67 protein-coding genes and 5 tRNA genes (1 of these 72 only partly in view) are annotated in these 54,690 nt (G+C 61.8%); 20 read left to right on the top strand and 52 right to left on the bottom strand.

All coding sequences use genetic code 11. From position 1 onward, the window contains the following. From VGI36_21930 to VGI36_21695, 48 genes are all read right to left on the bottom strand, one after another. Positions 1-934, bottom strand: the 5' portion of a protein-coding gene (locus tag VGI36_21930) for a DNA-directed RNA polymerase subunit alpha (GenBank protein ID HEY2487807.1). It extends 95 nt beyond the left edge of the window; 934 of the gene's 1,029 nt are visible here — the first part of the coding sequence; the start codon lies at positions 932-934; its stop codon lies beyond the left edge, outside the window. A gap of 78 nt (positions 935-1,012) precedes the next feature. Continuing rightward, positions 1,013-1,639 (bottom strand): 30S ribosomal protein S4, encoded by a 627-nt coding sequence (gene rpsD, locus VGI36_21925; GenBank protein HEY2487806.1) that lies wholly within the window; start codon positions 1,637-1,639, stop codon positions 1,013-1,015. A gap of 20 nt (positions 1,640-1,659) precedes the next feature. Next, positions 1,660-2,121 carry a 30S ribosomal protein S11 gene (rpsK, locus tag VGI36_21920; GenBank protein HEY2487805.1) on the bottom strand — a complete coding sequence of 154 codons (462 nt, stop codon included), beginning with the start codon at positions 2,119-2,121 and terminating at the stop codon, positions 1,660-1,662. Positions 2,122-2,148: 27 nt separating this feature from the next. Continuing rightward, positions 2,149-2,532, bottom strand: coding sequence for a 30S ribosomal protein S13 (gene rpsM / locus VGI36_21915; GenBank protein HEY2487804.1), 384 nt, complete (start codon positions 2,530-2,532; stop codon positions 2,149-2,151). A gap of 13 nt (positions 2,533-2,545) precedes the next feature. After that, positions 2,546-2,659 (bottom strand): 50S ribosomal protein L36, encoded by a 114-nt coding sequence (rpmJ, locus tag VGI36_21910; protein ID HEY2487803.1) that lies wholly within the window; start codon positions 2,657-2,659, stop codon positions 2,546-2,548. A 20-nt stretch (positions 2,660-2,679) separates the two neighbouring features. Beyond that, entirely contained in the window at positions 2,680-2,898 is a 219-nt protein-coding gene (gene infA, locus VGI36_21905; protein ID HEY2487802.1) for a translation initiation factor IF-1, read from the bottom strand. Continuing rightward, on the bottom strand, positions 2,891-3,661 hold the full coding sequence (gene map, locus VGI36_21900) for a type I methionyl aminopeptidase (GenBank protein HEY2487801.1): 771 nt from the start codon (positions 3,659-3,661) through the stop codon (positions 2,891-2,893). The genes infA and map overlap by 8 nt, the downstream gene beginning before the upstream one ends. Before the next feature lie 4 nt (positions 3,662-3,665). Beyond that, on the bottom strand, positions 3,666-4,328 hold the full coding sequence (locus tag VGI36_21895; protein HEY2487800.1) for an adenylate kinase: 663 nt from the start codon (positions 4,326-4,328) through the stop codon (positions 3,666-3,668). Positions 4,329-4,330: 2 nt separating this feature from the next. After that, positions 4,331-5,638 carry a preprotein translocase subunit SecY gene (gene secY, locus VGI36_21890; GenBank protein ID HEY2487799.1) on the bottom strand — a complete coding sequence of 436 codons (1,308 nt, stop codon included), beginning with the start codon at positions 5,636-5,638 and terminating at the stop codon, positions 4,331-4,333. Continuing rightward, complete coding sequence (rplO, locus tag VGI36_21885) at positions 5,638-6,105, bottom strand: 50S ribosomal protein L15 (GenBank protein ID HEY2487798.1); 468 nt, start codon at positions 6,103-6,105, stop codon at positions 5,638-5,640. Before rplO ends, secY begins: the two co-directional genes overlap by 1 nt. A gap of 7 nt (positions 6,106-6,112) precedes the next feature. After that, the gene (rpmD, locus tag VGI36_21880) at positions 6,113-6,289 is read right to left on the bottom strand and encodes a 50S ribosomal protein L30 (GenBank protein HEY2487797.1); all 177 of its coding nucleotides are present in this window, start codon (positions 6,287-6,289) and stop codon (positions 6,113-6,115) included. Positions 6,290-6,308: 19 nt separating this feature from the next. After that, positions 6,309-6,818 carry a 30S ribosomal protein S5 gene (gene rpsE, locus VGI36_21875; protein HEY2487796.1) on the bottom strand — a complete coding sequence of 170 codons (510 nt, stop codon included), beginning with the start codon at positions 6,816-6,818 and terminating at the stop codon, positions 6,309-6,311. Between the two features lie 16 nt (positions 6,819-6,834). Beyond that, positions 6,835-7,197, bottom strand: coding sequence for a 50S ribosomal protein L18 (gene rplR / locus VGI36_21870; GenBank protein HEY2487795.1), 363 nt, complete (start codon positions 7,195-7,197; stop codon positions 6,835-6,837). A gap of 10 nt (positions 7,198-7,207) precedes the next feature. Next, complete coding sequence (gene rplF, locus VGI36_21865; GenBank protein ID HEY2487794.1) at positions 7,208-7,759, bottom strand: 50S ribosomal protein L6; 552 nt, start codon at positions 7,757-7,759, stop codon at positions 7,208-7,210. Positions 7,760-7,772: 13 nt separating this feature from the next. Continuing rightward, a complete protein-coding gene (gene rpsH / locus VGI36_21860; protein HEY2487793.1) occupies positions 7,773-8,171 on the bottom strand; it encodes a 30S ribosomal protein S8 in 399 nt (132 codons plus the stop codon). Positions 8,172-8,184: 13 nt separating this feature from the next. Next, positions 8,185-8,370 carry a type Z 30S ribosomal protein S14 gene (locus VGI36_21855; GenBank protein HEY2487792.1) on the bottom strand — a complete coding sequence of 62 codons (186 nt, stop codon included), beginning with the start codon at positions 8,368-8,370 and terminating at the stop codon, positions 8,185-8,187. Between the two features lie 3 nt (positions 8,371-8,373). Then, a complete protein-coding gene (rplE, locus tag VGI36_21850; GenBank protein HEY2487791.1) occupies positions 8,374-8,958 on the bottom strand; it encodes a 50S ribosomal protein L5 in 585 nt (194 codons plus the stop codon). Between the two features lie 125 nt (positions 8,959-9,083). After that, on the bottom strand, positions 9,084-9,431 hold the full coding sequence (gene rplX / locus VGI36_21845) for a 50S ribosomal protein L24 (protein ID HEY2487790.1): 348 nt from the start codon (positions 9,429-9,431) through the stop codon (positions 9,084-9,086). Continuing rightward, positions 9,431-9,799, bottom strand: coding sequence for a 50S ribosomal protein L14 (gene rplN / locus VGI36_21840; GenBank protein HEY2487789.1), 369 nt, complete (start codon positions 9,797-9,799; stop codon positions 9,431-9,433). The genes rplX and rplN overlap by 1 nt, the downstream gene beginning before the upstream one ends. 13 nt (positions 9,800-9,812) lie before the next feature. After that, positions 9,813-10,067 carry a 30S ribosomal protein S17 gene (gene rpsQ, locus VGI36_21835; protein ID HEY2487788.1) on the bottom strand — a complete coding sequence of 85 codons (255 nt, stop codon included), beginning with the start codon at positions 10,065-10,067 and terminating at the stop codon, positions 9,813-9,815. Further along, positions 10,051-10,272: a 50S ribosomal protein L29 gene (gene rpmC / locus VGI36_21830; GenBank protein ID HEY2487787.1), complete on the bottom strand. Its 222-nt coding sequence runs from the start codon at positions 10,270-10,272 to the stop codon at positions 10,051-10,053. Before rpmC ends, rpsQ begins: the two co-directional genes overlap by 17 nt. Beyond that, complete coding sequence (gene rplP, locus VGI36_21825) at positions 10,262-10,687, bottom strand: 50S ribosomal protein L16 (protein HEY2487786.1); 426 nt, start codon at positions 10,685-10,687, stop codon at positions 10,262-10,264. Before rplP ends, rpmC begins: the two co-directional genes overlap by 11 nt. A 3-nt stretch (positions 10,688-10,690) precedes the next feature. Beyond that, the gene (gene rpsC, locus VGI36_21820) at positions 10,691-11,368 is read right to left on the bottom strand and encodes a 30S ribosomal protein S3 (GenBank protein HEY2487785.1); all 678 of its coding nucleotides are present in this window, start codon (positions 11,366-11,368) and stop codon (positions 10,691-10,693) included. An 8-nt stretch (positions 11,369-11,376) separates the two neighbouring features. Next, positions 11,377-11,715: a 50S ribosomal protein L22 gene (gene rplV, locus VGI36_21815; protein HEY2487784.1), complete on the bottom strand. Its 339-nt coding sequence runs from the start codon at positions 11,713-11,715 to the stop codon at positions 11,377-11,379. Between the two features lie 9 nt (positions 11,716-11,724). Next, positions 11,725-12,063: a 30S ribosomal protein S19 gene (gene rpsS, locus VGI36_21810; GenBank protein ID HEY2487783.1), complete on the bottom strand. Its 339-nt coding sequence runs from the start codon at positions 12,061-12,063 to the stop codon at positions 11,725-11,727. A 2-nt stretch (positions 12,064-12,065) separates the two neighbouring features. Continuing rightward, positions 12,066-12,896, bottom strand: coding sequence for a 50S ribosomal protein L2 (rplB, locus tag VGI36_21805; GenBank protein ID HEY2487782.1), 831 nt, complete (start codon positions 12,894-12,896; stop codon positions 12,066-12,068). Positions 12,897-12,911: 15 nt separating this feature from the next. Further along, complete coding sequence (rplW, locus tag VGI36_21800) at positions 12,912-13,199, bottom strand: 50S ribosomal protein L23 (GenBank protein HEY2487781.1); 288 nt, start codon at positions 13,197-13,199, stop codon at positions 12,912-12,914. Next, a complete protein-coding gene (gene rplD / locus VGI36_21795; GenBank protein HEY2487780.1) occupies positions 13,196-13,855 on the bottom strand; it encodes a 50S ribosomal protein L4 in 660 nt (219 codons plus the stop codon). The genes rplW and rplD overlap by 4 nt, the downstream gene beginning before the upstream one ends. Beyond that, complete coding sequence (gene rplC / locus VGI36_21790) at positions 13,848-14,516, bottom strand: 50S ribosomal protein L3 (GenBank protein HEY2487779.1); 669 nt, start codon at positions 14,514-14,516, stop codon at positions 13,848-13,850. Before rplC ends, rplD begins: the two co-directional genes overlap by 8 nt. 5 nt (positions 14,517-14,521) lie before the next feature. Continuing rightward, positions 14,522-14,830: a 30S ribosomal protein S10 gene (gene rpsJ / locus VGI36_21785; GenBank protein HEY2487778.1), complete on the bottom strand. Its 309-nt coding sequence runs from the start codon at positions 14,828-14,830 to the stop codon at positions 14,522-14,524. 45 nt (positions 14,831-14,875) lie between these two features. Beyond that, on the bottom strand, positions 14,876-16,075 hold the full coding sequence (gene tuf / locus VGI36_21780; GenBank protein HEY2487777.1) for an elongation factor Tu: 1,200 nt from the start codon (positions 16,073-16,075) through the stop codon (positions 14,876-14,878). Positions 16,076-16,118: 43 nt separating this feature from the next. Then, the gene (fusA, locus tag VGI36_21775; GenBank protein HEY2487776.1) at positions 16,119-18,206 is read right to left on the bottom strand and encodes an elongation factor G; all 2,088 of its coding nucleotides are present in this window, start codon (positions 18,204-18,206) and stop codon (positions 16,119-16,121) included. 18 nt (positions 18,207-18,224) lie between these two features. Further along, on the bottom strand, positions 18,225-18,695 hold the full coding sequence (gene rpsG / locus VGI36_21770) for a 30S ribosomal protein S7 (GenBank protein ID HEY2487775.1): 471 nt from the start codon (positions 18,693-18,695) through the stop codon (positions 18,225-18,227). A gap of 5 nt (positions 18,696-18,700) precedes the next feature. After that, entirely contained in the window at positions 18,701-19,072 is a 372-nt protein-coding gene (gene rpsL / locus VGI36_21765) for a 30S ribosomal protein S12 (GenBank protein ID HEY2487774.1), read from the bottom strand. A 207-nt stretch (positions 19,073-19,279) separates the two neighbouring features. After that, positions 19,280-23,524 carry a DNA-directed RNA polymerase subunit beta' gene (rpoC, locus tag VGI36_21760; protein ID HEY2487773.1) on the bottom strand — a complete coding sequence of 1,415 codons (4,245 nt, stop codon included), beginning with the start codon at positions 23,522-23,524 and terminating at the stop codon, positions 19,280-19,282. A 26-nt stretch (positions 23,525-23,550) separates the two neighbouring features. Continuing rightward, on the bottom strand, positions 23,551-27,669 hold the full coding sequence (gene rpoB / locus VGI36_21755) for a DNA-directed RNA polymerase subunit beta (protein HEY2487772.1): 4,119 nt from the start codon (positions 27,667-27,669) through the stop codon (positions 23,551-23,553). A gap of 195 nt (positions 27,670-27,864) precedes the next feature. After that, positions 27,865-28,266 carry a 50S ribosomal protein L7/L12 gene (rplL, locus tag VGI36_21750; GenBank protein HEY2487771.1) on the bottom strand — a complete coding sequence of 134 codons (402 nt, stop codon included), beginning with the start codon at positions 28,264-28,266 and terminating at the stop codon, positions 27,865-27,867. Positions 28,267-28,342: 76 nt separating this feature from the next. Continuing rightward, positions 28,343-28,912, bottom strand: coding sequence for a 50S ribosomal protein L10 (rplJ, locus tag VGI36_21745; protein ID HEY2487770.1), 570 nt, complete (start codon positions 28,910-28,912; stop codon positions 28,343-28,345). Positions 28,913-28,932: 20 nt separating this feature from the next. Then, a complete protein-coding gene (rplA, locus tag VGI36_21740; GenBank protein HEY2487769.1) occupies positions 28,933-29,643 on the bottom strand; it encodes a 50S ribosomal protein L1 in 711 nt (236 codons plus the stop codon). A 13-nt stretch (positions 29,644-29,656) separates the two neighbouring features. Continuing rightward, positions 29,657-30,082, bottom strand: a complete 426-nt coding sequence (gene rplK / locus VGI36_21735; protein ID HEY2487768.1) for a 50S ribosomal protein L11 — start codon at positions 30,080-30,082, stop codon at positions 29,657-29,659. Between the two features lie 54 nt (positions 30,083-30,136). Next, positions 30,137-30,664, bottom strand: coding sequence for a transcription termination/antitermination protein NusG (gene nusG, locus VGI36_21730; protein HEY2487767.1), 528 nt, complete (start codon positions 30,662-30,664; stop codon positions 30,137-30,139). 130 nt (positions 30,665-30,794) lie between these two features. After that, positions 30,795-30,998 (bottom strand): preprotein translocase subunit SecE, encoded by a 204-nt coding sequence (gene secE, locus VGI36_21725; protein ID HEY2487766.1) that lies wholly within the window; start codon positions 30,996-30,998, stop codon positions 30,795-30,797. A 29-nt stretch (positions 30,999-31,027) separates the two neighbouring features. Next, a tRNA-Trp gene (locus VGI36_21720) sits at positions 31,028-31,104 on the bottom strand. A gap of 30 nt (positions 31,105-31,134) precedes the next feature. Beyond that, positions 31,135-31,299, bottom strand: coding sequence for a 50S ribosomal protein L33 (rpmG, locus tag VGI36_21715; GenBank protein ID HEY2487765.1), 165 nt, complete (start codon positions 31,297-31,299; stop codon positions 31,135-31,137). A 57-nt stretch (positions 31,300-31,356) separates the two neighbouring features. After that, positions 31,357-31,429: transfer RNA gene (locus VGI36_21710), tRNA-Thr, on the bottom strand. 41 nt (positions 31,430-31,470) lie between these two features. Continuing rightward, positions 31,471-31,546, bottom strand: a tRNA-Gly gene (locus VGI36_21705). A 19-nt stretch (positions 31,547-31,565) separates the two neighbouring features. Next, positions 31,566-31,651 (bottom strand) — tRNA-Tyr (locus VGI36_21700). Positions 31,652-31,676: 25 nt separating this feature from the next. Then, a tRNA-Thr gene (locus VGI36_21695) sits at positions 31,677-31,748 on the bottom strand. A 197-nt stretch (positions 31,749-31,945) separates the two neighbouring features. On the opposite strand from VGI36_21695, the gene VGI36_21690 reads away from it, so the two are divergent. Next, entirely contained in the window at positions 31,946-32,629 is a 684-nt protein-coding gene (locus VGI36_21690) for a YafY family protein (protein HEY2487764.1), read from the top strand. Positions 32,630-32,790: 161 nt separating this feature from the next. Beyond that, a complete protein-coding gene (locus VGI36_21685) occupies positions 32,791-33,201 on the top strand; it encodes a cupin domain-containing protein (GenBank protein ID HEY2487763.1) in 411 nt (136 codons plus the stop codon). A gap of 70 nt (positions 33,202-33,271) precedes the next feature. Here the strand turns inward: VGI36_21685 and rlmB are convergent, their stop codons facing one another. After that, positions 33,272-34,069, bottom strand: coding sequence for a 23S rRNA (guanosine(2251)-2'-O)-methyltransferase RlmB (gene rlmB / locus VGI36_21680; protein ID HEY2487762.1), 798 nt, complete (start codon positions 34,067-34,069; stop codon positions 33,272-33,274). An 85-nt stretch (positions 34,070-34,154) separates the two neighbouring features. On the opposite strand from rlmB, the gene lptF reads away from it, so the two are divergent. The 9 genes from lptF to VGI36_21635 all read left to right on the top strand — a co-directional run bounded on the left by lptF (position 34,155) and on the right by VGI36_21635 (position 42,269). Beyond that, positions 34,155-35,342 carry an LPS export ABC transporter permease LptF gene (gene lptF / locus VGI36_21675; protein ID HEY2487761.1) on the top strand — a complete coding sequence of 396 codons (1,188 nt, stop codon included), beginning with the start codon at positions 34,155-34,157 and terminating at the stop codon, positions 35,340-35,342. Then, entirely contained in the window at positions 35,339-36,439 is a 1,101-nt protein-coding gene (gene lptG / locus VGI36_21670) for an LPS export ABC transporter permease LptG (GenBank protein HEY2487760.1), read from the top strand. Before lptF ends, lptG begins: the two co-directional genes overlap by 4 nt. 46 nt (positions 36,440-36,485) lie before the next feature. Then, positions 36,486-37,535, top strand: a complete 1,050-nt coding sequence (locus VGI36_21665; GenBank protein ID HEY2487759.1) for a hypothetical protein — start codon at positions 36,486-36,488, stop codon at positions 37,533-37,535. Next, on the top strand, positions 37,532-38,353 hold the full coding sequence (locus VGI36_21660; GenBank protein HEY2487758.1) for a HEAT repeat domain-containing protein: 822 nt from the start codon (positions 37,532-37,534) through the stop codon (positions 38,351-38,353). Before VGI36_21665 ends, VGI36_21660 begins: the two co-directional genes overlap by 4 nt. 4 nt (positions 38,354-38,357) lie before the next feature. Then, positions 38,358-38,840, top strand: coding sequence for a TIGR03668 family PPOX class F420-dependent oxidoreductase (locus VGI36_21655; protein ID HEY2487757.1), 483 nt, complete (start codon positions 38,358-38,360; stop codon positions 38,838-38,840). Continuing rightward, complete coding sequence (locus VGI36_21650) at positions 38,792-40,036, top strand: Xaa-Pro peptidase family protein (protein HEY2487756.1); 1,245 nt, start codon at positions 38,792-38,794, stop codon at positions 40,034-40,036. The genes VGI36_21655 and VGI36_21650 overlap by 49 nt, the downstream gene beginning before the upstream one ends. Positions 40,037-40,216: 180 nt before the next feature. Further along, complete coding sequence (locus VGI36_21645) at positions 40,217-40,687, top strand: HAD family phosphatase (GenBank protein HEY2487755.1); 471 nt, start codon at positions 40,217-40,219, stop codon at positions 40,685-40,687. Further along, entirely contained in the window at positions 40,687-41,604 is a 918-nt protein-coding gene (locus VGI36_21640; GenBank protein ID HEY2487754.1) for a DUF72 domain-containing protein, read from the top strand. The genes VGI36_21645 and VGI36_21640 overlap by 1 nt, the downstream gene beginning before the upstream one ends. Beyond that, on the top strand, positions 41,604-42,269 hold the full coding sequence (locus VGI36_21635; protein ID HEY2487753.1) for a glutathione S-transferase family protein: 666 nt from the start codon (positions 41,604-41,606) through the stop codon (positions 42,267-42,269). Before VGI36_21640 ends, VGI36_21635 begins: the two co-directional genes overlap by 1 nt. Before the next feature lie 23 nt (positions 42,270-42,292). Here VGI36_21635 and VGI36_21630 read toward each other — a convergent pair whose 3' ends face one another. Beyond that, positions 42,293-42,733 carry a VanZ family protein gene (locus VGI36_21630; protein HEY2487752.1) on the bottom strand — a complete coding sequence of 147 codons (441 nt, stop codon included), beginning with the start codon at positions 42,731-42,733 and terminating at the stop codon, positions 42,293-42,295. Between the two features lie 146 nt (positions 42,734-42,879). Here VGI36_21630 and zwf point away from each other — a divergent pair, with 146 nt between their 5' ends. The 4 genes from zwf to VGI36_21610 all read left to right on the top strand — a co-directional run bounded on the left by zwf (position 42,880) and on the right by VGI36_21610 (position 47,693). Further along, positions 42,880-44,400, top strand: coding sequence for a glucose-6-phosphate dehydrogenase (gene zwf, locus VGI36_21625; GenBank protein ID HEY2487751.1), 1,521 nt, complete (start codon positions 42,880-42,882; stop codon positions 44,398-44,400). A 3-nt stretch (positions 44,401-44,403) separates the two neighbouring features. After that, entirely contained in the window at positions 44,404-44,727 is a 324-nt protein-coding gene (locus VGI36_21620) for a hypothetical protein (GenBank protein HEY2487750.1), read from the top strand. A 416-nt stretch (positions 44,728-45,143) separates the two neighbouring features. After that, on the top strand, positions 45,144-46,433 hold the full coding sequence (locus VGI36_21615) for a 3-hydroxyacyl-CoA dehydrogenase family protein (GenBank protein ID HEY2487749.1): 1,290 nt from the start codon (positions 45,144-45,146) through the stop codon (positions 46,431-46,433). Positions 46,434-46,457: 24 nt separating this feature from the next. Further along, the gene (locus VGI36_21610) at positions 46,458-47,693 is read left to right on the top strand and encodes an acetyl-CoA acetyltransferase (protein HEY2487748.1); all 1,236 of its coding nucleotides are present in this window, start codon (positions 46,458-46,460) and stop codon (positions 47,691-47,693) included. A gap of 237 nt (positions 47,694-47,930) precedes the next feature. Here VGI36_21610 and VGI36_21605 read toward each other — a convergent pair whose 3' ends face one another. After that, complete coding sequence (locus tag VGI36_21605; protein ID HEY2487747.1) at positions 47,931-48,623, bottom strand: class I SAM-dependent methyltransferase; 693 nt, start codon at positions 48,621-48,623, stop codon at positions 47,931-47,933. 83 nt (positions 48,624-48,706) lie between these two features. Between VGI36_21605 and VGI36_21600 the strand changes: the two genes are divergently transcribed. Next, entirely contained in the window at positions 48,707-49,609 is a 903-nt protein-coding gene (locus tag VGI36_21600; GenBank protein HEY2487746.1) for a PhzF family phenazine biosynthesis protein, read from the top strand. Between the two features lie 59 nt (positions 49,610-49,668). Here the strand turns inward: VGI36_21600 and VGI36_21595 are convergent, their stop codons facing one another. After that, positions 49,669-50,094 carry an SRPBCC domain-containing protein gene (locus tag VGI36_21595; GenBank protein ID HEY2487745.1) on the bottom strand — a complete coding sequence of 142 codons (426 nt, stop codon included), beginning with the start codon at positions 50,092-50,094 and terminating at the stop codon, positions 49,669-49,671. 402 nt (positions 50,095-50,496) lie between these two features. Here VGI36_21595 and VGI36_21590 point away from each other — a divergent pair, with 402 nt between their 5' ends. Genes VGI36_21590 through VGI36_21575 form a run of 4 tightly spaced genes read left to right on the top strand, consistent with a single transcriptional unit; the run spans position 50,497 to position 54,644 of the window. Further along, on the top strand, positions 50,497-51,783 hold the full coding sequence (locus VGI36_21590; GenBank protein HEY2487744.1) for a kelch repeat-containing protein: 1,287 nt from the start codon (positions 50,497-50,499) through the stop codon (positions 51,781-51,783). A 10-nt stretch (positions 51,784-51,793) separates the two neighbouring features. After that, entirely contained in the window at positions 51,794-53,395 is a 1,602-nt protein-coding gene (locus tag VGI36_21585) for a redoxin domain-containing protein (GenBank protein ID HEY2487743.1), read from the top strand. Continuing rightward, positions 53,392-53,913, top strand: a complete 522-nt coding sequence (locus VGI36_21580; GenBank protein ID HEY2487742.1) for a UGSC family (seleno)protein — start codon at positions 53,392-53,394, stop codon at positions 53,911-53,913. The genes VGI36_21585 and VGI36_21580 overlap by 4 nt, the downstream gene beginning before the upstream one ends. After that, positions 53,910-54,644, top strand: coding sequence for a helix-turn-helix domain-containing protein (locus tag VGI36_21575; protein HEY2487741.1), 735 nt, complete (start codon positions 53,910-53,912; stop codon positions 54,642-54,644). Before VGI36_21580 ends, VGI36_21575 begins: the two co-directional genes overlap by 4 nt. Positions 54,645-54,690: the final 46 nt, after the last annotated feature.

Here is a 54,690-nt window from a genome sequence, read left to right as displayed (position 1 = left end):
TGTCGCCTAGTACTTCCTTGATCTCGTTCAGCGACTTGCGGCCGAAGTTCTTAATCTTGAGCATGTCCTGCTCGGTGCGCTGAACCAGTTCACCGAGATACTTGATATCGGCATTCTGAAGTCCGTTGAACGCCCGCACCGAGATGGGCAGTCCCTCCACCGGGCGGTACAGCAGCTCGTTGAGGGTCGGCCGCACCTCGGTGCCCTCGACAGCCTGCGGAGCTTCGACTTCCTCCTCCACCCCGGCGAAGATCGACATCTGATCGCGGATCACGCGCGAGGCGTAGGTGAGCCCGTCGCGCGGTCCGATCGAGCCGTCGGTCCAGACCTCCAGCGCCAACCGATCGTAGTCGGTCCGCTGGCCAACCCGCGCATTGGTGACGGTGAAATTTACTTTCTTGATTGGCGAATAGATGGCGTCGATGCGGACCGTGCCGATCGGCTCTTCTTCTTCTTCACCGCGCTCGGCCGGAACGTAGCCGCGCCCACGCTTGATGATGAGTTCCATGTCGAGCTCGGCGCCCTTATCGAGGGTGGCGATATGCTGATCCGGGGTGAGGATTTCCAGGCTCGGGCCGCCCGTGATGTCGCGCGCGGCTACGACCGCCTCGCCCTTGACCTTCAGGGAAGCGGTGATCTGCTCTCCTTCATGGAGACGCACGCGCACCTCTTTCAAGTTGAGGATGATATCGGTGACGTCTTCCTTGATTCCCGGCAGGGTTGAAAATTCGTGCAGCACCCCTTTGATGCGCACCGCCGTGATCGCATACCCCGGCAGCGAGGAGAGCAGCACGCGGCGCAGCGCGTTGCCGACCGTAATGCCATAACCGCGCTCGAGGGGTTCGGCGTAGAACTTCCCGTACAGCGGGGTCAGTTCCTTTTCTTCGAACTCAACCGTTTTGGGTTTGATCAGATCTCGCCAATCGTTCTGCATAGTCACCTGTTTTAGAGCTCGTAAACTTTGCCGCAGACGGGTCCACCGCGGACCCCGCAGGCTGCTCATGCCTCCGGTTTATCGCGAGTAGTGCTCGACGATTAATTTTTCGTTTATCGGCATCGTGAGGTCGGCGCGCGCGGGCAGTGCCTTGAAGGTCCCGCGAAACTGCTCACGCTCCAGCGCGAGCCACGGCGGCACTCCACGACGCTGCGCCATCTCGATAGCCTCGACAATCACTTTCTTCGGCCGGCTTTTCTCGCTGATGCTGATCACGTCGCCGGCTTCGAGCAGATAGGACGGAACCGTAACCACCTTGCCATTCACCTGAAAGAAGCCGTGGCGCGCAAGCTGGCGGCCCTGCGCCAGGGAGCTCGCGAACCCGAGCTTGTACACGACGTTGTCAAGCCGTCGCTCAAGCAGCGCGAGCAGATTTTCGCCGGTAATGCCCGGCATCCGCTCGGCCAGCTCAAAATAGTGCGAGAACTGCTTTTCCAGCAGTCCGTAGATCCGCTTGACCTTCTGCTTTTCGCGCAACCGGATCGCAAATTCCGAAAATCGCGTGCGCGATTGGCCGTGTGCACCAGGCGGATAGTTGCGCCGCTCGATCGCGCACTTGTCGCTGAAACAACGCTCGCCCTTTAAAAACAGCTTCAGCCCTTCACGCCGACAGAGCCGGCATACCGGTCCGAGGTTTCTTGCCACTGAATATTCCTTCCTGCTCGTCAGACCCGGCGCCGCTTCGGCGGACGGCATCCGTTGTGGGGAATCGGGGTCACGTCCTTGATAGAAATCACCCCGAGTCCTGCGGCCTGCAGAGCGCGGACCGCGGATTCGCGCCCGCCTCCAGGGCCCTTCACATGCACGATGACGCTGCGCATGCCGACCTCAGATGCCTTCCGAGCGCACGCCTCCGCGGCCATCTGCGCCGCGAACGGGGTTCCCTTGCGCGACCCTTTGAAACCGACCGAGCCCGCGCTCGACCAGGCCACCACCAGACCCTGCGGATCGGTAATGGTGACAATGGTGTTGTTGAAGGTCGCGTGAATGTGCGCAACCCCCTCCGGCACCGAGCGCCGCGTGCGCCGACGCCGGGGAGCTGCCGGCGCCGTTCCAGCGGCGGCCGCCCCGCCAGCAGGAGCCTGGGCCGGTTGCTGACTTTTGGTCTCTTTAGTTTCGTCTGCCATCCGTATTCCGTTCTCAGATATCGTGGTTTAACCCCTGGGCGGTGCCTGCTTCTTGCCGGCGACAACCTTGCGCGGACCCTTGCGGGTGCGCGCGTTGGTATGAGTGCGCTGCCCGCGAACCGGCAATCCTCTGCGGTGACGGATGCCGCGATAGCAGCCGAGGTCCATCAAACGCTTGATGTTTTGCTGAACGTCGCGACGCAGATCGCCCTCGACCTCGTAGTCGGAATCGATCACCTGCCGGATGCGCACCTGCTCCTCGGCGGTCAGATCATCACTCTTACGAGCCGGATCGACATTGGCCTTCGTCAGGATCTTGGTCGCCGAGGTACGGCCGATGCCGTAGATATAGGTCATCGCAATTTCCATCCGCTTGTTCTTGGGCAATTCGACTCCTGCTACGCGTGCCATCGGAACTCTCCTCCTAGCCCTGCCGCTGCTTGTGGCGCGGATTGGAGCACAGGACGCGCACCACGCCTTCGCGGCGCACCACCTTGCAGTTTTTGCAAATCCTCTTGACGGAAGCTCGAACCTTCATGGTTACCTTGTTCTGCAAACCTAACGTTGCCGGTAGGTGATCCTTCCTCTGGTCAAGTCGTACGGGGATAGTTCCACCGTCACTTTGTCGCCGGGAAGAATCTTGATGTAGTGCATCCGCATCTTGCCCGAGATATGCGCCAACACCTTGTGCCCGTTGTCGAGCGTCACTCGGAACACCGCGTTCGGCAGCGCTTCCTTCACCGTGCCCATCACTTCAATTGCGTCGCCCTTAGACATTTGCGAGCTCGCTTAGGATTACGGGTCCGTTTGTGGTGATTGCGATGGAATGCTCGAAATGGGCGGATAGTTTACCGTCCGCCGTAACCGCAGTCCACCCGTCCGAAAGAATCTCCAAATCGGGCGTTCCTTCGTTGACCATGGGCTCGATCGCGAGCGCCATGCCCTCCTGGAGCCGCGGATTCGGCATCCCCCGCCGGAAATAGTTGGGTACCTGAGGGTCCTCGTGCAGCCGCCGCCCTATCCCATGCCCGGCAAACTCGGTCACCACCGAATAACCCGCGGTTTCGGCTACTTCCTGGACCGCACGCGAGATATCGGAAATACGGTTGCCGACTTTGGCTTGTGCGATTCCGGCGTACAACGCCTCGCGGGTGACCCGCAGCAGGCGCATGGTGGTTTCGGGCACTTCGCCGACCGGCACCGTTCGGGCGGCATCACCAAAGAAGCCCTGGTAGACCACGCCGTAGTCGAGGCCGACTATGTCGCCCGACTTGAGCCTGCGGCCCGACGGAATTCCGTGCACGATCTCCTCGTTGATCGCAACACACAACGACTTCGGATACACCACCGCGCCGGGCTTGTAGCCTTTGAAGGCCGGGCGCGCGCCCTTTTTAAGGGTCACACGCTCCGCGATCCGGTCCAGCTCATCGGTGCTGATGCCCGGACGCACCTCGGCCACCAGCTCGTCGAGGACCTCGGCGACGATCTGACTGGCGCGACGCATGATCGCGAGTTCTTCCGATGTCTTAATCGTGATCATTCGACTATCCGCTCTTGGGAACCAATCCATCGAGCGCAGCGACCATGCGCTTTTCGACCTCCGCGGGCGTGCCCATGCCGTCAATCTGGGAAAGAATCCCGGCTCGCGAATAGTATTCGAGCAGCGGTTTGGTGTTCGCATTGTAAACATCGAGACGATGCTGGACGGTCTGCTCGGAATCGTCCTCCCGCTGATACAGCTCGCCTCCGCATTTCTCGCACACGCCCGACTGGCGGGGCGGGTCCAACGCGACATTGTACATGGTTTGACAATTACGGCAGGTACGACGCCCGGAAATGCGCTTCACAATCTCCGCATCTGGAACCATCATCGCGAGCGCGCGATCGATTCGTCTCCCGCGGCGCGTAAGCATCGCGTCGAGCAACTCAGCCTGGGGGAGCGAACGCGGGAATCCATCGAGAATAAACCCGCTGGCGGCGTCGGGCTCATTGAGTCGGTCCTCGATAAGCTTGACCACCGTCTCATCGCCCACCAGGTCGCCGCGCGCGAGGATGTCCTCGACCTCGCGCCCCAGCGCGGTTTGTTCGCGCACCGCGGCGCGCAGCAAATCGCCGCTCGCGACCTGGGGAACGCGTGCCAACGAACTAAGCATACGCGCCTGTGTGCCTTTTCCTGCGCCTGGAGGGCCTACGAGTATCAGCCGCAAAGCTACGCACCTCGTCGAGACTTTACTCGCCCGCGCCGCATAAAACCTTCGTAGTTGCGGGTTAGCAAATGGGTTTCAATCTGTCCGATGGTGTCGATCGCGACGCCAACGACGATCAACAAGGCGGTGCCGCCGAAGTAGAACGGCACGTTGAAGCGCGCGATGAGAATCGTGGGCAGTACGCAGACCGCACTGACGTAGATGGCGCCGCCCAGCGTGATGCGGGAGAGAACGCGGTCGATGTATTCCGCCGTGAAGCGCCCCGGGCGAATTCCGGGGATGAATCCGCCATGCTTCTTCAGGTTGTCCGCCACATCGACCGGATTGAACGTGACCGCCGTATAGAAATAGCAGAAGAAGACGATCAGGACGACGTAAAGAATGTCGTATACTAGTCCGCCCGGCGCGAGAAACTGCACGTAGTCCTTGAACTGGGGCATGAAGGTGCCGATGGTGGCCGGGAACACCAGGATCGATGACGCAAAAATCGGCGGAATAACCCCCGAAGTGTTGATCTTGAGTGGCAAATGAGAAGACTGCCCGCCATAGACCCGTCGGCCGCGAGTGATCCTTGCGTACTGGATTGGAATGCGGCGTTGGGCGGTCTCCACGTACACGATGCCGCCCGTAACCGCTGCGGCCACCAGCAGGATGAACAGCAGCACGAAGATGCTCATCTCGCCTTCGCGAACGAATTGGGCAGTGGTGCTGAGGGCGCTGGGCAGACGCGCCACGATTCCTGCCATGATTACCAGTGAGATGCCGTTGCCGATGCCGCGCTCGGTGATCTGCTCGCCGATCCACATGACGAACACGGCGCCTGCGGTGAGCGTGATCACCGTGGTGATGCGGAAGTACCAGCCGGGCTCCAAAACGATCGGCGCGCCACCGGGTGCCATCATCTTTTCGAAGCCGGTCGCAAGCATGAATCCCTGGATGATCGACAGTCCCACCGTGCCGTAGCGGGTGTAGTTGGTTATCTTGCGGCGCCCCGCTTCACCCTCTTTGTACAGCTCGTCGAGGTACGGCGAGGCAACCTTGAGCAGGTCAAGGATGATGGCAACCGAGATATACGGCATGATGCCGAGGGCGAAAACCGACAAACGCTCGAACGCGCCGCCGGAAAACAGGTTGAATTGCCCGAAGAGGGTGCCGGAGGCGGCATCAAAGAACGACGCCAGCGCCTGTCCGTCAATTCCGGGGGTAGGCACCGCCACGCCGATGCGGTACACGGCCAGCGCCAGGGCTGTGAACATCAGCCGGCGGCGCAGTTCCGGGATGCGCGAGGCGCCTGAGAACCCCTCCAGCATCAGGATTTCGTCGGGGCGATAAGCTCCGCAGTGCCGCCCGCGGCGGCAATTTTTTCGCGAGCGGCCACCGAAAATGCATCCGCCCGCACGACCAGTTTAACCTTCAGATCGCCAGTTCCCAAAATCTTTATCTTGCGTCCCGCCGACACGATTCCCCTTTCAGCGAGCAACGCCGGATCGACGCTGGTTCCCTCGGAGAATCCGGCGAGCCTCTCCAGGTTGACCGGCGCGAATTCTTCGCGCCTGTCTTCATTCTTCTGCAGGCGGCGAAAGCCGCGTTTCGGCAGGCGGCGCTGCAAGGGCATCTGTCCGCCTTCGTAGCCGGGTGGTGTGTTGCCACCCGAGCGCGAGCCCTTGCCCTTGTGTCCGCGGCCCGCGGTTTTGCCGCTACCGGAACCGATTCCCCGTCCGATCCGCTTGCGGCGGCGCAGCGCGCGCGCAGCTGGTTTGATGTCCGAAAGGTTCATCAGAGCCTCAATGAACTTCCACGAGATGTTTGATCCGCCGGATCATCCCATCGACCTCGGGCGTACGCTTAAGCTCGCGCTCGCTCCCGACCTTGCCAAGGCCCAGACCTTTTACGGTCTGGCGCACACGGGTGGTGGTGCTGATCGGACTCCTTACAAGTTTAACGCGAATGGTGTCGCTCATGGCTGCGTTCCCGGATAAGTCAGGCGGCCGCGGTGCCGTCGGTCGCCGAACGCGCCCGCAGCTTCGCGATGTCGGCGGGGCTGCGGAGTTCCGTCAGCGCTTCCAGGGTTGCTTTTACCAGATTATGCGGATTCGAGGAGCCAAGCCGCTTGGTGAGGACATTGCGGATACCGGCCAGTTCGACGACCGCGCGTACCCCACCCGCCGCGATAACTCCGGTTCCTTCCGCCGCCGGCCGCAAGACGACCCTGCCTGCACCGAAACGCCCGACCACCTCGTGTGGGATGGTTCCCTCGCGCAGCGGCACCCGAATCAGGCTCTTTTTCGCGCGCTCCACGCCCTTGCGGATCGCTTCGGGAACCTCGTTGGCCTTGCCGAGGCCGAACCCGACCAGGCCGTTTTGGTCGCCCGCGACCACCAGCGCGCTGAAGCTGAAGCGGCGTCCACCCTTCACGACCTTGGCGACGCGATTGATGTGGACGACCTTTTCCTTAATTTCGAGACCCTGCGGATCAATTCTATAAGCCACGTCGCTCCCTCGATTTTCAGAATTTCAGGCCAGCTTCCCGCGCCGCGTCCGCCAGCGCCTTGACCCTGCCGTGATACAAAAACCCGTTACGATCAAAGATTACCGATTGAATCCCGCCGGCGAGGCACTTCTGTGCGATCACCCTACCTACCGCCTTGGCCGCGTCGACACTGCGTTTGGTCTTGATCCCTTCGGTAACACCCTCGCCCTGGGTGGAAGCAGACATCAGCGTACGGCCGCTCACGTCCGAAATGACCTGCACGTAAATATGATGCAGTGATCGATAAACTGACAGTCGCGGCCGCGTCTCGGTTCCGCGCACGATGCGGCGTACCCGCTGCCGACGCAATGCCCGCTTTTCTGCACGCTGATTAGCCATTGCTGCTGCCCTAAGACGAGGTCGAGCCCGCCGCCGCCTTGCCGGCTTTGCGACGGATGGTCTCGGTCGCGTACTTGATTCCTTTGCCCTTGTACGGTTCGGGCGGCCGGAGTTCGCGAATCTGCGCTGCCACCGTGCCCAGGAGCTGGCGATCCGCGCTCTCCAGGGTTATCACCACCTGCCGCTCCACCTTCGCGGTGACGCCGGGCGGAAGCTGGTACACGATGGGATGGGAATAGCCCAGGCTCAGGTTGATGGCGGCGCCTCTGACCTCGGCGCGATAGCCGACCCCGTTGATTTCAAGCACCCGCGTAAAGCCCTTGCTCACCCCTTCGGCCATGTTGGCGATGAGCTTGCGAGTGAGGCCGTGCGATGCGCGGTCCTGGTTTGCGTCACCTGGCCGCTTCACGGTCAGCTCCGAGTCCTTGATCTCCACGCTAAAGCCGGGCTGCATCTTCAGCTCGAGTTTGCCCTTGGGACCCTCGACCTTGACCGTGTCGCCATGGACTTCGGCCTTGACACCCTTCTCGAGCTTAACCGGCAATCTTCCTATACGTGACATCGACGCTTCCTGGTCACCACACGCGGCACAGTATCTCGCCGCCGACGCGTTTGCGCCGCGCTTCGCGCCCGGTCATCACACCGAGCGGGGTTGAGACTATCTGCACACCCAGCGCGCCGCGAGTGCGCCCGATTTCATCGGCGCCCGCATAGCGGCGCACGCTGGGACGGCTGACCCGCTGGATGCCGCGAATGACCGGCTCGCGTGCGCTCGAGTAACGCATCTTGAGCATCAGCTTGCGCTTGGGCATCTCGCCGCCGACCTCGACACCGTCGAGAAATCCCTCTGCCATGAGCACGCGGCAAATCGCCTCGCGGATGCGCGAATGGTCGACGATCAACTCGTTGAACCGTGCGCGCATCGCGTTGCGGATTCGGGTCAGCAGCTCTGCGATTGGATCGGTTTGCGCCATCTTTGGTTTCTCTCTACCAGCTTGCCTTGACGACCCCGGGCAGCTGTCCGCGATGCGCGAACTTGCGCAGGCACAGACGGCACATCTTGAAACGCCGATAAAACGCCCGCGAGCGCCCGCACAGGGGACATCGGTTGTACTGACGCACCTTGAACTTGGGGGTGCGGGTGGCCTTGATTCTGAGGCACTTCTTCGCCATCGCCTACGCCTGAGCGGCGACCGCCGCCCTTTCCTCGCGCCCCGCCTGTCCGCGGAACGGCATTCCGAGCGCGCGAAGCAGCATCAGGCCTTCGAAATCGCTGCGGGCGCTGGTGATAATTGAGATCGTAAGGCCCTTCACTTTCTCGATCTTGTCGAGGTTGAGTTCTGGAAAAATCGTGTGCTCGCGCAGGCCCAGCGAGTAGTTGCCGCGGCCATCGAACGCCTTGTCGCTGACCCCGCGGAAGTCGCGCACGCGCGGCAATGCAATCGTCACCAGACGGTCGAAAAATTCCCACATCCGCTCGCGTCTGAGCGTGACCATCACGCCTATCGGCATTCCCTGGCGCAGCTTGAAATTCGAAATCGCCTTGCGCGCGCGCGTCAACACCGGCTTCTGGCCCGCGATCTGCGACAGCTCCTCGACCGCGGAGTCGAGGATCTTCACGTTGTCTCGCGCCTCGTTGAGCGCCATGTTGATGGTAATCTTGTCCAGGCGCGGAACCCGCATCCGGTTTTCGATCTTGAGCTCGCGCATCAGCGACGCCGCGACCTCCTGCTGGAACTTCACGCGCAGGCGCGCGGGAATTTTCGGCTCCGGCTCGCGGGGTTTTGCTTCGACCACCGCGGCCGCCTCCCGCGCCTTGCCAGAGGGCTGCCGGCCGGCCTTTTCCGGGCGCTTCTGCTTCTGCGGCTTTTCGGTTTTTTCCGCCATCAGTCGTTACCCACTGCTTCGCCGCAGCGCCGGCAAACCCGGTTGCGCTCGCCGTCGGCGGCGACTTTGATTCCCAGCCGTACCGGCGCGTTGCAGCGTTCGCAGAAGAACATCACGTTGGCAATCTGCAGCGGCGCTTCCTTCTCCACGATTCCGCCCGGACTGGCGGCGCCGCGCGGCTTCGAGTGGCGCTTTACGATGTTGAGCCGCTCGATGACAACCCGGCCGTGGTCGGGCAACACCCGCATAACCTTGCCGGTCTTGCCGCGCTCCTTGCCCTTGACGACCATCACCATGTCGTTCTTGCGAATCTTGTAGCTTGCCGCTTCCGCTCGCGGGGTCGCCATCACAAAACCTCGGGAGCGAGCGAAATAATCTTCATGAACTTCTTCGCCCGCAGTTCGCGGGCCACCGGGCCGAAAATGCGCGTCCCGATTGGCTCGTGTTGATTGTCGAGCAGCACCGCCGAGTTGCCATCGAACCGAATGTAGCTGCCGTCGCCGCGACTTATTTCCTTGGCGGTGCGCACGATCACCGCGCGCGTCACCTCGCCTTTTTTTACCTTGGCGTTGGGAATCGCTTCCTTGACCGCGACCACGATCACGTCGCCGACCGTCGCGTAGCGTCGCCGCGAGCCGCCGAGCACCTTGATGCACATCACCTTGCGGGCGCCGGAGTTGTCCGCGACGTCGAGCACTGTCTGGGTCTGAATCATCGCACCCTAACCTTTAGCCCGCCGCCTTCTTCAGCACCTTGCTGAGCCGCCAGCGCTTGCTGCGCGACAACGGGCGCGTCTCGATGATGATCACCCGGTCACCCTCGCCGCATTCGCTGCGCTCGTCGTGCACCATGTATCGCTTGCGCTGGCGGATTCGCTTTCCGTACAGGGGATGCTCCACCAGACGGTCCACCTGCACCACGATGGTCTTGGTCATCTTGGCGGCAACCACCGTTCCCTCCCGCCGTTTAACTCGATCGCGCATCGTTCCCCTTCGTTGGCGCAGGAGTTTTCTGCCTGAGCACGGTCAGGATTCGCGACAGCTCGCGGCGCGCCTTTCTGAGCGTCGCCGAGTTGTCGAGCTGACTGGTCTTAAGCTTCAGCCTTAAGCGGAAGACTTCCTCGCGCGCCTCACGTTCCTTGACCTGGAGGTCGGCGGCGCTCATTTGCCTGAGTTCATCAAGCTCCAAGGGCACCCTCCGCGCGTTCAATCACCACGGTCTTGATCGGCAGCTTGTGCGCGGCAAGACGCATCGCCTCGTGCGCGGTCGCCTGATCGACCCCTTCCATTTCGAACAAAATGCGCCCCGGCCGCACCACCGCGGTCCATCCTTCCGGGGAGCCCTTGCCCTTGCCCATGCGGGTCTCGGCCGGTTTCTTGGTGAAGGGCTTGTCCGGAAAGACCCGAATCCATACCCGGCCGCCGCGCTTGATGTGGCGGGTCAACGCGACCCGAGCCGCTTCCAGAGCGCGCGCGTCGACGCGCGCCGTTTCGGTCGCCTTGAGTCCGAAGTCTCCGAAGGCCAGGGTCAGGCCGCGCGACTCCGCGCCGCGCACGCGGCCCTTCTGGATCTTCCGGTATTTGACTTTCTTTGGTGCCAGCATCGCTTATTGCTGCTGCGCCGCGGTGCCGGACCGCTTCGCTTCCGCTTCCGTGTGGGTGAGAATTTCGCCGCGGAAAATCCACACCTTGATTCCGATCACTCCGTAGGTGGTGCGCGCCTCCGCAAACCCGTAGGCAACGTCGGCCCGCAGGGTCTGCAGCGGCACCCGGCCCTCGCGATACCACTCCGCGCGCGCGATTTCCGCGCCGCCCAGCCGCCCGGCGACATGGACCTTGACGCCCTGCGCGCCCATCCGCATTGCGCGCGTCACCGCTTCCTTCATCGCGCGGCGAAAGGCAACCCGGCGCTCGAGCTGCAGCGCGATATTCTCGGCGACCAACTGCGGATCGAGATCGGGACGGCGCACCTCGTGAATATTGATAAAGGCTTCCTTGCCCTTCATCATTTTCTGAATGTCGGCTTTAAGCTTGTCGATTTCGACGCCCTTTTTGCCGATCACAATTCCGGGTCGGGCGGTATGAATATTGACCTTGGCCTTGTTGGCCATGCGCTCGATTTCGACGCGCGAGATGCCAGCGTGATATAGGCGCTTCTTGATGAAGTCGCGCAGCTTCAGATCTTCGTGCAGCAGCGTGGTGTAGTCGTGACTCGAGTACCAGCGCGAATCCCAGCTTTCGATTATCCCGAGCCGCAATCCGCGGGGATGTGATTTCTGACCCATAAAATGCCTCAGGCCGCTCGTTCGTCCACCACCACCGTGAGATGGCTGGTGCGCTTGAGAATCGGAGTCGCGTGCATGTGGGCGCGCGGCAGCGATCGTTTCCAGGTTGGGCCAGTGTCGGCGGTGGCCCGCTTCACGTAGAGCTTGTCTTCATCGACGTTCTGCTGGTCGCGCGCGTTGGCGACCGCCGCCAACAAGGTCTTGGCCACAAACCGCGCCCCCTTCTTGGGCGTGAACTCCAGAATCGACAACGCCTGCCCGACCGGCTTGCCAATCACCAGGTCGCATACCAGCCGCAGCTTGCGCGGCGAGATGCGGACGTAGCGGGTGCGCGACAGCGTCTCCATCGTCGTCCCTTACCCGCCCGTCCTGGGTGCCGCCGGTCCCGGTCCGGGTGCAGGCGCGGGGCCGGTCGCCGCACTCCTCACCTCAGCCTTGCGGTCGCCCGAGTGACCGTGAAAGGTGCGGGTCGGAGAGAACTCGCCGAGCTTGTGGCCCACCATGTTCTCGGTGCAGTACACCGGCACGAACTTGTGGCCGTTGTGCACCGCGAAGGTCATGCCGATCATGTCGGGCACGATCATCGAGCGACGCGACCAGGTCCTGATAATCCGCTTGTCGCCCGCCGCCATCGCGGCTTCGGCCTTCTTCTTGAGATGTGCGTCGACGAACGGTCCTTTTTTCTGTGATCGCATCTTTAGTGCGTCCCGCGCGGCCGGCGGCTCACGATGTACTGATCCGACGGTTTCTTTCCGCGTGTCTTGTAGCCCTTGGTCGGCATGCCCCATGGAGATTGCGGATGATTGCCCTTGGAGCGACCCTCGCCGCCGCCGTGGGGATGGTCCACGGGGTTCATCGCAACTCCACGCACGTGCGAACGTTTGCCCGCCCAGCGGGAGCGGCCCGCCTTGCCGACCGAAATATTTTCGTATTCGAGATTGCCGACCTGACCGATAGTCGCGCGGCAATCCGCCAGGACCATGCGCTGCTCACCCGAGGGCAGCTTGAGCAGGGCGAACTTTCCTTCCTTTGCCATCAATTGCGCCTGCGAACCCGCGCCCCGCGCAAGCTTGGCACCCGCGCCCGGTTTCATCTCGATCGCGTGCACAATCGTGCCGAGCGGGATGTGCCGCAGCTTGAGCGCGTTGCCGGGCTTGATGTCGGCCTGCTCGCCCGACTCGACCTTGTCGCCGACCTTGAGCCCTGCGGGGGCGAGGATGTACGCCTTTTCGCCGTCGGCATAGTGCAGCAGTGCCACGTTGGCTGAACGATTCGGATCGTATTCGAGCGCGGCGACCTTGGCCGGTACACCGTCGCGCGTGCGCTTGAAATCAATCAGCCGCAGCCGGCGCTTGTGACCGCCGCCACGGTGACGGGAGGTCATCCGTCCCCGGTTGTTGCGGCCACCCGAGCGTTTGATCGGTTCGAGCAGTGCCTTCTCGGGCGCCTTTTTGGTGAGGTCCGAGAAGTCGGCGACCTGCATGAACCGCTGGCCGGGGGTGCGCGGATTTAGCTGAATAACCGCCATGTCAATTTCACTCCGCTAAACTCCCTCGAAAAATTCTATGCGGTCGCCTTCTTTGAGCGTCACGTAAGCCTTCTTCCAATCGGGCTTGCTGCCGCGCACCTGCCCGCGCCGTCGCTCCTTGCCCATGAACCTGGCGGTGCGGACTTTCAGCACCGTAACCTTGAAGAGCTTCTCGACCGCTTCCCGCACCAGGTCCTTGCTCGCGTGGGGGCGCACGCGGAACACCACCTGGTTGGCCTTCTCACCGGCCATGGTTCCTTTCTCGGTCACCAGCGGCGACAGGATGACGCTGTCGAGATTCATCGCAGCTCTCCGGCCAGGCGCTTTTCAATCGCGCGCGCAGTCGCCTCGGTCATCACCAACTCGTCGTAGTTGAGCACGTCGTAAACGTTGAGCCCCGCGGCCCGCAGCACCTTGTGCCGGGCCAGGTTGCGTGCGGCCCGCAGAAACTGCTCATCACCCTCGCCCAGCACCACCAGCGCGTGCTGCACGCCGAGCTTGTCGAGCGCAGCCTTCGCAAGTTTGGTTTTAGGTTCAGCCAGCGCCAGCGATTGCACTACCAGCAGCTTGCCTTCGCGAGCCCGCTCCGACAGTGCCAGACACAGCGCGCGGCGCCATGCCTTGCGTGGAATCTGGTAGGAGTAATCGCGCGGCTGCGGCCCAAAGATCTTCCCGCCGTGACGCCACAGCGGCGAACGCGTCGAGCCCGCACGGGCCCGCCCGGTGCCCTTCTGCCGCCAGGGCTTGCGTCCGCCACCCGAGATAAGGCCGCGGGTCTTGGTCGCCGCCGTTCCTGAGCGCCGATTCGCAAGCTGCATCCGCACCGCGTCGTGCAGCAGTCCCCGGTCGCCCTCGCGACCAAACACCGCTCCCGCGAATTCCGCCTCTCCGGTGCGCTCCTGCGCGGCGGAGAATAGCGGCAGCTTTACGGGGGCCGACGGTAGATTTTGCTCAGGCATTGGCTACGGCCAAATTGGCCCTCCGACGCGGCCGCGCGGCATGCGTCACGATCAGCATCGCTCCGTCGGGGCCGGGCACTGCACCCGCGATCGCGACCGCGTTATCGTCGACCAGAATCTCGACAATTTCGAGGTTGAGCACGGTGGCGGTCTCGTTCCCCAGTTGACCCGCCATGCGCAGGCCCTTGCGCACACGTCCGGGATAAGAACGATTGCCGATCGAACCACCGTGACGGAAATACTCATGCGTGCCGTGCGAGCCGGGAAATCCTGCGAAGTGATGGCGCCGGATCACGCCCGCATAGCCGCGGCCCTTGGACACGCCCTGCACGTCGACCTGTTCGCCGGCCTTGAATACCTCGCTCACCGCGATCGATTGGCCGAGCACCAGCTCACCCTCGCCACGTTTCTCGAATTCCGCGGTTTTGACACCGACTGCGACATTCGCCTTCTTGAAGTGGCCGCGCTCAGGCGCGCTCACCCGGGACAATTTCTTCTTGCCCCAGGTCACCTGGACGGAGTCATAGCCGTCGGTCGGTTGCGCCTTCAGTTGCGTGACCGTGCACGGACCGAGCTGGACGACCGTAACCGCGCGCACGCGCCCATGCGCGTCCGCCAGCTGGGTCATCCCGAGTTTCTTGCCGATCAGTCCGCTCAGCATCGCTTCTACTCAAGCTTGATCTCGACGTCGACGCCCGCGGCAAGGTCGAGCTTGCCGAGCGCATCGATCGTCTGTTGGGTCGGTTCCAGCACGTCGAGCAGCCGCTTGTGGGTGCGAATCTCGAAATGCTCGCGCGACTTTTTGTCAACATGGGGAGAGCGGTTAACCGTAAAGCGCTCTATCCGGGTCGGCAAGGGAATCGGACCGGCGACGCGGCCGCCGGTGCGCCGGATAGTATCGACGATTTCACGAACCGACTGATCGAGCAGGCGGTAGTCGTACGCCTTGAGACGTATGCGTATCTTGTCGTTCATCCTGAATACCGCGCCCGATGCTCAAGCGCCCGTCTTCTCCTTCGCCTACTTTTCGATCTTGGTCACAACGCCGGAGCCTACCGTGCGGCCACCTTCGCGAATCGAGAAGCGCTGCCCCTCATTCATCGCGACCGGCGTGATCAATTCGCCCTTGATAGCGACATTGTCACCCGGCATGACCATCTCGGCGCCTTCCGGCAGCGAAAGCACCCCGGTGACGTCAGTGGTCTGGAAATAGAACTGCGGGCGATAGCCGTTGAAGAACGGAGTGTGGCGTCCGCCTTCGTCCTTGGTCAGGACGTAGACCGACCCTTCGAACTTGGTGTGCGGCGTGATCGAGCCGGGGGCCGCGAGCACCTGTCCGCGCTCGACCTCTTCGCGCTTTATGCCGCGCAGCAGCACGCCGATATTGTCGCCCGCCTGACCTTCGTCAAGCAGCTTGCGGAACATCTCGACGCCGGTAACCACCGTCTTGCTGGTATCGCGGAATCCGACGATCTCGACTTCCTCACCGACCTTTACCTTGCCGCGGTCGACGCGCCCGGTCACCACCGTGCCGCGCCCGGAGATCGAGAACACGTCCTCGACCGGCATCAGGAACGGCTTGTCGACCTCGCGCTTGGGTTGCGGGATGTATTCATCCACCGCATCCATCAGATCGAGAATCGGCTTGCAGTTCGGGCAATCGTCCTTGCCGCAACCGCAATCGAGCGCCTTGAGAGCGCTGCCGCGAATAACCTTCGCATCATCGCCCGGGAACTCGTACTTGGTAAGCAGGTCGCGGACTTCGAGTTCGACCAGGTCCAGCAGTTCGGGATCGTCGACCATGTCGACCTTGTTCATGAACACCACGATCGCGGGCACTCCCACCTGGCGGGCGAGCAGGATGTGCTCCCGGGTCTGCGGCATCGGCCCGTCGTTGGCACCGACCACCAGGATCGCACCGTCCATTTGAGCGGCGCCGGTTATCATGTTCTTGATGTAGTCGGCGTGGCCCGGGCAATCGACGTGCGCATAGTGGCGCTTGGTGGTTTCGTACTCGACGTGTGCAATCGAGATGGTGATACCGCGCTCGCGCTCCTCGGGGGCCTTGTCGATCTGATCGAAGGAGGTGAATTGGGCGAGTTTACGCGCCGCCAGCACCTTGGTAATCGCCGCGGTCAGCGTGGTCTTGCCGTGGTCGATATGTCCGATCGTGCCGACGTTCGCATGCGGCTTGGTCCGTTGGAATTTCGCCTTGCCCATGGTCTTACCTCCGAATTGAGTCGGTATCTCTCCTTGTCAATTGCTAGGCGCGCGGCTGATCGTTCTCGCCGCCGCGCGCGGTCAGTTCTTCAAAAATATTCTGCGGAACCGGTTCGTACACTCCGAACTGCATCGTGTAATTGGCGCGCCCCTGGGTCATCGAACGCAGCCGCGTGGCATAGCCGAACATGTTGGCGAGCGGCACGCGAGCCTCGATGACCTGCGCGCCGCCGCGCCCTTCCATGTCCAGAATCTTGCCGCGCCGCGAGTTCAGATCCCCGATAACGTCGCCCATGAACTCCTGCGGGGTCACCACTTCCACGTCCATGACCGGTTCCAGCAACACCGGAGAGGCTTTTTCGCAGGCCTCCTTGAAGGCCATCGAACCGGCGATGCGAAAGGCGATTTCCGAGGAATCCACTTCGTGATACTTGCCGTCGGTTACGGTCGCGCGGATGTCGACCATCGGGTACCCGGCCAGCATCCCGTTCTCCATCGCTTCTTTGACACCGTCCTCGACCGAGGGGATGAAGTTGCGCGGAATCGAGCCACCCTTGGTACCGTCGACGAACTCGAATCCGCCACCCTTTTCCAGCGGCTCAATGCGCAGGTCGACGACCCCGAACTGGCCGTGACCGCCGGTCTGGCGCACGAAGCGGCCCTCCGCTTCCGAGGCGCGCCGGATGGTCTCGCGGTAGGCGACCTGCGGCTTGCCGACGTTTGCATCTACTTTGAATTCGCGGAGCATGCGGTCGACGATAATCTCCAGATGCAGCTCGCCCATCCCGGCGATCAGCGTCTGGGCGGTTTCCTTGTTAACGCTGACGCGGAACGACGGATCTTCCTTGGCTAGTTTCTGGAGCGCTTCCGAGAGCTTCTCCTGGTCCGCCTTGGTCTTTGGTTCGATCGCGATCTGGATGACCGGTTCCGGAAACTCGATCGATTCGAGCACGATCGGATGGGCCGGATCGCAGAGCGTGTCGCCGGTGTTGGTGTCACGCAGACCCACCGCACAGATGTCGCCGGCATAGACCTCGGAGATCTCCTCGCGCTTGTTCGCGTGCATCTTGACCAATCGCCCGATTCTTTCGCGGCGGCCGCGGGTGGAGTTCAGCACCGAGGCGCCGCTTTCGAGCTTGCCCGAGTACACGCGGATAAACGTGAGCGTGCCGATGAACTGGTCGGTCATTATCTTGAAGGCAAGCGCGCTAAACGGCGCCTTGTCCTGGGGCGGTCGCTCTTCTTCTTTACCGTCCACCGTCCCCTTGACCGGCGGTAGATCGGCGGGGGAAGGCAGGTAGTCGACTACCGCGTCGAGCATCGGCTGCACCCCCTTGTTGCGAAACGCGGAACCGAGCAGCACCGGGGTAATCGCCATCTTCAAGGTCGCGGCACGAATCGCCGCGCGGATCTTGTCCGGCTCGGGGGTCTTGCCTTCCAGGTACAGCTCCATCAGGTGCTCGTCATGGTCCGCCAGTATCTCGATGAGCTTGTCGCGATAACCGGCGGCCTGTTCCTTGAGTGCCGCGGGAATTTCCTCGACCCGGTAGTTGGCACCGAGCCGGTCTTCGTCCCAGATGAGGGCTTTCTGATCAATAAGATCGACCACGCCGGTGAACTTGTCTTCCGCGCCGACCGGGAGTTGCAGCAAAAGCGGGGTCGCCTTGAGCTTCTCGCGCATCTCTTCGAGAACGCGCTCGAACTCGGCTCCCACGCGGTCCATCTTGTTGATGAACGCGATGCGCGGAACGCGGTATTTGTCGGCTTGCCGCCACACGGTCTCGGATTGTGGCTCGACGCCACCGACCGCGCAGAACACCGCCACCGCGCCATCCAGGACCCGCAGTGAGCGCTCTACTTCGATGGTGAAATCGACGTGACCAGGGGTATCGATGATGTTGATCCGGCAATCGCGCCAAAAGCAGGTGGTGGCCGCCGAGGTGATCGTGATGCCGCGCTCCTGCTCCTGCACCATCCAGTCCATCGTCGCGGTGCCCTCGTGCACCTCGCCGATCTTGTAGTTGATGCCGGTGTAAAACAGCACCCGCTCGGTGGTGGTCGTCTTACCGGCATCGATGTGCGCCATGATGCCGATATTGCGCACCTGTTCTATTGGTGTGGTACGAGCCATTTACACAAAACTCGTTGCTTACCAGCGGTAGTGTGCGAATGCCCGGTTGGCATCCGCCATCCGGTGAGTGTCTTCGCGTTTTTTGACCGCGCCACCGCGATTCGCGGCAGCTTCCTGGATTTCCGCAGCCAGGCGCTCTTCCATCGACTTCTCGCCCCGCGCCCGCGCCGCCGTCACCAGCCAGCGCATCGCCAGGGAGTTGCGCCGCACCGGCCGCACTTCGACCGGCACCTGGTAGTTGGCCCCGCCCACGCGGCGGGAGCGCACTTCCACGGAAGGTCGCACGTTGTCGAGGGCTTTCTTGAAGACCGCGAGCCCGTCTTCCTTGGCGCGATTGGCGACCAGGTCGAGAGCTCCGTAAAGAATACCCTCGGCGATCGACTTCTTGCCGCGCTCCATCACCACGTTCACAAACTTGGCGATCGTGTGATCGTGGAATTTAGGATCGGGCGTGACTTCGCGGACCCGTGCTTGTCCCTTGCGCGACATAATCGTTACTTCGGCTTTTTCGATCCGTACTTGGAGCGGCTCTTGCGTCGTTCCTGTACCCCGATCGAATCTAGGGTTCCGCGAATAACGTGGTAGCGAACTCCGGGAAGGTCGCGCACGCGGCCGCCCCGAATCAGCACCACGGAGTGCTCCTGAAGGTTGTGGCCAACGCCCGGAATGTAGGTGTTGACCTCGATTCCGTTGGAAAGACGCACGCGCGCAACCTTACGCAGCGCGGAGTTCGGTTTCTTGGGCGTAGTGGTCTTCACCTGGGTACACACGCCGCGTTTTTGCGGCGAGCCCTGGAGCGCACGCGCTTTGATCTTGAAACGCTTCTTGATGCGCGCCTGGCGGATCAGCTGGTTGATCGAGGGCAAGGTCAGCTCCGTTGGTTACTCTCTTCCATCCATCAACACCGCGCTCGTCTGCCCTGCGCCGTCACCCGGAAAACTTACGCAGCACGCTGCGCCCGCAGTTTTTCCCGGGTTTGCGTCAGGCAGGAAACGCGGTGTTCAAACAAACCCCCCAAGGGCGGATATGCCCTTGGGGGAAATACAATTATGTACGCGCGCCCAACACGCGTGTCAATCTCCGGCCGGAGCGGCGGCTCCCTCCAAGTCGGTTTTGGCCAGCTCTTCGGTCTCGCCGCCCCCCTCCACTTTGACTTCCATGCGGTTGTAGGAGGGAAGCCCGGTCCCGGCCGGAATGAGCCGGCCCATGATGACGTTTTCCTTGAGCCCGATGAGCCGGTCGACCTTGCCGTTGATCGCCGCCTCGGTGAGGACTCGGGTGGTCTCCTGGAACGAAGCGGCCGAGATGAAGCTTTCAGTCGATAGCGAGGCCTTGGTGATCCCGAGCAACAGCGGCTCCGCGATTGCGGGCTCGCCGCCCTTCTCGAGCACTCGGGTGTTCTCCTCGTCGAAGCGCCATTTCTCGATCTGGTCGCCAACCAGAAAATCGGTGTCCCCGACCTCCTTGATTCGGACCCGCCGCAGCATCTGGCGAACGATCGCCTCGATGTGCTTGTCGTTGATGCGCACGCCCTGCAACCGGTAGATTTCTTGGATTTCGTCCACCAGGTACTTGGCCAGCGCCTTCTCGCCGAGAATCGTCAAAATGTCGTGCGGGTTGGAGGAGCCTTCCATCAACGGCTCGCCCGCCTTGATCATGTCGCCCTCGTGCACGCCGATGTGCTTGCCCTTCGGGATCAGGTACTCGCGCGGCTCGCCCACTTCCGGCGTGACGACGAGCTTGCGCTTGCCCTTGGTGTCCTTGCCGAACGACACCTGCCCGTCGATTTCCGAAATGACCGCGAACTCCTTGGGCTTGCGTGCCTCGAACAGCTCGGCGACCCGCGGCAGACCGCCGGTGATGTCCTTGGTCTTGGCGGATTCACGCGGAATCTTGGCGATCACGTCGCCCGCTCTGACCTCGATGCCTTCGGTCACATTGATGTAGGCGCCGACCGGCAGGAAGTAACGCGCGTACAGGTTGCTGTTGGGAATCTTGACGGTCTTGCCACTGCCTTCCTTGATCGATATGCGAGGGCGTACGTCGAGATCCTTGAACTCGACGATAACGTTGGAGCGCGCGCCGGTTCGCTCGTCGACCCGCTCCTCCATGGTCTTGCCCTCGAGGATGTCGCCGAACTTCACGACTCCGTCGACTTCGGTGATGATCGGCGTGGTGTACGGATCCCACTCGGCGATCAGCTCGGCGGTCTTGACGTGATCGCCCTCGCCCTTGCGCAGCTTGGCGCCGTACACCAGGGGATAACGCTCGCGTTCGCGCTCGCGAATGTGACCGTCTTCGCCCTTGACCTGCGCGGCGATTACCACTTCGCCGTGTCGGGTCATCACGATCAACGTGCCATCGCGGCCCGGCACGGTGTTCACGTTGTGCAACCGGACCACGCCTTCGTTGCGCGCCTCGAGGGTTGTCTGCTCGGCGCGCCGGCTCGCCGTGCCGCCGATATGGAAGGTGCGCATGGTGAGCTGGGTGCCCGGCTCCCCGATCGATTGGGCGGCGATGATTCCGATCGCCTCGCCGAGATCGACCAGGTGCCCGCGCCCCAGGTCGCGGCCGTAGCAGCGCACGCACACGCCGCGGCGCGACTGGCAGGTCAGCACCGAGCGAATCTTGATTCGCTCGATACTCGCATCCTCGATTTGCTTGACGCTATCCTCATCGATCATCTCGTTGGCGCGGACCACCACTTCGTTGGTGAAGGGGTCGTGGACATCCTCCAGCGCGACCCGTCCCAGCACCCGGTCACCGAGTGCCTCGATGATTTCACCGCCTTCCACCAGCGGTGTGATCTCGATGCCATCGAGCGTGCCGCAGTCTTCCTCCGTGATGATCGAGTCCTGCGCCACGTCGACCAGCCGCCGGGTGAGGTAACCGGAGTTGGCGGTCTTGAGCGCGGTGTCCGCCAGACCCTTGCGCGCGCCGTGGGTCGAGGTGAAATACTCGCCGACGGTCAGACCTTCGCGAAAGTTGGCGGTAATCGGGGTCTCGATTATTTCACCCGAAGGCTTGGCCATCAGTCCGCGCAGACCGGCGAGCTGGCGAATCTGCTGCTCCGAGCCGCGCGCCCCCGAATCGGCCATGATGAAGATCGGGTTGAAGGAGGGTCCGGAGATCTCTTTGCCGTCCTTGTCCTTGCCGTACACTTCGGTAGACAGGCCCTTGATGACGGCGCCGCCGATTTCATCCTGGACCTCGGCCCAGATGTCGACGACCTTGTTGTAACGCTCGCCGTCGGTGATGACCCCGTTGTTGTACTGCTTTTGGATATCGCTGACCTGTTTCTGCGCGTCCCCGAGCAGCTGCGCCTTCTTGGCCGGGATGACCATGTCCTTGATCGAGATGGAAATTCCCGCGCGGGTTGCGAACTCGAAGCCCACATCCTTGAGCTTGTCGGCGAAGATGACGGTTGCCTTGTCGCCGGCGCGACGATAGACCACGTCGATCAGGTTGCCGAGTTCCTTTTTCTTGAGAGTCTTGTTGACCTCTGCAAACGGAACCTCGGGCGGTACGATCTCATAAATCAGGACGCGGCCGACCGTGGTCTCGACCCGCTCGGAAACCGGGAGTTGCGGCTGCGCAGGCGCTTTCTTGCCTTTGGCCGGGCGGCCATTGGTCTCCGGCGGCGTATCCCCGGCAACCACCTTCATCCGCACCGTAATACGGGCATGCAGATCGATCTCGCCGTGGTCATACGCGATGCGAACTTCGTCCGGGTTCGCGAAGAACTTGCCTTCGCCGTGCGCCAGCGGGCGCTCGCGGGTCATGTAGTAGAGTCCCAGCACCATGTCCTGGGTCGGCACGATGATCGGACGGCCGGAAGCCGGCGACAGGATGTTGTTGGTCGACATCATGAGTGCGCGCGACTCGACCTGCGCCTCGATTGACAGTGGCACATGGACCGCCATCTGGTCGCCATCGAAGTCGGCGTTGTACGCGACGCACACGAGCGGATGCAGCTGAATGGCCTTGCCCTCGATAAGTACCGGCTCGAAAGCCTGGATGCCCAGTCGATGCAGGGTCGGCGCTCGGTTGAGGAGCACGGGGTGCTCGCGGATCACCTCGTCGAGGATGTCCCAGACATCCTTGCCTTCTTTTTCGACCATCTTCTTGGCGCTTTTGATGGTCGTAACGTAGCCCTTCTCTTCGAGCTTGTTGTAGATAAACGGTTTGAACAGCTCGAGCGCCATCTTTTTGGGCAGTCCGCACTGATGGAGGCGCAGCTCGGGGCCGACCACGATAACCGAACGGCCCGAGTAATCGACGCGCTTGCCGAGCAGATTCTGCCGGAACCGCCCCGACTTGCCCTTGAGCATGTCGGACAGTGACTTGAGCGGCCGCTTCGACGGGCCGGTGATCGCGCGCCCGCGCCGCCCGTTGTCGAACAGCGCGTCGACCGCTTCCTGCAACATCCGCTTTTCATTGCGGATGATGATGTCGGGAGCGTTGAGCTCGATCAGGCGCTTCAACCGATTGTTGCGGTTGATCACCCGCCGGTAGAGATCGTTCAGATCCGAAGTCGCGAACCTGCCGCCGTCCAGCGGCACCAGCGGGCGCAGGTCGGGCGGGATCACCGGCAGAATGGTCAGGATCATCCACTCGGGCCGGTTGCCGGAGTCGCGGAATGCGTTGACGACCTTCAGGCGTTTGGCGACCTTCTTGCGGCGCGCCTCCGAGTTGGTCGCCTTCATCTCGGCGCGGAGCTCCTCGGCGAGTTTGTCGAGTTCGAGCTTGGAGAGCAGCGAGCGGATCGATTCTGCGCCCATGTCCGCCTTGAAGCTGTCGCCGTACTGCTCGCGCGCCTCGCGGTACTTGCGCTCGGTGAGCAATTCCTTCACCTGTAGCGGGGTCTCGCCAGGATCGGTGACCACGTAGCACTCGAAGTACAGCACCTTCTCGAGTTCCTTGAGCGTCATGTCGAGCAGGGTCCCGATCCGCGAGGGCAGCGAGCGCAGAAACCAGATGTGGGCGACCGGTGCGGCCAGATCGATGTGCCCCATGCGCTCGCGCCGCACCTTGGATTGAATTACTTCGACCCCGCACTTTTCGCAGACCACGCCGCGGTGGCGCATCCGCTTGTACTTGCCGCAGTTGCATTCGTAGTCCTTGGTGGGACCGAAAATTTTGGCGCAGAACAGCCCGTCGCGCTCCGGCTTGAAGGTCCGGTAGTTGATGGTCTCAGGTTTTTTGACTTCGCCGTGTGACCACGACCGGATCATTTCGGGCGACGCGATCGATATTCGGATCGAGTTGAACGCAAGCGGATTCTTGGGTTTCTCGAAAATACCAAAGAGATCTTCCATCCCTCTGCCTCCGTTGCCTTCGCGCCCTAGGCGCGCTCCGATTCTTCCAGCAGCTCCATGTTGAGACACAACGACTGGAGCTCCTTGACCATAACGTTGAACGATTCCGGCAGCCCCGGCTCGAGCGTGTTCTCGCCCTTCACGATTGCCTCATACATCCGGGTCCGCCCCGCCACGTCATCCGACTTGACGGTCAGCATCTCCTGGAGCGTGAAGGCGGCGCCGTAGGCCTTGAGCGCCCACACCTCCATTTCTCCGAGTCGCTGTCCGCCGAACTGAGCCTTGCCGCCCAGCGGTTGCTGGGTGACGAGGCTGTAGGGACCGGTCGAGCGGGCGTGAATTTTTTCCTCGACCAGATGATGCAGCTTCATCATATACATGACGCCCACGGTCACCGGCTGCTCGAACGGTACGCCGGTGCGTCCGTCGTAAAGCGTGCATTGTCCCTGCTCGGGCAACCCCGCACGCGCGAGCATTTGGAAAATTTCGTCCTCGCGCGCGCCATCAAAAACCGGCGAGGCGGTATGTACTCCCGCGGCCGCTTTGGCGGCGAAGCGGTAGATGTCGCCGTCGCTCAAGCCGTCGATGAACTCGTGGCTTTCGCGATCCGGGTACGCTTCCTTGATATGGCGTTTGAGGTGCGCCACCGTCGCGTTGTTGCGCAGGTCCTGTTCGATGCGCCGGCCAAGCTCGCGCGCGGCCCATCCCAGGTGGGTTTCCAGAATCTGCCCGACATTCATGCGCGAGGGGACGCCGAGCGGATTGAGCACGATATCGACCGGGGTCCCGTCGGCCATCCGCGGCATGTCTTCCTCGGGCAGGATTCGTGAGAGCACGCCCTTGTTGCCGTGCCGCCCCGCCATCTTGTCGCCGACCTGAAGGCGATGTTTGATGGCCACGAACACCTTAATCATCTTGATCACGCCGGGCGCCAGTTCGTCTCCGGCCTTGAGGCGTTCGACCTTGGTACCATAGTGCTGCTGCACGGTCTCGACGTTGGAGTTCATCGCCGCGATCGCCTGCGCGGCCTCGGCCTGCGCGCTCTCGTTTTCGACCCGCAGTTGGCTCCACAGCGCGGGCTGCAGCTCCTCGAGCTGCTCGGCTTCGAGAGTATCGCCCTTGGCCAGCAGCTGATGTCGATTCTCCGGATCGTCGGACAGCACCCGCGCGGCGAGCTTTTTGCCGACCAGCGCGCGCCGCAGCTTGCGCATGGTCTCCTGCCGGATGATGCGGATTTCCTCGGCCTCATCCTGCTTGAAGCGCTCGGCTTCCAGCGTCTCGATTTCCTGAGTGCGATCGTCCTTGGCGACTCCGCGGCGCGAGAACACGCGCGCGTCGATCACCGTACCGACCACCCCCGGGGGGACGCGCAAGCTGGTGTCGCGCACCTCGCCCGCCTTTTCGCCAAAGATCGCGCGCAGCAGTTTTTCTTCCGGGGAAAGTTGGGTCTCGCCCTTGGGCGTGATCTTGCCGACCAGAATATCGGTCGACCGCACTTCCGCCCCGATGCGGATGATGCCGCTGGTATCGAGGTCCTTGAGAGCTTCCTCGCCGACGTTGGGGATGTCGCGGGTGATTTCCTCGGGACCGAGCTTGGTGTCGCGCGCGATGCATTCGAACTCTTCAATATGGACCGAAGTAAACAGGTCTTCCTTGACCACGCGCTCGGAAATGAGGATCGAGTCTTCGAAGTTGTAACCGCCCCACGGCATGAACGCGACCAGCACGTTGCGGCCGAGCGCCAGTTCGCCCATGTCAGTTGAAGGACCGTCCGCCAGCACGTCGCCGGTCCTGACCTTCTCGCCCTTCACCACGATGGGGCGCTGGTTGATGCAGGTGTTCTGGTTGGAACGCTGGTACTTGATGAGGTTGTAGATGTCGACACCGGGATCATGCGCATCCTTGGCCTGCTTTTCGGCACGCACCACAATTCGTTCCGCATCTACGCTCTCGACGGTTCCGTCGCGACGCGCGATTACGGTGACGCCGGAGTCGCGCCCGACCGTCTTCTCCAGACCGGTGCCGACCAGCGGCGCGTCGGTCTTAAGTAGCGGCACCGCCTGGCGCTGCATGTTCGACCCCATCAGCGCGCGGTTGGCGTCGTCGTTTTCAAGAAATGGAATCAGCGACGCCGCCACCGACACCAGCTGGTTGGGCGATACGTCCATGTACTGCACATCTTCCGCGCGCACGGTGCTGAACTCGCCGCCAATTCGCGCGGACACGAACTCGGCGGTGAACTTGCCGTGCGCATCGATGGCCACGTTCGCCTGCGCGATGGTCTTTTCCTCTTCATCGAGCGCCGAGAGGTACACGATACGGTCGGTGACGCGACTGTTTTCGACTTCGCGATAGGGGGTCTCGATAAAGCCGAAGTCGTTCACCCTCGCGTAGGTCGAGAGCGCCGCGATCAGTCCGATATTCGGACCTTCCGGGGTTTCGATAGGGCACACTCGACCGTAGTGCGTCGGATGGACATCGCGCACCTCGAAGCCGGCGCGCTCCCGGGTCAGGCCGCCAGGGCCCAGCGCCGAGAGACGGCGCTTGTGCGCGATTTCCGATAGCGGATTAGTCTGATCCATGAACTGCGAGAGCTGCGAAGAGCCGAAGAACTCCTTGATGACCGCGCTGGCCGGCTTATAGTTGACCAGCTCCTGCGGCATCAGGGTTTCGATATCCTGCAGGCTCATCCGTTCCTTGATGGCCCGCTCCATACGCACCAGGCCGATGCGGAACTGGTTTTCGACCAGCTCGCCCACCGCGCGTACGCGCCGGTTGCCGAGGTGATCGATATCGTCGATCTGGCCGTTGCCGTTCTTTAGCTCGACCAGGTAGCGGACCACTTCGAGGATGTCTTCGCGGCGCAGGGTGCCCTGTTCCAGAGGCACATCGAGTTTGAGCTTGTGGTTGAGCTTGAGGCGGCCGACCCGCGACAGGTCGTAGCGCTCGGGATTGAAGAACAGGTTGTTGAAGAAGGTGGTCGCGGTCTCAACGGTCGGCGGATCGCCGGGCCGCAAGCGCCGATAGATTTCGACAATCGCTTCCTGCGGCGAGCCGAGCTTGTCCTGCGCCAGGGTGAGACGCAGCGGCCCGCCCCCCGGCTGCTCCTCGGTGAACAGCACCTCGAGCTTCTTGATGCCCGCGGTCTTAAGTTTCTCGACTAACTCCTCGGTGAGTTCCTCGTTGCACTGCACGATGACTTCACCGGTTTGGGGATTCGCGATATCGTGCGCGGACACGCGGCCCATCACTTCCTCGGGCGCGACCGGTACCTCGGAAATTCTGGCAGCTTCCATGGCGCGGACGATCGCTTTGTTGAACTTGCGACCTTCGCGCGCGAGCACCTCGCCCGACTTCGGCTCCTTCACATCGCGACTTACCCGCAGCCCGATAATCTGATCGGCAACGAATTGCTTGGCGTATCGGGTGGCCTCCAGGATGATGACGTCTTTCTTGTAGAAGTAGTTGAGCAGATCCTCGGTTGTCATCCCCAGCGCGCGCAGCAGCACCGTGGCCGGAAACTTGCGGCGCCGGTCGATTCGCACGTACAGCACGTCGCGCGGATCGAATTCGAAATCGATCCAGCTGCCGCGGTAGGGAATGATGCGCGCCGAGTAGAGCAGCTTGCCGCTCGAATGGGTGCGGCCCTTGTCATGCTCGAAGAACACGCCGGGTGAGCGATGGAGTTGGGAGACGATTACCCGCTCGGTCCCGTTGACCATGAAGGTTCCGTTGGGCGTCATCAAAGGGATTTCGCCGAAGTAGACCTCCTGCTCTTTGACGTTCTTGATCGAGCGGCGACCCTGCTCGACATCCCAGATAACGAGCTGAATCTTGACCTTGATGGGCGCGGCATAGGTCATCCCGCGCTGATGGCACTCCTCGACATCGTACTTGGGTTCACCGAGTTCGTAGCTGACGAACTCGAGCGACGCGGTTTCGTTAAAGTCCTTGATCGGAAAAACCGACTTGAAGACTGCCTGCAAACCGACTTCCTGGCGCTCGTCCGAGGAGACGCCGTGTTGCAGGAACTCATCGTAGGAGCGCTTCTGAATCTCTATCAGGTTCGGGATGTCGATGATCTTCTTGATCTTGCCGAACGAACGGCGCACGCGAAGATTGCTCGTTACCTGGGAAAGAGCCATTTTAACTTAACTCCGGCTTACGCGCGCTTTTGAATCCGAGCACGCGAAGCGCTAAAGCCGCAGACGCAGGAGTACCCCCCGCGCCCACGGCATCGCCGAAAAAGCCGCCCGAAACCCGCACCGCCAGCGTAGTCAGGAAGTCGCGCGGCGCGAAGTTTGTCGACCGGTAGTCGTGTCGCAAAAAGCCTGGTGCTCCTATGTGAGCTCCACCGAGCCGCCCGCATCTTCCAGTTTCTTCTTGAGATCCTCGGCCTCCGCCTTGTTCACGCCTTCTTTCACCGGCTTGGGGGCGCCATCGACCAGGTCCTTCGCCTCCTTGAGGCCAAGTCCAGTGATCTCGCGTACCACCTTGATTACCTGGATCTTCTTGTCACCGGCGGCCTTCAGCACCACCGCGAACTCATCCTTCTCGACCGCCGGCGCAGCCCCGGCCGCCCCTGCGCCCGCAGCGGGACCCGCGGCGGCTATCGCTACCGGAGCGGCGGCAGAGACGCCGAGTTCCTCTTCGAGTTCTTTCACCAGGGCAGCCGCATCCATAAGGGAAAGATTTTTCAGGTAATCCTTCACCTGATCGCGGCTGAGCTGTGCTTCTGACATGGTAGGTCTCTCCTTAATCGTCGCTGCCTGGGACTAAGTGTGGGAGCGCCCCGCATGCAGCAATTTCGTTTGCTATTTATCCAGCTGAAGGAGGAGCCTCGGCCGGCGCTTCTGCAGCAGGCGCGGCTCCTTCTTCATTTTTCTTCCCAATCGCATCGATCGCCCGAGCCAGCATCGAACCCGGCTCGTTGAGTAATCGCACCAATCTGGTTGCGGGGGCCTGCAGCAGCCCGAGCAACTGCGCCATCACGACTTCCTTGGGCGGCAGGGTCGCGAGCGCCTGGACTTCCTCGGGAGTCATCGGTTTTCCGCCGAGCACCCCCCCGCGAAGTTTGAACTTGTCGCCGAGGTCCCTGAATCCGACCACCGTCTTGGCAATTTCGACGGGGTCCTCGAAGCTGAGAATCAAGCCCACGGGACCACCCAGCTTTTCACCGAGCCCGGCGTAGTCGGTACCTTCGATCGCCCGGCGCACCAGCGTGTTCTTCGCCACCCGCATTTCGCCGCGTGCCGCGCGCAATTTGCGGCGCAGGTCGGCGGTTTGACCCGCGCTCATCCCCTTGTACTCAGAGACGAGCGCCAGGCTGGCACGGCCCAGGCGCGCCCTCAGATCGTCTACCAGTGCGGTTTTCTCTTCCTTCTTCATTTACCGAATCCTCGCGCGGGTCAGGCCGCAGCTGCCGCGGTCTTGGCCGCCGACGCGGTGTCAATCCGAACTCCCGGTCCCATCGTGGAAGACAAGGCCACGCTCTTGATGTAGTTGCCCTTGGCGCTGGCGGGCTTGGCGCGAAGGATCGCGGAGAGCAGGGTGTGCGCATTGTCCAGCAGCTTCTGTTCCCCGAAGCTGAGCTTGCCGATGCGCGCGTGGACCACACCGGCCTTGTCGACCCGGTAGTCGACTTTACCGGCCTTGACCTCGCTGACCGCCTTGGCGACATCGAACGTGACGGTGCCGACTTTGGGGTTGGGCATCAGCCCGCGCGGACCCAGAATTTTGCCGATCCTTCCGACCTGTCCCATCATGTCCGGCGTCGCGATCACGCGATCGAAATCAAGCCAGCTCTCCTCCTGGATTTTCTTGATGATTTCGTCGCCACCGACGAAATCCGCTCCGGCTTCAGTGGCTTCGCGCTCTTTCTCGCCCTTCGCGATAACTAGAACCCGTTCGGTCTTACCGGTTCCGTGCGGAAGTACCACGGTGCCGCGGACGTTCTGATCTGCCTGGCGGGGATCCACCCCGAGCCGCACCGCCACTTCGACCGTCTCATCGAATTTGGCGAGCTTGTTGTCGATCACCAGCTTGACCGCCTCTTCGAGCGGATAGCGCTTTTCCCTATCAATCTTCTTTATGGCTTCGCGATATTTCTTGCCTGCCATCGCGCGTAGTCCTCTATTCCTGAATTTCGATTCCCATCGAGCGTGCGGTCCCCGCCACAGTGTTGACCGCGGCGGCGAGGTCCGCGGCCGTGAGATCCTTGATCTTGGTCCTGGCGATTTCCTCAACTTGCGCGCGGGTGACCTTGCCCACCTTGTTCTTGTTGGGGGTCGCGCTGCCCTTTTCGATGCCTGCCGCCTTGAGCAACAGCACCGAAGCCGGCGGACTCTTGGTCACGAAGGTGAAGGAGCGGTCCGCGTAGACCGTAACGATCACCGGTATAACCAGGCCCTGCATGTTTTGCGTCTGCGCGTTGAACGCCTTGCAAAACTCCATAATGTTGACGCCGCGCTGGCCTAATGCCGGACCCACCGGGGGCGATGGATTCGCGGCACCAGCCGGTATCTGCAGTTTGATCTGACCGACTACTTTCTTAGCCATTTTCCAGACTCATTCACGGGAGCTCCGCCATGACTGAGGGGAGCGAACACCAGGTCACGATTTCTCCACCTGTACAAAGTCAAGTTCGACGGGAGTGGCGCGCCCGAAAATTGAAATGAGCACGCGCACCTTGCCCTTCTCGGGCTTGACCTCTTCGACGGTGCCGTTGAAGTCCTGGAACGGCCCATCGACGACCTTGATTGCTTCACCCACCTCGAACAGCACCTTGGGCTTGGGCCGCAGCGCTCCCTCCTCCATCTGCTGCTCGATCCCGAAAACTTCGGACTCGGGCACCTCGGGAGGATTGGTGGAGTGTCCGACGAAACCGGTTATCTTGGGTGTGTTCTTGATAACGTGCCAGGTTTCGTCGTCGAGAACCATGTTGACGAAGATGTAGCCCGGGAAGAATTTCCGCGACGCGATCTTTCGCTGGCCGCCCTTGCCGAGTTCCTGCACGCGTTCGACCGGCACCAGCACCTTGCCGATCTTCGCATCCATGTGGAGCGAGCGGACCCGCTCCTCGAGCGCGGCCTTGGCCTTGTGCTCATAGCCCGAGTACGTGTGGACCACGTACCACTTCATCCCTTCCGTTTTAGGGCTCTCGTCGGGTTTGCGGCTATCTTCTTGCGGTTGCGTCATCGGAAGGCTCGATCACGAGCCGGTGCGGCAGCTGCGGGCCGTATTAGTCGTCAAAAAACTTCCATTACGTCGTTCAGCTAAGCAGTGCCCGAACAATACGAGTCGCGCCCAAGTCAATCAGCCCCAGCCACAGCGCCATCACGAACGAAAGAGCCACAACGACAATCGTCGCCTGGATGGTCTCCTTGGGCGAGGGATAATGAACCTTCGAAAGCTCGATCCAGGCTTCTTGAACAAAACTTACGCCCTGATTGAGGTAACTTTTTAATTTATCCATTTTCTACTTCCCGTACAAGGGAACCGTGATGGCGGGTCAGGCAGGATTCGAACCTGCAACCCCCGGATTTGGAGTCCGATGCTCTGCCAATTAGAGCTACTGACCCTCGCGCGTTTCGGCGGTGTCACCCTGCCGCCTAGCTAACCTTGGTCTCTTTGTGCAGCGTGTGGCTGCGACAACTCGGACAGAACTTCTTGATCTGGAACTTCTCAGTCTGCTTCTTCTTGTTCCGGGTGGTCATATAGTTGCGCCGCTTGCAGCCGTCGCACGCTAATCCGATCAATTCCCTGATTGCTGCCATGACTGTTTTCTATCTTCCCTCGCGCCCCCGATTGATGCGCGCTTGCGCTCGTTTCAAAGCCCACGGCGGGAATCGAACCCGCGACCTCTTCCTTACCAAGGAAGTGCTCTACCGACTGAGCTACATGGGCAAACCTCCATCCAAAAAGGTTTGGCCGGATGAGGTTTGGATTGGAGCGGGAAACGGGACTCGAACCCGCGACCCCGAGCTTGGAAGGCTCGCGCTCTACCAACTGAGCTATTCCCGCTCTCCTGCCACCTGTATGTTGGTGGAGAGGGGAGGATTCGAACCTCCGAAGGCATAAGCCGGCAGATTTACAGTCTGCTCCCTTTGGCCACTCGGGAACCTCTCCGCAAAGCCACCACCTTACTGACCTAAGCCGATGGCCAGAATTGAACTGGCAACCTACTGATTACAAATCAGTTGCTCTACCTTTGAGCTACATCGGCAAACAGCGTTAAAGAAAAAACGGTATTCGGATGATACCACATAGTCAAGGACGAGCCGAATCCGACCCTTTCAGGGCATTTTCCGGACTGAAGACGGCAACAAATAGAACTCTGTTTCCAGTAAATCCTGGGTCAAGACCACTTGGAGGTTTGAACTCTCACTGAGATCTAGGGAGGCTCGCTCAAGGGTTCCGCAAATGCGCCGCACCGACCGACTGTTCGAGATCATCCAGCGCCTGAGAAGGAATCGCATTGTCACGGCCCACGCTCTAGCCGAGCAGCTCCGCGTCACCGAACGGACCATCTACCGTGACATCCACGACCTGGTGGCCAGCAAAGTACCGATAGAGGGCGCCGCCGGCATCGGCTACTCGCTGCGCCGGGGCTACGACCTGCCTCCGCTGATGTTCAGCGAGAACGAACTCGAGGCGCTCCTGTTCGGAATTCGCATGGTGCAGAACTGGAGCGACAATGAAATGGGCGATGCCGCGGATGCGGCGCTGGCAAAGATCGAAACCGTAATACCCGGAAACTTGCGACGGATGGTCGACGACCGATCCTTGTGGGCGCCCAAGGACGTTCGCCGCGTGGCTCTCAAGTTCGATTTGCGCCGTCTGCGCGGCGCCATTCGCGCCCGCCAAAAAATTCGGTTCTGCTACCATGACGAAAAGGGCGCCGAGACCAGGCGTACGGTGCGCCCCCTCACCCTGTGGTTTTATCCGCCACTCTGGATGGCAGGTTCGTGGTGCGAACTTCGCGGCGATTTCCGGTTCTTCCGCGCCGATCGCATGGACGAGATCGAGTTCCTCGACGAATCGTTTCCGCTCGAGCCGGGCAAGTCGGCAGAAGACCTCTTTCGCCAACTGTTGCGCAAATCGTGACCCAATCCTGACGCCGGCTGTCAGGAGGCTACCAAGGCGAATCCTCCAAACGCTCCCTGCTGACATGGCACTGTCAGCAAGGTCGCGCGCGTCCGTACAACTCAAATGCTAAATTCGTCCGCAGCATTCAGCGACTGCGCCTTAGCGGAAGGAGGAGGTTCATGGCGGATAAGCTTCAAGAGCGTCGGGTACCACGCGATCGCGTCATCGTGCTCGTGTCCGCAGAGGAATCGTCCGGTGCGCTGTTTCGTTTAGAATACATCGCACGGGCGGTGACGCCCGCTCCGCGCGACCACATCCACACCGAGCAGGAAGAGCGTGTGGAAGTAATCGAGGGCACGCTGCGATGCCGGGTGGCAGGAGTCGAACATGCGTTGCGACGCGGCGAGAAGATGACCATCGCGCCGGGTATCCCGCACGCGGTATGGAATGACGACCCGCACGGGTCGCGATCTATAGGCGAGTATCGACCGGCAATGAACGCACAAGCGATGTTTCGGGGATACATCGACGCGGGGCAGGGCGGCGGGGTCGCAATCAGCGAGCAGTCGTCCGAGACAGCCAGCCCCTGAGGTGCCCAACCGAAGCCAACCAGCAGAGCCGATCGGTATAGTTGCAGAGGCGTGAAGCTTTGAACTCAGCCTAGTCGGCTCGCTCGCGGCGGCGAACGACCTCGTACAGCGCAACCGCCGCAGCGACCGCCACGTTCAGCGACGCCACTTTGCCGCGCATTGGAATCGACACGACAAAGTCGGCGGCCTTCCGCACGATTGGGCGGATACCTTCGCCTTCTGACCCGACCACGATAACCAGCTTGCGCGCGGTGTCCAGGGCGTAAACCGAGATTTCACCGCCCGGCGCGAGCGCGACAATCCAGTAGCCGGCTTGCTTAAGCATCTGCAGAGTGCGCGCGACATTGCCGCAGCGCGCGATTCTCAAATGCACCCACGCCCCCGCCGATGATTTCACTGCAGCCGGGGTGACCCCCACCGTGCGATCTCGCGCCAGTACCACCGCACCGATTCCTGCACCGTCAGCGGATCGCAGCAGCGCGCCGAGATTGCGCGGGTCGGTGACTCCATCGACGAGCAAGATCGGATCGGGCGTATCGCGGACGATGTCTTCCAGGTCCGCGTAGTGATACTCGCGCACGATTGCGGCGACGCCCTGATGACGACCATCGCGGTCGACGAGGCGCTCGAGGTCGCCCTCGCGCGCGATCACGACGCGGCCTCCGGCGGCGCGGACGCGATCCGCTGCGTCGCTGAACCGGCGCTCATCCCCCGCCCGGACGTGAAGCGTCTCGATCGAATGGGGCGCGGCCAAAACCAGCTCACTAACCGGCCCGGCTCCAAACACCACGTTTGGACCGGCGCGCCCTGGTTCTCCGCGCGGCTCCTCGCGCTGCGAAGGACGATGGCGTTCGCGGAACCTTTTCATCGCCTCGCAATTCTATCAGGGTGTTGAGAAAACCCGCGCAAGGCTTAAAATCATTGGGTCGACTTTTCTTCCGTGTGAACTTTCGTTGAGGCTTTCTGTCCCCAAAGTTACGATCCTGGATCGCTACGTCGCCTGGGAAGTCCTCGCCCCGTTCCTGATGGGAGTCGGGCTGCTGACGTTCGCGCTCGTGACCGGGCGCCTGGTCAAGCTCACCGAGATGGTCGTGAACCACGGAGTCACGCTCGGCGAGGTACTTGGCCTCATCGGCTACATTCTTCCCGCGTTTCTCGAGCTGACGCTGGGGATGGCGGTGCTGCTCGGCGTACTGCTCGGATTTGGGCGGATGTCAGGCGACCAGGAAATGACCGCGGCGCGCGCCTGCGGCGTGAGCCTGTATCGGATTGCGGTGCCGGTGATGGCGGTCGCAGTGGTGGTCTATGCGATTTCGAGCTGGTTCGCGTTCACGGTGCGGCCCTGGGCAAATCAACGCCTGGAAGATCGCCTCTACTATCTTACCCGCACCAAGGCAGCGGCTGGACTTCGTGAAAAAATTTTCAATGACGACCTGCCCGGGGTGATGATTTACGTCGATCACATCTCCGACGAAGACGGCACACTGCACGGCGTGCTTATCTCCGATTCACGCGATCCCCACCAGCAAACCACGATCATCGGCAAAGCCGGCATGGTGCTGCCCGACGACAAGGGCGGCACGACGCTGCGCCTGTTCGATGGATCCCTATACGGCACCGAAGCCAACACCGATCAGAGCCGGGTCACAAGTTTTCGCATCTACGATCTGAGTTTTCGTCCCAGGGAAGCGGAGCTCGGCTCCGACCGCGACTCCGATGAACTCTCCTACGACGATCTCGAGGCGCGGATTGCAAAAGCGCGCGCGGCGCGCAAACCCGACCACGAAGCGGAGACCGAGCTAGCCTCCAAATACACCGTGCCGCTCGCGACCTTGATGTTCGCGATGATCGGAATCGCGTTGGGCCTCAAACCGGCGCGCGGGGGTCATTCCGAGCGTTTCGGGGTCGCCGTAGGACTGTTCTTTTTCTATTACGGCCTGATGCGAGTAGGACGGACGCTGGCCGAGCGCGGCCTGCTGAGCTCCTTTGTCGCAATGAGCATTCCCGATCTGGTGTTCATCGTGCTGGCGGTCTGGCTGTTCGTGCGCGCCGCGCAGGACAAGGGCAATCAGGGGCGCGGCCCGGGCGACATCATCTGGGATCTGGTAGAGCGCTACGAGCGGAGCAGGAAGGCGGCATGAGACTACGCCCGCGGCTTTCCCCAGTGATGGACCGGTTTCTGGCAGGCCAGTTCTTTGGTCCGTTCATGGTCTGCGTGGCCGCGTTCACCGCGGCGTATCTGCTCGGCGACATGTTCGACCGGTTCAACGATCTGATCAAATACGGCGGTCTCGGGCTGCTCGGGCTCGAGTACTTTGCGCTCAAAATTCCGCTCATCGTTACGCAGATCCTTCCGGTCGCCTGTCTGGCCGGAGTGCTGCTCGGATTTGCGATTCTCAATCGCTCGGGCGAGGTGCTCGCCTGTCAGCAACTCGGGATCAGCCGTCTTGAGATGGCGATTCCGGTGATGTTCGTCGCGCTGCTGATTGCCGCGTTCAACTTCGTGCTGAGCGAAACGGTGGTGCCCCGCGCAACTCGGCAGGCTAAGTACCTGTACCACGTGGAGATGAAAAAGCGGCAGCTGCAGAGCGTCTTCTCCGACAAACGCATCTGGATTCGGCTGGGCAACGGATTCGCCTCGGCGGACGCGTACGACAAGAAAAAAGCCGAACTGCTGGGCGTCACCGTTTACCACATCGGCGAAGACTACTCGGTCAAAGACATTGTCTACGCCGACCGCGCGGACTGGAACGGCCACCAATGGGTGCCGCACGGAATCAGGAATTTTTCATTGGAACCCAACGGTAAAGTAACCGCGGCCAACCCTGACCGGCTCCGACTGGCACTTAAGCCCGCGGATTTTTCGATCCTGAGACTCGATCCCGATGAATTCAGCCTGTGGGAACTTGACGAGTATATCGCCAGCTTGAAGCATAAAGGACTCGACCCCGGCGGGTACATCGTCGACCGGGATCTCAAGTATGCGACGCCGGTTTCTTGTCTGATCATGGTCGCGCTGGGGATGGCGTTGAGCCTCGACCCCCTTCCTCGGAATCTGAGCCTCGGGCGTAGCTTTGGTTTGGCGATTGCGATTGGGTTCGGTTACTGGCTTGCCTTCGGCATTACCTCATCATTTGGACGCTCGGGCCTCATGTCGGCGTGGTGGGCCGCGTGGCTTCCGAACATCGTCTTCTCGCTGATTGCATTGTCCATCTTTCTGTTCGGCGAAGAGCGCTGATCCAAGCCGACTTGCCGCACGGACCAGCGCCTTCTACGATCGGGTCGTGCCTGCCCTCGAAGCCATCGTGCTGCCCGCCATCTCCCCATGGGACGTGCTTGGCCTTGAACTTCATCTGCTCGAGGCAGTGGCTGCCCGCCGCAGCGCGCCGGTTCTGGTCCTCTACGCGACGACCGGATGTGCGGTGTCGATCGGCCGGTATCATCTCTATGGAGGTGCGTCCGACCACGACGGGATCGTCGCGATGCGTCGGCTCACGGGGGGACGCGCGGTGGGTGCTGGTGACGGATGGCTGGGGCTGGCCCTGGTGTTGCCGCAGTGGGGCGCGCTACTGCCTAAGCGCGATGCCAACTTGAAACCCGAGCAAGTCTTGAACCGCTACGCGCGGGGCCTGCTCGCGGGTCTCCGCACCCTCGGACTTGAATGCTTCTATCCAGGACGCGATGCGATCACCATTGAGCGGCGCGAGGTCGCGATGTGCACCTTCGAAACCGATGATTCCGGCGCCCTCATGTTCGAAGCTTCGATAGCCGTGAATCGTGGGATGGAGGAGCTGAGCCGCGACCTCGATCGCCTCGATCCCGCCGGCACGGTGCCGTCGGTTGTGCACGGCCGCGAAACCTCATCCACACTCGAGCGCGAACTGCGACGCGAGATTGGATTGGCCGAAGTCGCGGACGCCATCGTGCGCGGCTACGGCGAAGCCCTCGGAGAGGTCCGCGAGCGCCGACTTGCCGACGAAGAGATCAGGCGTGCGGTCGAGAGCGGCAAAGCGTTACAATCAATTCACTGGTTGCGCCGGGTCGCCGACGCGGCCGAATACAACCGGTCGAGCCGCATGACGGCACAACTCGGACAGATCGAAGCGTGGCTAGGAGTGTCAGCTGATAATCGAATCGAGCGTCTGATGCTCAGCGGCGATCTTATCGGGAACTCTTCCGGGATCGCGCTTTTCGAGGCCGCGCTCGAAGGTCAGACTCACGACCTGATCGCGGTGTCCAACTCGGTCGCGAGGGTATTCTCCGCCGATCGCAACTTCATTCTCGGCTTCGGCGAGCTTTCCAACCTGGTGCGTCTGGTCGTCGAGGCGCGATGAATCCCGATGCGCACAACCACGGGCTGGTAACGGCTTTACATTCGGCGGCGATCGAGGAGCGCGTGGCTGCGCTCGTATCAATTATTGAAAATCCCGGGCAACGCCTGGGCGCGGAAACCGTCGCAGCGATCGCGGGATGCCTCGGCGCGGACAGCAAGACCGTCCGTCGCCGCGCGGCCGATGCGCTTGCGGCGGTCGCGCGGCGCGATCCTGCGATCGTCGCGGCAATTCGCCCCGGCCTCAGGAGCGCCAATCACCGCATCCGATTCGGCGCCGCATACGCTCTCGGAGCGGTCGGCGACGAAGCCTTAACCCTCGACACGGTCGCGGCTCTGTGCGAGGCGTTGGGAAGTTCGGACGGAGATTTGCGCTGGGCCGCGGCGGAACTGATGGTTCGGCTGGGCCGAGCGCATCCGAAGGAAATTCGCGAGGAGTTGCTGGCCCTCGTAACCAGCGCTAATCCCGCGGCACGCAAGATGGCGCTGTATTGCCTACGCGACCTGGGCGTCCGGGGCAGCGGGGTTTTTCAAGCCGTGGCGGCCGCTGCCCGCGATCTTGATGCCCACGTGCGACTGGCGGCGCTCGCATTGCTGTCGGGATCGTTTGCCGGCGACGACGCGGCCGCCCAACTAATGCTCGAGCGGCTTGAGTCGGATCGCGAGGTGGGGGTTCGCCGCGCCGCCGCGGTCGCGTTGGGCAACCTCCCGCCGGGCACCGCGGTGGCGATCGAAGCGTTGCGGCGCGTCGCAGCGCAAGCTCTCGACGAATCGCTTGGGAGGGCGGCACGCAATTCGCTCGAACGCCTGACCAGGAGTTAAACAGATGGTTGCGAATTCAGCCGAACAATTGTCGTACCCCTCGGTACGGGACTTTCTGATCGCGGAGCGAGTAGCCAGGCTGGCAACCGCCGACAAATCGGGCGCCCCACACGTTATCCCGATTTGCTTCTGGTTCGACGGTGGGCAAGTCTATTTTGCGATCGATGAAAAGCCCAAGCGTCGCCGCGGCCTTGAGCTGAAGCGCATGCGTAACATCGCCGAGAATCCACGCGTTGCGCTTGTGATCGATCACTATGAAGACGATTGGTCGCAGCTGGCCTACGTGATGATCCGGGGCACGGCGACTATGGTCGATGACAACGAGGAATACTTGCTGGTGTTGCGGAACCTGCGCGACAAGTATCGGCCCTATCGGACGATGCAGCTAAGCCGGGACCGCAACCCGCTGGTGCGTATCAATCCCGAGCGCGTGAACCTATGGGGCCAGAGATTCGGCAACGCGGGGGCCACGGGCCTGAACTCATGACCGGCCGGATTGCAGGTATTCAGGATGCGCTACGGCAGGCTGGACTTGACGGCTGGTTGTTCTATGACTTTCGGTTGAGCGACCCGATCGCGTACCGGGTGCTCGAGCTTTCGGAACACGGTGCGACGACCCGTCGCTGGTTCTGCTTCGTACCCTCGCGGGGTCCGGTGCGGACCATAGTCTCGGCGGTAGAGGCGCATCGCCTGGATACGCTCGGAGCGGAGCCCATCGTTTACCGTTCGTATGCCGAGATGGTGGCGGGACTTCATTCGATCCTCGTACCGGCACATCGAATTGCGATGAACTACTCGCCCGAGGCCGTGATTCCTTACGTCTCGCGCGTGGACGCGGGCACGCTGGAGCTGGTCCGGTCGACGGGCGTGGAAGTCGTTTCTTCCGCCGACCTCGTACAACGGTTCGAGGCGCAGCTGACCGCGGCCCAGCTCGCCGGCCATCGCCGGGCCGGCGCGGCACTGGGCCACATCGTCGATGAGACCTTCGCGGAAATCGCACGACGGGTGCGCGGCGGAGGGGGTCCGACTGAATCCGATATTCAGCAATTCGTGATGTCACGAATCGCCGCGTGCGGATTGACCACCGCCGAGCCGCCCATTATCGCGGTAAACGAGCACAGTGCCGATCCCCATTTCGGGCCGACGCCTGAAAAGGCAAGTCGCATTCGACGCGGAGACTTCGTATTGCTCGACCTGTGGGCCAAGGAACCGAGTCCGGATGCCGCCTATGCCGATATCACCTGGACGGGTTTCGTCGATGAGGCAGTCCCGGCGGAACACGCGCGGGTTTTCGAAATCGTCGCTCGGGCGCGCGACGCCGCGGTCGATTTGGTGAAGCGGCGGGTCGATGACGGCGCCATGATTCGTGGCCACGAGGCAGACCGCGCCGCTCGCACCGTGATCGAGCAGGCCGGATACGGTGAGGCCTTCGTACACCGAACGGGCCACTCCATTGGACGGGAGGTCCACGGCATGGGTGCGAATCTGGATTCTCTGGAGACGCAGGACCATCGCGCCTTGATCGAAGGAACCTGCTTTTCGGTAGAACCAGGCATCTACCTTCCCGGTCGCTTCGGAGTACGCAGCGAGCTGGACATGACGATTGAGAACGGCCGCGCCACGGTAAGCGCGCCGGAACCGCAGCGCGAGATAGTCCCTATCCTCGCACGCTACCGCACGTAAGCCGCGGCTGCTCGCGGTAACCTTCGAAGGCGATAGCCGGGCTGCCGGCCCTCGGACCGTGGCTGGAAACCGCAGGGAAGCTGCGCTCGCACCTCTCGTGGCGCGAAGAGCGTCCCGCATCGAGCTCCGGCTGGGACACCCGCGCCGCGTTTTCGGGCCGCTTCTGGTAGAAGAGAAAGGGTGATTCGCGCGGTGGTTTTTGCTTGCGATGCGATTCTTTCCCGACCTGGGGGTCTGCGCGCAGGCGCTGAAGACTTCATTCGCTCCTGCGCAAAGCGGTTTCCGCTGCTACTTACCGCCCCTGGCAGCTATGCCGACAACCGCAAATCATTGGCCGACCTCGGACTGGCAACACTTTTTCTGGACATTCTCGGCGAGGCCGAAGTGGAGCAGCGCAAGCCCGCACCGGACCTCCTCATCGCAACGCTGGGCCGAATTGGCTTCTTGCTGCGCGATCGGAATCCGCTCGAACCGCCCGAATGCCTGGTGGTGGATTGTTCTCCCGCCGGCATCGAGGCCGCGCGTCGCGCGCACATGCGATCGCTCGCGATCGCGCATTCGGTGCCGGCAGCGGCTCTGACCTCGGCCGACTTCGTACGCGACTCGTTCGTCGCCGTCGACCTCGATGAAATCCTTCGCGGCTGTGCGTGATGAAACCGAGCGCTATCGGATCGGCGCCGCAATATCTCATCGGAACCGCATCGTGGACGGACTCGACCCTGGTCAAATCGGACACTTTTTATCCGTCATCGCTGCGCACCGCGGAGGAGCGACTGCGCTTCTATGCAACTCAATTCAGCGCCGTTGAGGTCGATGCCAGCTACTACACGCTGCTGTCCGAAAAGAATGCGCAGCTCTGGGCCGAGCGCACCCCGCTCGGTTTCATCTTCGACGTCAAGGCCTTCGCCTTGCTGACGCAGCACGCCGCGGAGGTCGCGCGCCTGCCGCTCAATCTGAAGGCGATGCTCAGCAAACAGGAACGCGCCCAGCGACGTCTCGAGCGCCCGTCCAAAGAGGTGCTGGAGATGGCGTTTCAGATGTTCCACAGCTCGCTGACGCCACTGCGCGCTGCCGGCAAGCTTGGGATGCTCCTGTTCCAGTTTCCGCCCTACTTCACCTGCCGGGCGTCGAATTTTGCCTATCTCGAAAGTTTGCGAGCGCGCCTGCCGGGCGATTCAATTGCGATCGAATTTCGCCATTCGAGCTGGGTCGCGGAAGGGCGCCAACGGCGCGAGAGCCTTGATTTCCTGCGCAGCAACGGCCTCTGCTACGTTTCGGTAGACGAGCCGCAATTGCGCAGCACGCTGCCGTCATTTCTTGAGACTACCGCTCCCGAGGCTTACATTCGTTTTCACGGCCGCAATCGGGAAGCATGGCACGCGCGCGGGCTCACGGTCGCCGAGCGTTACAAGTATCTGTACTCGGAGCGGGAACTGGCAGAATGGGCAGAGCGGATTCGCAGTCTCGGCGGAATTTCGAGAGCACACGTGATCTTCAACAACTGCTATCGTAATTTCGGAGTCATGAACGCGACCACCATGCGGGCGATGCTCGAGCGGAGCGTGTGATGGCCGCAAAACTCTACCAGTTTCTGACCAGTCCGTTTTGCGCCAAGGTCCGCAAGGTTCTGGATTTCAAAGACGTCGACTACGAAATCGTTGAGGTCGACTACCTGGAACGCAAAGAACTCCTGATCGCATCCGGCCAATTGATGGTTCCGGTACTCGCCCTGGCCAGCGGCGAAACGATCGTCGATTCGGCGCGGATTGTGCGGCGCCTCGAGGAGCTCTATCCGGAGCCCACGGTTTTGCCACCGAGCTGGAGCGGGATGCATCAGGTGCTGGCCGACTATATCGACACGCAGCTGGAAGACGCGCTGTTCGGAGCCTCGATCCCGGACAAGGTCGCATTTTTTCGGCGCCAGGGACGGGATCGCGAGGCGCTGTGGCGCATGGTGCGGGAGCGAAAATACGGCGCCGGATTCGTGGATAAAATGATCACCGAACACGACGCGCAGCAGAGTCGCGCGCGTCAGGCGCTGCTCCCCTTCGAACAGGCATTATCGGATCGCGCTTTCCTGCTTGGCCGGATCGGTGTGGCCGATTTTGCGCTCTACGGGCAGCTCTACAGTCTCGCCTTCACCGGCGAGCTCAAGATTTCCGCGGAGCTGCGGAACTTGCGCATGTTCTTTGGCCGGATGGATCGGATCTCGTCGACACCCGAAGCCGCCTGACCACCCGCAACGATCTCTGTCGGTTATAGGATTTCGCTGACCGCCGCGAACAGGAAGCCACCGAACATCGCGCCAGTTGAATCGAGTGCGACATCGTATATCGATGCCGTGCGTCCCACCACGAACAGCTGGTGGCCTTCATCAGTCAGCGCGTAACCCACGCACAGCGCCATCGCCAGCAAGGGCCGACCCTTCAACGGACCCCTGATGAGCAGCCAGAACAGGATTCCGTACTCGGTAAAATGAGCGGCTTTGCGAATCAGACTGTTGGCGAGATCCAGCGCGGTCAGCGAGATGCCCGGAAACAGCGACCTGAGGACAGGTGAGATTACTCGTGCGGTGCTGTCCGCGGAAAACCCTGAGGTGGAGAAGGTGAAAATCACCACCGCCCAGATGAAGATCGGCATCCATTCGCGCAATCGCGAGGGCTGCGGCGGTTCAATCGCAACTACCCGTTCACTCATCGAGCGTCTCGGCGTTTCGCCGTTTTGTCGCGGGACGCGGACAATGAAACATACTGACGGCGAGAAACAACTTAAGCAAAATATCATCCTCTCATGGACTCGGTCCATACATAGCTTCACCGGGGCTGCGTAGTAACATTGATAAAGTGGAAGAAAAACTGACTATCCAGAGTTCCCGCCCCGCTCCACCCTGCACGGTGGTGATATTCGGCGCCTCGGGAGACCTCGCACGGCGCAAATTGCTTCCCTCGCTGTACAACCTGGTTCATTGCGGGCAGGGGCTGATGCCGCCGCAGAGCGCGGTCCTCGGGTTCGCACGATCGCAGCTATCGCAGGACAATTTTCGCAGCGGTGCGCGCGAGGCGGTCGAGAAATATTCCCGGCTCAAGGTCGACGAAACCTGCTGGAGCGCATTCGCTAACGGCCTTTACTACCAGTCCGGACTCGACCAGCCCCAAGGGTTCCAACGTCTGCGCGAACGGCTGGAACAGATCGAGCGCGAGCGGAACATACCTCCCAATCGGGTTTATTATCTGTCGATCCCGCCGGAAGCCTTCAACGATTGCATCGCACGCTTGGCGGCGCAGAAGCTGCTCGCCGCGCCCGATGGCAAGCAGTTCACTCGCGTGGTGGTCGAAAAACCGATTGGCCACGACTTGGCCAGCGCCATGGAGATAAATCGCACCTTGCACGCGCATATGGCCGAGTCGCAGATCTTCCGCATCGATCACTACCTCGGCAAGGAAACCGTGCAGAACCTGCTGGTGCTACGCTTCGCAAACTCGATATTCGAGCGACTCTGGGGCAACCGCAACGTCGATCACGTGCAGATTACCGTGGCCGAAGCGGAAGGGGTGGGCACGCGCGCGGGTTACTACGACCATTCCGGCGCATTGCGTGACATGGTGCAGAATCATCTTCTGCAACTGCTCGCGACCCTAACGATGGAAGCGCCGGTCACCCTCAACGCGGCGGATGTGCGCGAAGCGAAACTGAACGTCATGCGCGCTTTGCGGCCGATTGCCGGCGCCGCCGCGCGCGACCTCACGGTACGCGCTCGCTACGCACCCGGCCGCGCCGGTAACGCCGAGGTGCCCGGTTACCTGGCGGAAAAGGGGGTCGCGCCCGACTCGCGCACCGAGACTTACGTCGCGCTCAGGATGGCAATTGACAACTGGCGATGGTCAGGTGTGCCGTTTTTCCTGCGCACCGGCAAGAGCCTCAAGCGCCGCGCCAGCTCAATCGTGGTGCAGTTCAAGGAGGTGCCGCGGATTTTGTTCAACCGCGGCGGGAACATCGATGCCAACCTCCTGACTCTGCGCATCCAGCCCGACGAAGGGTTTTCCTTTGACGTGGTATCCAAGCATCCGGGGCTCGATGTCTCGCTCAAACCGGTCCGGATGAATCTTAGCTATTCGACCGAGTTCGGTGCCGATTCCTCGCCTGATGCTTACGAACGCCTGTTGCTCGATGTGATGGAGGGCGATCACACGTTGTTCCCCAGCGCCGAGTACGTGCAAACCTCGTGGCAATTCGTGCAAGGCATCCTCGACGCGTGGAGCGATGAGACGCAAGTCCCGATCGAAGAATATCCCGCGGGAAGCTGGGGACCGGTGGGAGCGGAGCGGCTCATTGGCGCGATCGCCCGCCAATGGTACCAACCCTGATCTATGGGCAGGCGAGCGGAGATTCCGATCGCGTGCGATCTGAACGCGCTAACCCCGGCAGAGCGCGAACGGCGCCGCACGCTGGTCGGCGCGTTGGCACAGGCAATTGTCGATCGCGCGGAAGTCGACCACGGATTCGAGCTCCGCGTGGACGCGGCCAAGCTGGATCTCCCCGCGCTTGCCGAGTGGATCGCGCTCGAGCGGCGATGCTGTCCGTTTTTGAATTTCACAATTGAACTGGCGGCTGGAGATGGCCCGGTGACGGTCGCATTAAGCGGCGCCGACGGCGTGAAGGATTTCCTCCGCGCGGAGATGGGCCTTCCGTAGCCGAACAGCTCAATGAGCCGGGTTCATGACCGTCTCGGGGTGTACGAGAAAGCGCTCTCTCAAGTTTGCGGCACCGCCAGCCAATTCGTTCGCGATTCTCGCTGATCTTGTCCCGCTGGGCGCTAGCACTTTTTCCTTCAGGACCGCCTCGGCCGCCGTCTAATGTAACTTTAAGGTACTAAGGCCGTGCATTCGTTCGAACAATGGTTAGGTTTAGCAGGCGAAGGGTGGCGCAGGCACATCCGCTTGGTTAATCTCCAGCCAGCGCTTGTGCTGGTCGGTGCAAGCGACCAAGCCGCTGCGATTGCGTGATTGTCGGTTGAGCGGCCCGCGACGGTTCGTTGCGAGTGCCTGGGCGGGAAGCTCGGACCTCGACCGCGCGGAGCGGCTAATTTTCGCCGAAGAGGAAATTTTGCTTGGCTGACAAGATCCAGAGAGTGGTGATACTCGGCGCCAACGGGACGATGGGCGCCGGCGCGGGTGAAGTCTTTGCGGGCGCGGGGTTCCGCGTTGTGATGCTGGCCCGCGAACGTGACAAAGCCGAGGCCGGCCTCGACGCCGCACAGAACGCAGCCCGCGCCGAGGCGGTCGCGGAGCGGATGGAGATCGGAACGTATGATAACGACCTCGGGCGCACCATCGCCGAGGCCGATCTGATTTTCGAATCGCTGGCTGAAGACCTGGCGCTCAAGCGCCACTACCTGGAACTGGTCGACCGGCACCGCCGCGACGACGCGATCGTCGCGACCGGATCCTCGGGACTCTCAATTGCAGAAATGGCGGGCGGGCGCAGCGATTCGTTTCGCAAACATTTCCTCGGAATTCATTTCTTCAATCCACCGAACGTGATTGTCGGAACCGAAGTCATTCCCGGTACCGAGACCGAATCTGCAATCGTCAAGTCCACCGTCAGGATGCTGGGCTCGAGGCTCGGCCGCAAGGTCATCGTGACCAAAGATCGTCCGGCCTTCGTCGGCAATCGGGTCGGCTTCAAGGTCTTGAACGAGGTCGCGCAGTTGGCGAGCGAGCGCGGGGTTGCATACATGGACTACCTGATCGGACCGCACACCGGACGGGCGATGGCTCCGCTGGCTACGGTCGACCTGGTCGGATGGGACGTTCACAGGGCGATCGTCGACAACGTTCATCAGAATTGCGAGGACGAAGCGCACATCTATTTCGAGCTGCCCGCTTTCATGGAACGCGGAATTCGGGAAGGCAGACTCGGCGACAAGACACCCGAACAAGGTGGATTCTACAAGCGGCAGGGTACCGAAACGCTCGCCCTCGATCCCAGGACCGGATCGCATGGGCCGCTTAAGAAACCGACGCCGATCGAGTTCGTGGAGAAAATGAAATCCCTCAACCGGGTCGGCAAATACGCCGAAGCGATGGCGGCTTTGCGTGAGGCAAAGGGTGCGGATGCGGACCTGTGCCGACGCGTGGTGCTGGGCTACGTGAGCTACGGCTTGAGTCGCGTGGGTGAGGTCGCGGAGACACCGCGCGACGTCGATACCATCATGAGCTTCGGATTCAACTGGGCGCCCCCCACCGCGTTGGTTGATCTGCTGGGTGCGCGCGCGACGATCAAAATGCTCTCGGACTTGAAGCTGCGCGTGCCGGCCTGCCTGGAGCAAGCTGCCAGCGACGGTGCTAGAATGTTTGGAGGAGGCGTGCTCGACTACGGCCGGACCCTGGTCGGCTAGCTCGGCCTTCAAGGAGTTATCGCGATGGCAAAATCCGCGCCGGTTTATATCCTGGGAGGAGCGCAGACCGACTTCGCCCGCAATTGGTCCAAGGAAGGCAAGCACTTCGTCGCCATGATGCGAGAGGCGGTGCTGGGCGCGCTGGAAGCTCAGAAGATCGAGCCCAAAGAAATCCAGACCGCTCACGTAGGAAACTTTGCCGCCGAGCTGTATGCCAAGCAGGGCCATGTCGGTGCATTCTTCGTGGAAATCGATCCGGCGTTTAGCGGATTACCGACCTCCCGCCATGAGGCCGCTTGCGCATCGGGCTCGATCGCAATTCTCGCCGCTTCCGCAGAGATCGAGGCCGGTCGCTACGATCTCGCCTGCGTTACCGGCGTCGAGCAGATGAAAACCGTCGACTCCACGACCGGCGGCGACTACCTCGGCACCGCGGCATGGTACGAGCGCGAGGCGAAGGGTATCGAGTTTCCATTTCCCAAGCTGTTCGGCCGCCTGGGCGACGAGTATGACAAGCGCTTTGGGCTCAAGGACGAACACCTCGCGCACATTTCGGCGGTGAACTATTCGAACGCCAAGCGCAATCCCAACGCGCAGACCCGTAACTGGTTCATGAGCGAGAGCCATGCCCAGCAGCAATCCAAGTTCAATACCGTTATCGGCGGACGGATCAAGGTGAGCGATTGTTCGCAGGTCACGGATGGCGGCGTCGCGTTGTTTCTCGCCTCGGAAAAGTTCGCCAGCCAATGGGCCGAGCGCAACAACCAGAGCCTCGACGATATTCCCAGGATTCTCGGCTGGGGACATCACACCGCTCCCCTCGAATTCGCTGCGAAGGTTGCCGAGAGCAAGGACAACCCGTATGTGCTCCCGCATACCAGGCAGGCGATTCTCGATGCGTTCCGGCGCGCGGGAGTTGCCGGCGTGGAACAGCTCTCGGGGATTGAAACACACGATTGCTTCACCACCTCGGAATATATGGCGATCGATCATTTCGGACTGACCAAACCCGGTGAATCGTGGAAGGCGGTCGAGGGCGGCGTCATCGAACTGGGAGGCAAGTGCCCGATCAACCCTTCCGGGGGATTGATCGGTGCAGGCCATCCGGTAGGAGCGACGGGCGTACGCCAGATGCTGGATTGCTGGCGCCAGATTACGCATCAAGCTGGTGAGTATCAGGTTGAAGACGCGAAGACGTTCGCGATGCTGAACATCGGTGGCAGCGGCACGACCAGTTGCGCGTTCGTAGTTGGCAAGTAAGCCGAGAACATCGGAGCAACACAAGCAGCGGCTCGGGAAACAGGGCGCCGTTTCTCTTCAAGACCCGAACATCGTCTTGAGCGTGCGGTTAACCGGTCGCACGAACGCAGGTTTTACCAGACCCGCCAATCTGCGCCCGCTCGCGGGCCTCCACCCCGCTGCCGTAAAAAGCGCCCGGCATTGTTTAAGCTCCGGAGCGCGAAACTGAACCCACGGACCGACCCAGCGAGCGTCCGTCTATTTCGAAGCGTGCGAGAGGCGCATCGCTAGCAGCATCGGCCAGTTGACGTAGCGCCGGGCGCGGGGAAGCGTAGCCGCAATTTCCGCCGTCATCGCGCGCTCGACCATCTCGTCAAAGACCAGGCCGGTTTGCTTTGCGGCCATCACGAAATCGGAAATCCTATAATCGCGTCCGGCCGGATACACCTTGGCTCCGGTCAAAGGATCGTCAAAGCGCGCCCGGACACCCTCAAGGTTCATCACGGGGTGGAGCGTCGTCACGACGATGAAGCCGCTCCGGTGGCAGATTCTGCCGAGTTCCGCGAGATATGGCTCCAAGGCGGGAACGTGCTCGGCAACCAGGCCGGAAATGACCCGATCGAAGGACGAGCCCGGCAGGGGTAACCGCAAGCAATTGGCGCAGATGAATTGGATCCGATCGGCGTTCGGTTTGGCGCGTGCGCGACCCATCATTCCAAGGGAAAAATCAAGACCGACCACTCGTGCACCGGCGCTCGCAAAGCGCACGGCGTGGCGGCCGGTTCCTGTACCAATGTCCGCTACTCTCAGCCCGCGCACCTCTCCTACCATCCGGATCACCTCGGGCTCTTCGAGGGCAACGAGCGGATTGCCGTCGCTGTCGTAGACCTCCGACCAGCGGTCATAGCCCTCGCGTGTCGGGATAATGATCTCCGGGACATCGGAAGGCATGTTGGCGATAATACGCCATCTCGAGGGCCAGCAAAGGCAAGACCTGTGCTGCCTGGCTGAGGCGGTTGGCTTACGATGGGGCGATGGCAAGTCGTATCCCGTTTACTTTGGTCGATGTGTTCAGTTCGCATCCCTTCCGCGGAAATCAGCTCGCGGTGTTTCATAATGCCGGCAGGCTCAAGGCCGCCCAGATGCAGACCCTGGCCCGCGAGATGAATTTCAGCGAGTCGACCTTCGTAATTCCCGCGCCACGCCGCCCCGCCCCCGTTCGAGTCCGAATCTTCACTCCGCGCCGGGAGATTCCAATGGCCGGACATCCTACGGTTGGTACTGCGTGGGTGCTGGCATCTCGCGGGGAACTGGGAATGGGAGAGGCTATCCTGCGCCTTGGGGTGGGCGACACGATTATTACCATCGAAGGGAACGCGCGAAACCCCTCCTTTATATGGATGTCGCACCGGCCGGCGGAGTTTGGCGAGCGGCGCAGCGACCGCGATCGCATTGCCGCCGGTCTGGGAATCGATACCGTCGATGTGCGCGGCGATCTACCAATCGAGGCGGTTTCTACCGGAAACCCGTTTCTGTTGGTTCCGCTCAGTTCGGTCGACGCTCTTAAGCGTTGCGTCTCCAACCCGTCGGCCCTACACACGCTTTTCGAGGGCACTCCAAGAATGCTGCCGGTGTACCTCTTCGTTTGCGAAGGATCACCGACGCGGTCGGTGCGTGCGCGAATGTTCGCTCCGCATACGGACGGAATCGCCGAAGATCCAGCGACCGGCAGCGCGGCCGCGCCCCTGGGCGCATACCTGCGCGCTCACGGCGTGATTGGGTCCACCGCGCGCACGCACTTTCGGGTAATTCAAGGAATGGAGATGGGCCGCCGCAGTGAAATAACCGTCGAAGTGCTGAACAGTACCAGCGACGGCCCATCGACAAGGGTCGGGGGACGCTGCAAGATCGTGGGCGAGGGTCAAATGCGCCTCTAGCTTCCCTCTTCTATTTTGAACAGAGAAACGTCCCAAGCTCGCAGCATTTTTAATCATGCTCACGCGGCGGCGGTGTACTTGCCCAACACGAAATCCCATCCGCCGTCGTAACTCTTGCCTGCCGCGGTTGCCTTGGGCCCGACTTCCCAGCCGCGGTGCTCCACCTCCACTCGCGTCCCGTTGCCTTCCACTGCGAACCGGATTTCGACCTCAGTCGGACCCTCCCAGTCTGGGTCCTCCCAGGTGAATACGATTCGACGCGGCGGCTCGCACGCCGTGACGTGCCCGACTACGTACTCCTCGCCATCGGTGAAACGCTCATAAAAGCGGCCACCCTGTCGGGTTTCCAGGTAGATTTCCTTGGCCCGCTCACCCCCGAAGGAAAACCCTTCCTTCAAGGGCCACCATGAACCGATTTGCTCCGTAAACAAGCTGAACGCGTCTGCGAGGGGGCGTTTCACAGTCACCGATTTCCTTACTGTCATCGGGATGTCTCCGTTTTGCCGGCGGATCTGGTGATGCAACATGTAACCCCATGGTTACATGTTGTCAACACCTTCATGTGACGAAGCGGGGTGCTGGCCATGCTCGCCGGATAAGCTGAATCCCTTTAAAGAGAAGTGCCAATCAAGCCGGTCGAAGCATTTCCCACGGACGTTGTTCGGAGAACTGAGGGCGAAAGGTAGTTCGTCGTGCCAAGCACGGCTTCCTGATTGGTCAAGACCTTTCCGCCAAGGCCACGCCAGCCGGCGTTCTGCGGTCTGCGGCGGCCAGCCGCTATCCGATTGCGGCGCCTGGGAGCGCGGCAACTCCGCCTTTCAACCGCAGCAGAAGCGGCCTATTATTCCGCCGGTCAGTCCTATGACTTTACGAGCGTGGAGTTTCTCGTGAACGGGCGGCGTCAATGGGGCGCGACGCTGGCCGCCCTTCTGCTGGTTTCATGCGCAGGTGGCGAAATCGCCGAGCAGCCCGCCTACGTCACCAATAAGCAGGGCCAGCGTGTCGAGGAACTGGCGATGACCACACCGCGGGCTGACCAGTCCGCGGCTGCACTACAGGACGGTCGTGTGCTGATCGCGGGTGGTACCACCAACGGCAATGTCGGCGGAGTTACCTCGAGCGCCGAGATTTACGATCCCAACACACAATCTTTCATCGCAACCGGGTCGATGACGGTGGCGCGCCAAGGTGCGACCGCAACGCTCCTGAACGATGGACGCGTCTTGCTGGCGGGCGGCGTGCAGAACGTAGGATTTCGCGCCGAGCTATCCAGCGCTGAATTGTACGATCCCGTCGCAGGCACCTTCGCCGCGACCGGCTCGATGCAAACGCCCCGCGAGGGCCACACCGCAACCCTCCTGCGCGACGGTCGAGTACTGGTAGCCGGAGGAAGTGACAACGGAGTCCACACTCTCGATTCAGCGGAGATCTATGATCCCCGCTCGGGCGCCTGGCACTTCGCCGGCCACATGACGGTGCCGCGCGTGGCGCATGTAGCCGTGTTGCTCCGCAGCGGCCAGGTGCTGATCGCGGGCGGAGGCCGCGCTGACATGCCGGGCGGGTACATCGTCTACCAGAGCGCGGAAACCTATAGTCCGGAGCTTAAGCAATTCAGTCGGGTGCCTGCCCCTATGAAAAACGATCGAGTCGGCGCAGCAGCTCTTCTGCTCAACGATGGGCGCGCGCTGATCGTGGGCGGCAAAAGCGGCAAGGTTCTCACCTCGTTCGGCCCGGGTACGCTCAACCTCAACTCTTTGGCGCCTTTGAACACCGCGGAAACTTACGATCCGGAATCGGGCAGCTTCGTTTTGACCGGAAATCTGCAGGCTCCCCACTATCTTCCGCGCCTGGTCAAATTGCAGGATGGCAGCGTGCTGGTCACCAGTGGCTGGAAGATCCAGGGGCCGGTCGTCGCGGGGATGGCCGATGCCGAGGTCTTTCTACCCGGCACCAACGGTTTCAGCGGGGTTGCGCCCATGCATGTGGCGCGGCTGCAGAATTCCTCGACCCTGCTGCCGGACGGCAACGTTCTGGTCGCTGGCGGAGTGGACGGGAACAGTCTGGTCACGGCGTCGGTCGAGTTTTACGATTCGAGGGCGCATCGTTTCGTCACGCGCGGCGCGGGTTCAACTCCGCCGGGGAGTGCGAAAAGCTTGATTGGTGCAACCGAATGAGGCGTGAGCCATGAGCGAACCATCCAGGCAATTGCCAGATTTTTCCCTGAATGATCTCTCCGGGACGCCACACGCGTTCCCCGGGGGCCGAGCCGCAATGCTCTGTTTCGTCAAGGAAGACTGCCCCACCTGCGCAATTGCGATGCCGCTGATCGAGGCATTTCACCGCGCTTTCGGTTCCAAAGTCGCGGTGCTCGCGATCGGTCAGGAGGCCGCGGGAAATCGCATACTCGCCCAGCGCCATTCGCTCACCTGCCCGCTGCTCGACGATTCCGCCCTGCGCGTGTCGTTCGCCTACGGCTTCGATACCGTCCCGATGGTCTTCCTCGCCGATGGGGCCGGCAATACCTTGCAGAGTTTCGCCGGTTTTGTTCGGAGCGACTGGCGATCGCTCGCAAGCCAGCTTGCGCAAATGACCGAATTGCCCGAGCCACACATCGATTGGATAGCCCTGCCCGAGTGGCGGGCGGGATGCGGTTCCAAGGCGGTCGAACCCGGAATTGCCGAACGGCTTGAAGCCGAGGCGCGCGGCGAGCGCATGCAGGCCCGTCGCATCGAGCTGGGTGATGGTGAGGACGTGTTCGAATTTATGTTCGAGCGCGGCCTCACCGACGGACTGCCGGTGGTTCCACCGACGCCCGAGCGGGTGGCGTGGATGCTCACCGGCACGCGGCGCGACCCGCGCGAAGTCATCGCGACGGTGGCGCCAAATATGGCGCCCCTGACCGTCGAAAAGGTCGCCGTCAACGCGGTAATGGCGGGCTGCCGTCCCGCTTATCTGCCGGTAGCGATCGCCGCGCTCGAAGCGGTCTGCACCGATACCTTCAACATCCACGGCGTGATGGCCACCACCTGGGGCGCAACCCCGGTGATTATCGTCAATGGACCAATTCGCCGCCGGCTCGGCATGAATATGGGAATCATGGCGCTCGGCTATGGCAGTCGACCCAACGCGACCATCGGCCGCGCGGTAAAGCTGGTGCTGCGCAACGTGGGCGGCTCACGGCCCGGTGATATCGAGCGCTCCGCCCTTGGAGCGATCGGCAAATTCACCACCTGCTTCGCAGAATGGGAAGAGCGCAGCCCGTGGGAGCCGCTGCACGTCGAGCGCGGCTTCCAGAAGGACGAAAGCGTGGTGACGGTCTTCGGGCTGGAAGCGGGCTCGCGGCAGATCGCGGATCAAACCTCGCGCACGGCTCGCGCGCTGGTGGGCTCTCTCGGCCTAGGGCTGGAAGCTTGCTGGCATCCGAAGCAGCATGGTTCCGGTGAGGTGCTCCTGGTGATTTCACCGGAGCACGCCGATACCATCGCACGCGACGAATGGAGCAAAGCGCAGGTGCGCAATCGAATTCAGGAAATCACAGCACGCCCGCTACGGGAACTGCTGCCGGACGCGGAGAGCGGCGAAGGGATGCCGCTTAAGGCCTTTGGCCTGAAAGACCCTACCCCCGAGCAGCTCGAGCAGAAGGTTCCCAAGTTTCGCTCCGCCGGGAATATCAATATTATCGTGGCGGGTGGTGAAGGCGGGAAGTTCTCCGCCGTGTTCGCCGGATGGGTTTCCGGACCGATGGGCTCATCCAGCGTGAGCCGCCGAATCGAGGAGCTGCCATGAAGCAGGTAATCGTTGATCCCACCGATGAGCGCGTGCCCATAAGGCGCACGCTCGCCGAACGCTCCGGGCAGATCAGAGGCCGCATCGCGATGCTTGATATCGCCAAGCCGCGCGGCGACGTGCTGATGAATCGCTTGGCCGAGCATCTCGGTAAGCGCCTGCCCGCGGTAGAAATCAAACGCTACCGCAAACCGACCTTCACCAAGCCGGCGCCGGAAGATCTGCGCCGCCGTATCGCGGAGGAAAGCGACTTCGTCATCGAAGCGCTAGCCGATTGAGGGTCGTGCACGACGTGCAGTGTGCACGACTCGGTATGGTTCGAAGTTAATCGCAAGCCCGCAGTGATGATCGCTTCCGACGTATTTGTCGATGCCGCCGAAAAGCAAGCGGCTGCACTCGGACTACCCGAAGTGCGGCGAGTCTTCGTGCCGCATCCGATTCAGGATGCAACCGACGACGAAATGCGTGCCAAGGCCGACGCCATCGTCGAGCAGGTAATCGACGCGCTGAAGAAGTGAGACCGCGGTATCGGGAATTTACGTCGCGCCCCGAGCTACGCAACCGGGTTGCGTGCGTATGGGTCGCCACCGCCCAGAGGGACCCGCGCGGCGTTCTTCCCGATGGTTGCGTCGATATTGTCTGGGCGCCCGGCTCGCGACCATGGATTGCCGGTCCCGATACCACCTCACGACCCTCGGCGGTCCCACCCGGGACCGCATTGGCGGGAATCCGCTTCCTGCCAGGGGTCGCGGCCCAGATTCTCGCTACACCAGTTTCCTTGTTGGTCGATCGCTGTGTGCCGTTGAGCGATTGCTGGCCACACGATGCGTCACGCTCGCTTACGGAGCGATTGGATGCCGCGCGCTGTGATGCACAGATCATCGCGGCGCTCGAAGAAGCGACCCTGCGGCGAGCTTCGCCGCCGCCCGACCCTGCCGTCCGCCTCACCGTGCTGGAGATTCAGCGGCGGATTGCACTTGGCATGAGCTGCGCGGGCCAGGCAGGGTGGAGCCTCCCAATCAGCGGCCGGCAATTGCGTCGCCGCTTTGTGGCGGCGGTCGGCTACGGACCAAAGCGGTTTGAACGTGTTATGCGTTTTCAACACTTTCTGCGGCTTGCGGGTGCATTTCGCAAGGGTCGGGGGCTGGCAACGCTCGCCGCGGAGGCCGGCTACGCGGACCAAGCTCATTTGAGCCGGGAATGTGCAAGCCTGGCGGGATCCTCCCCTCGGATGCTGATGCGCGATTGATGTCCGCTTTGTTCAAGGAGCAACCACACCCGTCAGCAATAATCGC

This window comes from Candidatus Binataceae bacterium, from assembly GCA_036495685.1.
Classification (GTDB): Bacteria; Desulfobacterota; Binatia; order Binatales; family Binataceae; genus JAFAHS01.
Note: the sequence above shows the minus strand (reverse complement) of the source record. Positions and strands in the feature narration are given on the sequence as shown.

Bases quoted from the DNA above. Each gene is read 5' to 3' on its own strand.
- rplD (HEY2487780.1), bottom strand. From the start codon at position 13,855: ATGCCTGAGCAAAATCTACCGTCGGCCCCCGTAAAGCTGCCGCTATTC.
- rplN (HEY2487789.1), bottom strand. From the start codon at position 9,799: ATGATTCAGACCCAGACAGTGCTCGACGTCGCGGACAACTCCGGCGCC.
- VGI36_21685 (HEY2487763.1), top strand. From the start codon at position 32,791: ATGGCGGATAAGCTTCAAGAGCGTCGGGTACCACGCGATCGCGTCATC.
- VGI36_21660 (HEY2487758.1), top strand. From the start codon at position 37,532: ATGAATCCCGATGCGCACAACCACGGGCTGGTAACGGCTTTACATTCG.
- rplJ (HEY2487770.1), bottom strand. From the start codon at position 28,912: ATGAAGAAGGAAGAGAAAACCGCACTGGTAGACGATCTGAGGGCGCGC.
- rpsM (HEY2487804.1), bottom strand. From the start codon at position 2,532: ATGGCACGCGTAGCAGGAGTCGAATTGCCCAAGAACAAGCGGATGGAA.
- VGI36_21595 (HEY2487745.1), bottom strand. From the start codon at position 50,094: ATGACAGTAAGGAAATCGGTGACTGTGAAACGCCCCCTCGCAGACGCG.
- rplR (HEY2487795.1), bottom strand. From the start codon at position 7,197: ATGGCTAATCAGCGTGCAGAAAAGCGGGCATTGCGTCGGCAGCGGGTA.
- VGI36_21600 (HEY2487746.1), top strand. From the start codon at position 48,707: ATGGCAAGTCGTATCCCGTTTACTTTGGTCGATGTGTTCAGTTCGCAT.
- VGI36_21635 (HEY2487753.1), top strand. From the start codon at position 41,604: ATGGCCGCAAAACTCTACCAGTTTCTGACCAGTCCGTTTTGCGCCAAG.
- VGI36_21630 (HEY2487752.1), bottom strand. From the start codon at position 42,733: ATGAGTGAACGGGTAGTTGCGATTGAACCGCCGCAGCCCTCGCGATTG.
- VGI36_21650 (HEY2487756.1), top strand. From the start codon at position 38,792: ATGGGGCCAGAGATTCGGCAACGCGGGGGCCACGGGCCTGAACTCATG.
- VGI36_21610 (HEY2487748.1), top strand. From the start codon at position 46,458: ATGGCAAAATCCGCGCCGGTTTATATCCTGGGAGGAGCGCAGACCGAC.
- rlmB (HEY2487762.1), bottom strand. From the start codon at position 34,069: ATGAAAAGGTTCCGCGAACGCCATCGTCCTTCGCAGCGCGAGGAGCCG.
- rpmG (HEY2487765.1), bottom strand. From the start codon at position 31,299: ATGGCAGCAATCAGGGAATTGATCGGATTAGCGTGCGACGGCTGCAAG.
- rpsG (HEY2487775.1), bottom strand. From the start codon at position 18,695: ATGTCGCGCAAGGGACAAGCACGGGTCCGCGAAGTCACGCCCGATCCT.
- rplW (HEY2487781.1), bottom strand. From the start codon at position 13,199: ATGAATCTCGACAGCGTCATCCTGTCGCCGCTGGTGACCGAGAAAGGA.
- rplO (HEY2487798.1), bottom strand. From the start codon at position 6,105: ATGAACCTTTCGGACATCAAACCAGCTGCGCGCGCGCTGCGCCGCCGC.
- rpoC (HEY2487773.1), bottom strand. From the start codon at position 23,524: ATGGAAGATCTCTTTGGTATTTTCGAGAAACCCAAGAATCCGCTTGCG.
- rplB (HEY2487782.1), bottom strand. From the start codon at position 12,896: ATGGCGGTTATTCAGCTAAATCCGCGCACCCCCGGCCAGCGGTTCATG.
- fusA (HEY2487776.1), bottom strand. From the start codon at position 18,206: ATGGCTCGTACCACACCAATAGAACAGGTGCGCAATATCGGCATCATG.
- secY (HEY2487799.1), bottom strand. From the start codon at position 5,638: ATGCTGGAGGGGTTCTCAGGCGCCTCGCGCATCCCGGAACTGCGCCGC.
- VGI36_21640 (HEY2487754.1), top strand. From the start codon at position 40,687: ATGAAACCGAGCGCTATCGGATCGGCGCCGCAATATCTCATCGGAACC.
- rpsJ (HEY2487778.1), bottom strand. From the start codon at position 14,830: ATGAACGACAAGATACGCATACGTCTCAAGGCGTACGACTACCGCCTG.
- rpmJ (HEY2487803.1), bottom strand. From the start codon at position 2,659: ATGAAGGTTCGAGCTTCCGTCAAGAGGATTTGCAAAAACTGCAAGGTG.
- rpsC (HEY2487785.1), bottom strand. From the start codon at position 11,368: ATGGGTCAGAAATCACATCCCCGCGGATTGCGGCTCGGGATAATCGAA.
- rplX (HEY2487790.1), bottom strand. From the start codon at position 9,431: ATGGCGACCCCGCGAGCGGAAGCGGCAAGCTACAAGATTCGCAAGAAC.
- VGI36_21620 (HEY2487750.1), top strand. From the start codon at position 44,404: ATGGGCAGGCGAGCGGAGATTCCGATCGCGTGCGATCTGAACGCGCTA.
- rpmD (HEY2487797.1), bottom strand. From the start codon at position 6,289: ATGAGCGACACCATTCGCGTTAAACTTGTAAGGAGTCCGATCAGCACC.
- tuf (HEY2487777.1), bottom strand. From the start codon at position 16,075: ATGGGCAAGGCGAAATTCCAACGGACCAAGCCGCATGCGAACGTCGGC.
- rpoB (HEY2487772.1), bottom strand. From the start codon at position 27,669: ATGGCTCTTTCCCAGGTAACGAGCAATCTTCGCGTGCGCCGTTCGTTC.
- rpsS (HEY2487783.1), bottom strand. From the start codon at position 12,063: ATGCGATCACAGAAAAAAGGACCGTTCGTCGACGCACATCTCAAGAAG.
- map (HEY2487801.1), bottom strand. From the start codon at position 3,661: ATGATCACGATTAAGACATCGGAAGAACTCGCGATCATGCGTCGCGCC.
- lptG (HEY2487760.1), top strand. From the start codon at position 35,339: ATGAGACTACGCCCGCGGCTTTCCCCAGTGATGGACCGGTTTCTGGCA.
- rpsQ (HEY2487788.1), bottom strand. From the start codon at position 10,067: ATGCGCGATCGAGTTAAACGGCGGGAGGGAACGGTGGTTGCCGCCAAG.
- rplA (HEY2487769.1), bottom strand. From the start codon at position 29,643: ATGGCAGGCAAGAAATATCGCGAAGCCATAAAGAAGATTGATAGGGAA.
- rplV (HEY2487784.1), bottom strand. From the start codon at position 11,715: ATGGAGACGCTGTCGCGCACCCGCTACGTCCGCATCTCGCCGCGCAAG.
- VGI36_21585 (HEY2487743.1), top strand. From the start codon at position 51,794: ATGAGCGAACCATCCAGGCAATTGCCAGATTTTTCCCTGAATGATCTC.
- rpsH (HEY2487793.1), bottom strand. From the start codon at position 8,171: ATGGCGCAAACCGATCCAATCGCAGAGCTGCTGACCCGAATCCGCAAC.
- infA (HEY2487802.1), bottom strand. From the start codon at position 2,898: ATGTCTAAGGGCGACGCAATTGAAGTGATGGGCACGGTGAAGGAAGCG.
- secE (HEY2487766.1), bottom strand. From the start codon at position 30,998: ATGGATAAATTAAAAAGTTACCTCAATCAGGGCGTAAGTTTTGTTCAA.
- VGI36_21855 (HEY2487792.1), bottom strand. From the start codon at position 8,370: ATGGCGAAGAAGTGCCTCAGAATCAAGGCCACCCGCACCCCCAAGTTC.
- rplL (HEY2487771.1), bottom strand. From the start codon at position 28,266: ATGTCAGAAGCACAGCTCAGCCGCGATCAGGTGAAGGATTACCTGAAA.
- rplK (HEY2487768.1), bottom strand. From the start codon at position 30,082: ATGGCTAAGAAAGTAGTCGGTCAGATCAAACTGCAGATACCGGCTGGT.
- VGI36_21690 (HEY2487764.1), top strand. From the start codon at position 31,946: ATGCGCCGCACCGACCGACTGTTCGAGATCATCCAGCGCCTGAGAAGG.
- VGI36_21605 (HEY2487747.1), bottom strand. From the start codon at position 48,623: ATGCCTTCCGATGTCCCGGAGATCATTATCCCGACACGCGAGGGCTAT.
- rplC (HEY2487779.1), bottom strand. From the start codon at position 14,516: ATGCTGAGCGGACTGATCGGCAAGAAACTCGGGATGACCCAGCTGGCG.
- rplF (HEY2487794.1), bottom strand. From the start codon at position 7,759: ATGTCACGTATAGGAAGATTGCCGGTTAAGCTCGAGAAGGGTGTCAAG.
- VGI36_21655 (HEY2487757.1), top strand. From the start codon at position 38,358: ATGGTTGCGAATTCAGCCGAACAATTGTCGTACCCCTCGGTACGGGAC.
- rpsK (HEY2487805.1), bottom strand. From the start codon at position 2,121: ATGGCAGACGAAACTAAAGAGACCAAAAGTCAGCAACCGGCCCAGGCT.
- rplP (HEY2487786.1), bottom strand. From the start codon at position 10,687: ATGCTGGCACCAAAGAAAGTCAAATACCGGAAGATCCAGAAGGGCCGC.
- nusG (HEY2487767.1), bottom strand. From the start codon at position 30,664: ATGAAGTGGTACGTGGTCCACACGTACTCGGGCTATGAGCACAAGGCC.